The sequence below is a fragment of the Prauserella aidingensis genome (assembly GCF_024171865.1).
Taxonomy (GTDB): Bacteria; Actinomycetota; Actinomycetes; order Mycobacteriales; family Pseudonocardiaceae; genus Prauserella; species Prauserella aidingensis.
In genome coordinates, this window is the sequence record NZ_JAMTCN010000035.1 from 1 (window position 1) to 40430 (window position 40430).

Below are 40430 nucleotides of genomic sequence, written 5' to 3' on the forward strand. Positions count from 1 at the left end.
CCCCCGGATCATGCGTTCGACTGGGGGCATCAGTCATGCCGGACCTGGAGACCAGGAGCCCCTCGACCAAGGAGCCACGAAAAAGGTAACGGGGGACGGGCGTGCACAGAACACGCGCCCGGAACCCGCAACACGGTGCCCGGAACCTGCAACACGCGCCCCGAGAAACACAACACGCGCCCCGAGAAGCGCAACACGGCGTCCGGGTCAGGGGGTGCCGGTGGCCGTGCGGTAGGCGGTGAGGGTGGTTTCGGCGCAGCGGAGCCACGTGAAGTTGCCCGCGTGGGCGCGGCGCGTGGCGGCGGTCGACGCGGCGTTGGGCTCGTCGACGGCGGCGCGCAGCTCGGCGGCGAGCGTGTCGACGTCACCGTACGGCGCGAGGTGCGCCAGACCGGCCGACACCTCGCGGAGTGCGGGCACGTCGGAGCACACCACGGGGGTGTCGCACGCCATGGCCTCGAGTACCGGAAGTCCGAACCCTTCGTCCCGTGACGGCAGCACCAGCGCCGAGGCGCCCGCCACCACCCGCTGCAGGTCCACATCGGACAGGTAGCCGACGTGGTGGCGCCGTTTGCCGGGCGGGAACCGGCCCGGGCCCGCGAACACCAGCTGAGGCAGCGACGGGTCGGCGGCGTGTGCCTCGAGCAGCCAGTCGAGGCCCTTGCGCGGCCCCGGTGCGCCTGCGAACAACAGGTACCGCGACGGCAGGCCGAGCCGCTGGCGGGTGCGCACGCTCGGCGGACGTCCGGTGAACCAGCCCGCGTCGACGCCGAGCGGTGTGACGACGATCTTGTCGCGGTCGACGTCGAGTCGTTCCGCGACGGCGTCGGCGACGGCGGCGGTCGGGGTGCAGATCACGTGTGCCCGCCGGGCGCCGCGGCGCACCAGTTCGGGCAGCTCCGCGTCGCTGGGCGGCAGTTCCTCGGGGGCGTCGAGGAACGCCAGGTCGTGGATCGTCAACACGCCCGCGCCGCGCACGCTGGCAGGCAGCACGAAGTTCGTGCCGTGCACGACGTCGTAGCGCCCGGCGAACAGGCCCACGGGCGGCAGCGACGAACGCACCCACAGTTTCCGCAGGATCCGCGCGGGGACGGGCATGCCGCGCGCGGCGACGTCGTGCGGCAGGACCGTGCGCAGTGTGCGCCAGCCCCGCAGTGTGAACGCGACGGCGCGCAGGTCGACGTCGTCGGTGAGGGAGGCGAGTTCCTCGGACAGCGACGCGGTGTACCGTCCGATGCCCGTCCGGTCACCCAGCAGCGGGGTGCCGTCGAGCAGCACCCGCACGGGTCCGCCGCCGCGTTCAGTCACGACCCAGCCTCGTCCGCACGACCTTGCGTACGCGTCCCGCCGCCCTGCGGGCCAGTTCCGTCGGCCCGCCGTCGCCGAGGTATTCCTTGACCAACGCCGCGTCGCGCCGGAGCTTCTGGGCCCGGTTCAGCGGCGGTTCCGCCGTGAGGTCGGCCGCGCCTGCCAGCCGGTCGGCAGCGGGACGCGGGTCACGGACGAACCGCACGAGCGGGTCGAGCACGTTCGGCCACGTGTACCGCTCGACGACCGCGGCGATGCGCTCGCGGCAGCCGTCGGCGAACTCCGTGTCGTACAGGCACCGCTCCAGCGCGTCGGCGAGTGCGTCGGTGTCCTCGGCCGGGACGACGACGCCGAGTCGTTCGCGCCGCACGAGGTCGGCGAACGAGTCCCCGTCGGTCGTGATGATCGGCAGGCCGGCCCAGAGGTAGTCCAGTACGCGGGTGCGGAACGCGAACGTCGTCTCGATGTGCTCGAAGTGTGTCGTGACCCCGCAGTCGGCGTCGAGGAGCCAGTTCTGGCGGTCGTCGTAGGGCACCCACTGTTCGTTGAAGAACACGTGCTTGCCGGTGAGGCCGAGGGAGTCGGACAGGCGCATGGTCTGCGCGCCGATGTCCATCTCGGTCACCTCGGGGTTCGGGTGCTTCATGCCGAGGAAGACGAGCCGCGCGTCGTCGTGGCGGGTGCTGAGCCGTTCCACGGCGCGCACGAGCGTCAGCGGGTCGAACCAGCTGTACACGCCGCCCGCCCACAGCACGACACGGTCGCTTTCGGACAGTCCGAGCGACGATCGCAGGCCGTCGCCGGTGCGCTGCGGCGGCCGGGCCGACAGTCCGAACGGGACGACCGAGAGCAGTGACTGCGTCGTCGGGTCGGCGTCGTAGAGCCGCGGGGTGAGCCTGCCGGTGGCGGCGAGATGGCCGAGCCACAGGTGCCGTTGGCGCTCCGAGGCGCACAGGAAGAAGTCGCCGCGCTGCAACTGGGCGTCCAGCACGCGCGTGACGCCTTCCAGATCGGCGGCGCGGCGGTCGTCGGGCACATCCTTGGTCTGTTCGAGCAGTTCGAGGTGCATCGGGTCGTACAGGTCGCACACCACGATCTTGTGCGCGTACTCGGACTGCAGCGCAGGTGCCATTTCGAGTACGTGGCCCTGGAGGATGACGACGTCGGCCCAGCCGATCGGCTCGCGGAGGTCACGCCTGCGCGCGGCGCTCACCGGGAACGGGGCGGGCGGCGGCTCGGCGAGGGGGTTGACCGTGACGAGCCGGACGTCGTGCTCGCCGGAGAGGACCTCGGCGATGTTCCACGCGCGGATCGCCGGGCCCGCCATGCGCTCGGTGATCGCGTCGCCGGTGAGCACCAGCACCTTCCGGCGGGTGCCGAACGCGCGCTCGATGCCGAACGCCTCGACGAGGATGTCGTGGGCGGCGAGGTAGTCGGGGAGCGGGTAGGCGGGTTCGAGCGCGTTGCGCAGCAACGGCAGCAGGTCGGCGTCGGTGCGGACGCGCGCGGCCTGTTCGGCGGCCCGCGACTCGGCCAGCGACGGCAGCTGCTCGACGAACCGGTCGATCGCCAGGACACCGGCGAGGGTGCTGCGCGGCACCGGCACGGCCGCCGTCTCGGCGGGTCCGGTGCCGTGTTCGAGGTCCAGCTTCGTCGGGTCCAGCTCGCCCCGCGCGGTGGCCCTGCGCACGGTCAGCGCCAGTGCCGCGGGCAGCGCGCGGGCGAGGGTCTCGTCCGAGGCGTTCTTGTACAGCGCGGCCAGGGCGTTGCGCTCCAGCAGGAACGTCTCCCTGCCGCTGTCCGGCGAGTCCACTGCGGACATCGTGGCGTGGTGCCGGTGGTAGGTCAGCGACTCCGGCACGTACCGCACGCGCCAGCCACGCAGGTTCAGTCGCCAGCCGAGGTCGACGTCCTCGTAGAACATGAAGAAGCGCTCGTCGAATCCGCCGAGCTCGGCGAACACCGACGAGCGCACGAACATCGCCGACCCGGTCGCGAACAGCACGTCCTTGGCGACCTCGTGGTCGCCGCGCGGTACGTCGGCGATCGGCCCGCCCGCGTGGCGCTTGTAGCCCATGCCGAACCAGGTGAGCCCCGCGTCGACGTAGTCGGTTCCCGTGCCCTCCCAGTCGAGCACCTTGCTCGCGACTGCGCCCACGGTCGGCTCGGCGCGCAGCGTCGCCACGGCGGCGCCGACCCAGCCGGGCGCGGGCCGGGCGTCGTTGTTGAGCAGGGCCAGCACGGTGCCGTTCGCCTCGCGGGCGCCGAGGTTGCAGCCGCCCGCGAAGCCGCGGTTCGTGTCCGAGGTGACGAGCCGGACGTCCGGTGCAGCCTCGCGGATGCGCGCCACGTCGTCGCCGCCGGAGGCGTTGTCGACGCAGACGACCTCGAGGTTCGGATAGTCGTGCTCGGCGAGTGCACGCAGGCACGCGATCGTGTCGTCGGCGCCGCGGTAGTTCACGACGACGACCGAGACCAGCGGTGATGCCGGGTCCTGCTGCGGCACGGGCGCTCCTTCCCCTCAGCCGCCCCAGCTTATCCGCCTGCCCAGCGCCGCCAGACGGAGCCTCGGCCGACCGACGAACGGCGGGTGACGTCCCGCCGCGTCCGCCACACCCAGCGTGTCCGGCGGGCGATGTCGCCCAGCACGCGCAGGCGCAGGCGCGGGTCGAAGTTGGCGGTCTCGGGGTCGACGCGGCCGCGGAGTCTGCGCAGCGGCAGGACCGCGGTGAGCGCGGTGAACCGGGCGAGTTCGCGCGCCGCGACGCCCGCGGGGGCGCAGCGCAGCAGGGTCAGCAGGCGGTTGCGCTCGTTCCACCGGTGGAAGGCGGCGGAGCCGGGCCGGGTGCTGGCGCCGTGCCGGTGGTGGACGTCGGTCGGGACGGCCGCGACGTCCCAGCCCGCCAGGCGCAGCCGCCACGAGGTGTCGGTGTCCTCGTAGTAGCAGAAGAACTCGGCGGGGACGCCGCCGACGTCGCGGAGGGCGCGGGTGCGCACGAGGGCGGCGCCGCCGCAGAACCCGAACGGCGCGGGCGCGGGGGTCGCGGCGAGGTCGTGGCCGTGGCCGTCGGCGGTGAGGCCGACGCCGGTGGACTGCACCGTGCCGTCGGGGCGGACGAGCCTCGCGGTGACGGCGCCGATGGTCGGGCCCGCGGCGGCTTCGACGGCGGCGAGCCAGTCGGGGGAGGGCACCGCGTCGTCGTTCAGCCACGCCACGAACTCGGTGTCGACGTCGTCGAGTGCGGCCGCGATGCCGCCCGCGTAGCCGGTGTTGGTGTCGAGCCGGAGCACCTCGGGGGTGCTCGGGTGGTCGGCGAGGACCCGCCGGGTCGCGTCGTCGGCTGCGTTGTCCACCACGAGTGTCCGATGTGGACGTGTCTGCTCGGCGAGCCCGTCGAGGCAGTCGCCGAGGTGGGCAGCACCGCGCCACGTCACGACGACGACGGTGGTGGCGGGCATGACAGCACCGTAGCGAGCGCGGCGGCCGGGTGGTGAGCGGGAGGCACGCCGCGGCGGTGGTGGGTCGGGTCGGTGGTGGCAGTGGTGGAGGTGCGCGGCGGTGGTGGTTCGCGGTGGTGGAGGTTCGCGGTGGTCGAGGCCGGGGCGGGTGCCGACCATGATCGGGGGAAGGATAGGCGCTCCCACCCGCCGGCGCGGCCACCGCCCCTCACGGACACGCAGACGCGTGGCTGTGTTGACGCCACCAAGGTGCCCTTGGGGGCAGAATGGCCGCCGTGCGGGAGTTGACGGTCGTCGCCGAGCAGGTGCTGGCGCCGGTGCCGGGCGGGACGGGCCGGTACACGGCGGAGCTGCTGCGCGCGCTGGTGGAGACCGCGCCGGACGGCTGGCGGGTGGGCGGTGTCGTCGCGCGGCACGCGGACGTCGGGGCCGTGCGGTTCCCCGGTGTCGCGGGACCGCGGGTACTGCCGGTGCCGCGGCGGGTGCTCGCCGAACTGTGGCGGCGGGGCCTGCCCTGGTGGCCCGGCGGCGACGCCGTCCACGCGCCGACACCCCTCGCACCGCCGCGTGCACCCCGTGGCCGCACGGTGTCGGTCACCGTGCACGACACCGTTCCGTGGACCCACCCGGACACGCTCACCCCGCGCGGCGTCGCCTGGCACCGCGCCGCGATCACGACGGCGTTGCGCCGCGCGGACGCCGTCGTCGTCCCCACCCGTGCGGTCGCCGACGACCTCGCGCGCCACGTCACCGGCCCCGCCCCGGTGCGGGTCGTCGGCCACGGCACGACGACCTGGCCCGAACCGGATCCGTCCGCCGCACGGCCGGAGCTGCCGGAGCGGTACGTGCTCGCCGTCGGCACGGTCGAACCGCGCAAGGGCATCGACACACTGATCCGGGCGACGGCCGCCGTCGACGGTGCGACGCTCGTGCTGGCGGGACAGTCCGGGTGGGGTGGCCTGGACCCGCGGCGCATCGCCGCCGACGCGGGCCTGCCGCCCGAGCGACTCCGCGTCCTCGGCGCGCTTCCCGACGCCGACCTGGTCGTGGTGCTGCGCGGCGCGAGCGTGCTGGCCGTGCCGAGTCTCGCCGAGGGCTTCGGCCTGCCCGTGCTGGAGGCGATGGCTGAGGGCGTGCCCGTCGTGCACTCGGATGCGCCCGCGCTCGTCGAGGTCGCCGGTGGTGCGGGCCGGTGCGTGCCGCGCGGTGACGACGACGCGCTCGCGACGGCGTTGCGGGAGGTCCTGGCCTGCGGCGACCTCGCGGACACTCTCGTACGTGCCGGGCGCAGGCGTGCGCGGGCGTTCACGTGGCGGAAGGCCGCTGAGGCGATCTGGCGGCTGCACACGGCGTCCCGGACCGAGTGAACCCGCGGGAGCCGGCAGGACCCACGGGTGGAGTGGCAGTGGAGTGGTCCACAGCCCGCTGACCGGCCGTGATGCCACCGTGACCTCGCCGTGATTTTGGCGAACACCCGACAACCGGGACGCCGGGAGTCGTACCCTGCTCGGGTGGCCGATCCCAGAGTGTTGATCGACGCCACCGCTGTGCCTGCCGACCGCGGTGGCGTCGGCAGATATGTCGACTCCCTGGTCGCCGCCCTCGACACCGATGGGGCGGCGATCTCCGTGGTGTGCCAGCCGCGCGACACCGAGCTGTACGCCGGCCTCGCCCCGCACGCGGAGATCGTGCCCGCCGCCGAGTCGACCGCGACCCGCACGGCCCGCCTGACCTGGGAACAGACCACCCTGCCACGGCTCGTGGGGCGGCTCGGCGTAGACGTCGTCCACTCGCCGCACTACACGATGCCGCTCGCCAGCCGCGCCGCTTCGGTGGTGACGCTGCACGACGCGACGTTCTTCACCGACCCGGTGCTCCACTCGTCGGTCAAGGCGCGCTTCTTCCGCGCGTGGACCTCGACCGCGCTGCGGCGCGCGGACGTGTGCGTCGTACCGAGCGACGCCACCGCCGACGAACTCGCGCGGGTCACCCCGGCGTCCGGCGCGCGCGTCGAGGTCGTCCACCACGGCGTCGACGAGGAGCGGTTCCACGTGCCTTCGCCCGAGGAATGCCGCGCCGCGCGCGACGCCATCGGCCTCGGCGCCACGCCGTACGTCGCGTTCCTCGGCGCGCTCGAACCGCGCAAGAACGTGCCCGCCCTGGTTCGCGGGTTCGCCCACGCCGTCGAGGACATGGCGCAGCCGCCCGCGCTCGTGCTGGCCGGCCAGCCCGGCTGGGACCGGCAGGTCGAGTCCGCGCTCGACTCGGTGCCGCACCGGCTGCGCGTGATCCGCGCCGGTTATCTGCCGTTCGACACCCTGGCGGGTTTCCTGGGCGGCAGCGAGCTCGTCGCGTATCCGAGTCTCGGTGAGGGCTTCGGGTTGCCGGTGCTCGAGGCGATGGCGTCGGGCGCCTGTGTGCTGACGACGCGGCGGCTGGCGTTGCCGGAGGTGGGCGGTGACGCGGTGGCCTACTGCGGGGTCGGTGCGGGCGACGTCGCGGCCGCGTTGCGGGACCTGCTCGACGACCCGGCGCGCCGCTCCCGGCTGGCCTCGGCCGCGCAGCGCAGGGCGAAGGACTTCTCGTGGTGCTCCACCGCCGAACGCCACCGCGAGGCCTACGACAGGGCCGTCCACGCCGCCCGCCTGCCGCACTGACACGGGCTACCCACCCGCCGCGTGTCCTGGCGCCCAAGAGACCGTGTTGCGCCCCCAGGGGACCGTGTTGCGGATTCAGGGGACCGTCTTGCGCCCGCAGGGGAGCGTGTTGCGGACTCGGGGCCGGTGATGCTCGTCCGCTCCCCGTGGCTGTGGCCGCTCCCGTGGCTGTGGCCGCGAGGGGAGGGAGTCGTGGCTCCCGCCCGCCGGCCCGGCCCCGCCTCTCATCGGCACGCCGACGCGTGGCTGTGTCGAACGCACCGAAGGTGCCCTCGGGGGTATCCGGGGCGGGCCCGTGCGGCGGGTGCAGAATGTCCGCGTGACCGAGCCGAAGACCTACGGTGACGGCGTCGCGGTGGTGACCGTGACGTACTCCCCGGGCGCGACCCTCGAACGGTTCCTCGACACCCTCGCCTCGGCGACCGGCCGCGACGTGCAGGTCGTGCTCGCCGACAACGGGTCCGTGGACGGTGCGCCCGAGAAAGCGGCCGAGCGGGCGAACGTGCGCCTGGTGCCGATGGGCGAGAACCTCGGCTACGGCGCCGCCGCCAACCGCGGGGTTGCCGAACTCGGTGACGACGTGGGCTGGGTCGTCGTCGCCAACCCCGACCTCGAATGGGACGCCGGTTCGCTCGACGCGCTGCTCGCCGTCACCGAGCGGTGGCCCCGCGGCGGTGCGTTCGGGCCGTTGATCCGCGAACCGGACGGGTCGGTGTACCCGTCGGCGCGGCTGCTGCCGTCGCCGGGCCGCGGCATCGGTCACGCCGTGTTCGGCAAGATCTGGCCGTCGAACCCGTGGACCCGCGCCTACCGGCAGGAGAGCGGCGAGCCCACGGAACGCACCGCGGGGTGGCTGTCCGGGTCGTGCCAGCTGATCCGCAGGGAGGCGTTCGACTCGGTCGACGGGTTCGACCCGCGCTACTTCATGTACTTCGAGGACGTCGACCTCGGAGACCGCATCGCCAGGGCCGGCTGGCTCAACGTCTACGCGCCATCGGCGGCCGTGATGCACATCGGCGGCGAGTCGACGTCGAAGGCGTCGGCGACGATGCTCGCCGTGCACCACGACAGCGCCTACCGCTACCTGGCCGACCGGCACCGCGGGTTCCGGTGGAAGCCGTTCCTCGCAGCCGTGAAGCTCGGCCTGCGGCTGCGGTTGAAGCTCGAGACCCGTCGGGCCTGATCACTTCCAGCGGCTCATTCCCACCGGAACAACCGGGCCGACACCGCCGCGGCGACGACGGTGACGCCGGCGAGCACACCGAGCTGGGCGATGTCGAGCGGCCCGCCGGTCCACGCGGCCCTGAGGGCGTCGAGTCCGGCGCCGAACGGCAGGTGTGCACCGACGGTCGCGACGCCGTCCGGCAGGTTGCCGCGGGGACCGAACCCGCCGCCCAGCGCCATCAGGACGAAGAACGACACGAGCCCGATGGCCAGCGCGGCGTTCGGCGTCGGGGACACCGCCGCGACCAGCATGCCCAGGGCGAACATCGCCGTCGTCGTCAGCACGAGTGCGACCGCGAGGCCGAGCGGGTCCGCGGGTGGCGACAGGTCGAACAGCACGGCCGCGGCCACGACGACGAGCACGATCCCGGCCGCCGCCTGCGCCAGCCCGACCACGGCCTGCGCCACCAGCACCATCGACGGCCGCGCCGGTGTGACCGCGAGCCGCCGGAGGATCTTGTAGCGGCGGTAGGTCGCCAGGAACGACGGCATGTTGATCACGCCGACGGTCGCGATGGTCAGCACGATCACCATCGGCAGCACGTAGGCGAGCTGGTACGTCATGCCGCCCAGGCCGGGCACGGGCGGGGAGTCGCCGCTGCCGTTCATGACCAGGAGCAGCATCGGCAGGCCCAGCGGGATGACCAGCCCCGCGGTGTCCCGGCGGACCATGCGGCCCTCGTGCGCGACGAGCGCCCGCCACGCCCGCAGCCCCGGACCGCGCGGCGGCGTCACGGCGGCGGTCATGACCGCACCTGCCCGTCCGCACCGTCGCTCGGGGCGCCGTCGCGACGCGGCCCACCGGATGCCGCACCGTCGCGGACGGCACGATGGCCACCGGATGCCGCACCGTCGCGGGCGCGGCCGTCCTCGTCGAGCGCGGCACCGCCGAGAACGTCGTCGAGTCCGTCGCCCTCGTCGTCGGTGCCGGTCATCGCGAGGAACGCCTCGTCGAGGGACGCGCCGCGGCGGCCGTGGGTGCGCGCGACGAGCCCGCCGGGCGTGTCCAGCGCGGCGATCCGCCCCCGGTCGAACACGGCGATGCGGTCGCACAGCCGTTGCGCCTCGTCCATGAAGTGCGTGACCAGCAGGATCGTCACGCCCGCGCGCCGTACCTGCTCGATCAACTCCCACGTGTCGCGGCGCGCCCGCGGGTCGAGGCCGGTGGTGAGCTCGTCCAGCACCGCGACGCGCGGCTTGCCGACGAGCGCCAACGCGATCGACAGCCGCTGCAGCTGCCCGCCGGAGAGCTCGTCGACCACCGTGTCCCGCTTGTCGTCGAGTCCGAGTTCGCCGAGCAGGCGGTCCGGGTCGGCGCCGTCGGCGTAGAACGACCGGTACAACCGCACCATCTCGCCCGCCGTCGCCTTGTCCGGCAGCGTCCCCTCCTGCAGCTGCACGCCGAGCACCGCGCGCAGCGCCCTGCGGTCCCGCGTCGGGTCGAGCCCGAGCACCCGCACCCGGCCGGTGTCGGGCGCGCGCAGTCCTTCGATGATCTCGACGGTGGTCGTCTTGCCCGCCCCGTTCCTGCCGAGCACGCCGAAGATCTCGCCCGCGTCGACGTCGAAGGAGACGCCGTCGACCGCGACCGTTTCGCCGTAGCGTTTGTGGATGTCTCTGACCTCGATGACGGCCATGTCGCCCGCCTTTCGTGTGCCGGGTCCGCCCGGTCGGCCTGCTGTCACCGGTGACGCTAGGCAGGCGGCGGGCGCGGTGTCGGCTGCCGAAGGTCACGTCTCGCGGGCATGACTTCCGGCAGGTGCCTGCCGGCGGGTGCACTCCTAGACTCGGCGGATGGGCAAGGAACGCCTCGAAGTGGCAGCGGCGACGGCGGGGCTGGTGATCTACCTCGTCGTCGGGACGCCGATCGTCCTCGTCGAACTCTCCGGCGGCGCCACGGAACCGGTCACGGGCGGCCCGTTCTGGCTGTGGCTGGTCTGCTACGCCGGATTTCTCGTCGCATTCGTGGCGACGGTGGTCTCGGGGACGTGGGGACACCGCGCCGGCGTGGTGGGCTGCGCGCTGCTGACGACGGCCTGCGGGGCCGGGATCGTGCTGCTGTCCGGCAACCGTGGGGTGACGCCGATCCTGCTGGTGTTCGCGGTCGCGATCGCGGCGCAGTACGCGCCGGCGCGACTGGCCGTGGGGATCGTCGCCGGCAACACCGTGGTCGTGGCCGCGGCGGGGCTGTGGCACGGGGTCGGCCTGCTCGACCTGCTGCTGAGCACGTCCCTGTACGCCGTGCTGCAGGTGCTGTGCCTGTTCACCACCTGGGCGGGCAGGCGTGAGCAGGAAGCCAACGAACGCCTCGCCGTCGCCCACACCGAACTGCGCAGCGCCACGGCGTTGCTCGCCGAGTCGAGTCAGTCCCAGGAACGCCTCCGCATCGCCCGGGAACTGCACGACGTGCTGGGACACAAGCTGTCCGCGCTGGCGCTGCAGCTGGAGACGGCGTCGCACCGGGTGAGCGGCGCCGCGGGCGACGACGTCGAACGGGCGCGGCTGCTCGCGAAGGAACTGCTCACCGACGTCCGGTCGACCGTGGGGGAACTGCGGTCCCGCCCGCCGGAACTGCGCGCCGCACTGGAGACCGTGGTGCGCGACCTGCCGCGCCCGCGGGGCCACCTGACGGTCGCCGACGACGTCGAGGTCGACGAACAGCGGATCACCGTGCTCGTCCGCTGCGCGCAGGAGATCGTCACCAACGCGATCCGCCACGCCGACGCGGACAACCTCTGGCTCGACGTGCGTGCCCGGTCCGACGGCGGTGTCGTGCTGCGGGCCCGCGACGACGGCCGCGGCACGTCGGCGTTGCGGCTCGGCCACGGGCTCACCGGGCTGACCGAACGCGCCGAACAGGTCGGCGGGTCGGTCACGTTCGACGGCCACGAGGGATTCGCCGTCGACCTGGAACTGCCGCCCGCCGCGATGCCGGTGGCCGCACCGTGATCCGCGTCGGTGTCGTCGACGACCAGACGCTCGTCCGGCAGGGCATCCTGAGTCTGCTCGGCCTCGCCGACGACGTCGCGGTGGTGGCCGAGGCCTCCGACGGGGAGGAGGCCCTCGACGTGCTCACCTGCGACCCTCCCGACGTGCTGCTGCTCGACCTGCGCATGCCGCGGCGCGACGGGATCGCCACGCTCGAGGCGATGCGTGACCGCGGGTTCGACGTGCCCGCGCTGGTGCTGACGACCTTCGACGACGACGAGCTCGTGTTGAAGGCGCTGCGCGCCGGGGCGCGCGGCTACCTGCTCAAGGACGTCACGCTCGACCGCCTCGTGCACGCCATCCGCACGCTGGCCCGGGGCGGTTCGCTGGTGCAGCCCGCGCTCACCGAGCGGCTCGTCCGTGCCGCGGAGGCGTCCGGCGAGCGTCGCGAGTTCACCGACCTGCCCGCGCCGGAACCGCTGACCGACCGGGAACTGGACATCCTGCGACTGCTGGCCGGTGGTTTCAACAACCGTGAGATCGCCGACGCCGCCGGACTCGCCGAGGGGACCGTGAAGAACCACGTGTCGAACGTGCTGATGAAGCTCTACGTCCGCGACCGCACCCGTGCCGTGCTCCGTGCGCTCGAGCTGGGGATGCTCACCGACGGCGACGGCTGATCGGCGTCACAGGCCTTCGAGACGGCGGGCCAGTTCGGAGGTGCCGCTGCCGGGCTCGACCTTCGTGGTCGGTACGAATCCGCCGGCCGAGGCCTCGTCGGACCGGCCGTCGTCGCCGGTGGCGGGCTGCGGCGCGGTGTTCTGCGGTGCGGTGTTCGCGGGCGCGCTGTTCTGGGAGGCGCTGGTCGGTGCAGCGGCGTTCTGGGCAGCGGCGTTCTGGGCAGCGGGATTCCGGGCGCCGGGCGTGACCGGCACGCCGGTGAACGTCATGTCCGGAGGTGCGTTCGCCGTGTCCACGGGCTGAGCGCCCTGGGGCGCCAACGGCTGGGTGCGCGCGTTCTCCGCGAGCGCAGGAGCGGTCTGCTGGGGAGCGGTGTCCTGCGAGGACGCGGCGGGGTCGGCTGCGGCGCGGGCGGCGGCCTCACGCTGGTTCAGCGGCACGGTCGGCGACGGCTGCGAGAGGTGACTCTCGTCGTTGCGCTCGATCACCGACGCGGGCACCTTGGCGGTGGCGTCGGGGTCCTGGTCGGCGCTGCGCACGACCGAGGAGGGGATGACCTGGGTGTCGTCCGAGTCCATCGGTGACCGCATGTTGTCCGGCGTCACCACGCCCGAGCGCCGCTGCGCCCGAGCCAGTACGGCGTCCGCTCGATCGCGGGGGTCCATGCCCTCGCCTCCCCGATGCTCGACCAGGCCCTCTCGGTGGAAGGGCCGCCGGATTCTGCCACTAGGGTAGGCCCTCCGGTTCGGTACCGTCAGCGTTTCCCCCGGTTTGTCGCCGGAGGGCCACGAGAAAGGGTAGGTGCAGGCTCGAATGGGGTCCTCGTCCGGAGGCGGTGCGGTCGACGCCGTGGTGCTCGTCGGCGGTAAAGGCACCAGGTTGCGCCCGCTGACCCTCTCCGCGCCGAAGCCGATGTTGCCGACGGCGGGCGTGCCGTTCCTGTCGCACCTGCTGTCGCGGATCCGCGCGGCGGGGATCACACATGTGGTGCTCGGCACGTCGTACCAGGCCGAGGTGTTCGAGGAGCACTTCGGCGACGGCAGCGCGCTCGGTCTCGAACTCGAGTACGTCGTCGAGGACGAGCCGCTCGACACCGGCGGGGCGATCCGCAACGTGTACGACCGGCTCCGCGGCGACGACGTCGTGATCTTCAACGGCGACATCCTGTCCGGAACGGACATCGGCTCGCTCGTCGGCACGCACCGCTCGTCGGGCGCCGACGTCACCCTGCACCTGCAGCGTGTGGCCGATCCGAGCCGGTTCGGCTCCGTGCCCACCGACGCCGACGGCCGCGTGACGGCGTTCCTCGAGAAGACGCAGAATCCGCCGACCGACCAGGTCAACGCCGGGTGCTACGTGTTCCGCCGCGAGGTCGTCGGCGGGATCCCGGCGGGCAGGCGCGTGTCGGTCGAGCGGGAGACGTTCCCCGGACTGCTCGAGGCGGGCGCCCACGTGCACGGGTTCGTCGACGACTCCTACTGGCTCGACGTCGGCACGCCCGAGACGTTCGTGCAGGGGAGCACCGACCTGGTGCGGGGCGTGGCGCCGACGTCGGCGCTGTCCGGGCCGACGGGCGAGGCGCTGCAGCTGGCCGGTGCGGCCGTGGCGGACGACGCCGAGGTCACGGGCGGGTCGACGCTCGGGGCGGGTTCCGTCGTCGGCACCGGCGCGCGGGTCGCGTCGTCGGTGCTGTTCGACGGTGCCGTGGTCGAGGCCGGGGCCGTGGTGGAGCGTTCCGTGCTGGGCGCCGGTTCCCGCGTGGGCGAGGGTGCGGTGCTGCGCGGTGTCGCACTCGGCGACGGCGTGAGCGTCGGCGAGGGCTGCGAACTCCTTGACGGGGCGCGCGTGTGGCCGAAGGTGGAGCTGCCGCCCGGCGCGATCCGGTTCTCCAGCGATGCGTGAACGGCGGTGGCGACCCGGTTTCGACGTCGATCCCGACGCCGTGCTGGCACCGTTGCGGCGTGGCCATGCCGACCCGTGTTTCCGGCGTGACGGCGGCATCTGGCTGACGGCGAACACCTCGTGCGGGCCCGCCACGCTGCGGGTGTCACGGTCCGATGTGGACGTCATCGGCACCGCGTGGGGCGACGGTGCCGACGCGATCCTCGAGGGCCTGCCCGCGCTGCTGGGCGCCGCCGACGACGATTCCGGGTTCGTGGCGCACCACGACGCGGTCGCGCGGGCACGGCGGACGCTGCCGGCGTTACGGCTGGGCGCGACCGGGCGGGTGTGGGATGTGCTCGTGCCCGCGGTGCTCGAGCAGAAGGTCACGGGCTACGAGGCGCGCCGGTCGTGGCGGGAGCTGTGCCGGCGATTCGGCGAGCCCGCACCGGGTCCCGCGCCGGACGGGATGCACGTCCCGCCGACCCCCGACGCCGTGTTGTCCATTGTGGATTGGAACTGGCACAGGGCCGGGGTGGACCTCGCGCGCAGGCGGGCGTTGCGGGCCGCGGCGACGGTGGCGGGCAGGTTGGAACGTGCCGCGTCCCTGGGCGGAGCCGAGGGCAGGAGGTTGCTGCGGACCGTGCCGGGTATCGGCGTGTGGACCGCCGCCGAGGTGGCCCAGCGCGCGTGGGGCGATGCGGACGCGGTCAGCTTCGGCGACTTCCACATCCCCGCGGTCGTCGGCCACGCCCTGCTCGGCCGCGAACTCGACGACGCCGGAATGCACGAGGTCCTCGCCCCGTACGCGCCGCAGCGCCACCGCGTCGTGCGCTACCTCGAGGCCGCGGGCCACACCCGCCCCCGCTACGGCTCGCGCCACCCGGTCCGCGACTACCGCGCCATCTGACCGCCCAGGCCGCCGTGTTGCGGATCCCGGGAATCGTGTTGCGGTTTCAGGGGCGCGTGTTGCGGATTGGCGGGCTCGTGTTGCGGTTTCCGGGGGCCGTGTTGCGGTTTCGCGGGATCGTGTTGCGGTTTCGTGGGCTCGTATTGTTCCCGCACGTCGCCTGGTGCCGCCTGTCCGGATGCGAGCCCGTGCTTCTCGCCCCACGGCATCGGATCCACCCTGGTCATCGACGCGCTGACGTGTGCAGCGTCACCGTCGTCCGTCGGCGGGGATCCCGCACGCGGCCTGTGCCGTCGTAGTGGCGAGCCGGTGGCAACCGGACGCACGAGCCCGACCACGGGCGGACAGGGAGACACCCACGATGGGCAAGGCGACGGTGACCGACGAGGACCTGCGCGCGGCGTTGGCGAAGCTGGCGTCGTTCGGTTTCGAACCCCGGGAAGCGGTGACCGCCGAGGACGTCGCGTACCAGCAGGGTTCCGCCGGGCTGTTGGAGACACTGCTGGTCATGGACCGGCCGTCCCAGGTCGACGGCGATGATCCGGAGCCGCTCTTCCCGCGCGTGTTCGTGGTCGACTACGAGTTCGTCGACCACGACGAGGCGTACGAGGATTTCCTGCACTGGGCCTCGACGGCGGCGGGCACCGCGGACCGCGTGTCCGACGTCGTCAACGACATCGGACTCGAGGACGGCGCGGACGGTGGACGGTTCGCGTACCGGGTCGACGGCCGGCATCGCGAGTACGAAGTGGACAACAACGGTGACTGGGGCGACGGCGACGTCGTCGAGGAGATCCTCGAGGACGTGAGTCCGCCCGGGCACCGGCCGGTGCGCTTCGGCGACTCCGTGGCGTGGGTTCCGGAGCAGCACGAGGTCGCGTTCTCCCGAGCACTCACCCCGTGAGCCGCGGACGCGGCATCCACACGCGCGTTCGGACGCACCCGATGGGAGTCCGAACGCCGAACACGCGGCCCTGAGCGCAGAACACGCGCCCCTGGAACCGCAACACGGCCCCTCGAAACCGCAACACGCGCCCCCGGAACTGCAACACGCGCCCCCGAATCCGCAACACGCGCCCCCGGGACTGCAACGCGCGCCCCCCGAATCCGCAACACGCGCCCCTGGGGACGCAACACGGCGGGCGGTCAGGCGAAGGCGTCGAGGAGTTGGCGCTGTGCCGTGGTGAGGTACTCGTCGAGGGCGCGGGCCGCGGCGCCGAACTCGCCGTCGCCCAGCAGGCGGGCGATGCCGCGGTTGAGCTCGATGTACGGCTCGTGGAAGCGGCGCAGGGCCGACGTCGCGTGGAACGCCAGTCGCAGTTCCGCCGTGAGCTGCTGCATGATCTCGTCGGCCCGCGGGCTGCCTGCGAGTGCCGTGATCGCCTGATGGAACCGCATGTTCGCGGTGCCGACGTCCAGCCAGTGCTCTTCGACGGCGGCGTCCTCTGCGGCGGTGATCGCCGCGTCGATCGCCGACAGTCGCTCCGCCAGCACGTCCGGGGGCACGTCGGACGCCGCCCGGATCGCGCCGGTCTCCAGCAGGCGCCGCGTGCGGTACAAATCGGTCACGTCGTCGGCGGCCAGCACTCGGACGAACACGCCGCGATGGAACTCGTGCACGAGCAGTCGTTCGTGGACCAGGAGACGGAACGCCTCGCGCAGCGTGTTGCGTGACACCCCGAGCGCCTTGCCCGCGCTGTGCTCCGACAGCTGCGTGCCCGGCCGGAGGCGGCCGTCGATGATCCACTGTCGCAGCGCGTCGGCGACCCGTTCCGCGGTGCTGGTTCGGTCGAGCAGTGCGCGGTCACCCGCGAGCAGGTCGGACCAGTCGGCCTGGTCGCGGGCGGTGGGACTGGCCATCGGCGGGTGTCGACCTCCGTGTCGTCGGGTCCGGGAATGGTAACAAGAACATTGCCCCCTTGTCGGATTGTTGAACAACTGGCTACCGTCTGGCGAAACCATCGACCCCGGGAGACCGACATGGCCGACCACGTGGGCAGCGGCGACGACGGACACGCCGGCGACGGACACGGCACCGCAGGAAACGGCACCGCAGGAAACCGCGACAGCGGAAACGGCACCGCACGCAGCGGAGCCGCAGGCCGACCCGACAACGACGGCGGCAGCGACAGCGGCACCGGCGGCGGAGGCGGCACCGGCGGCGGACACGCCGGCGACGGTAAGACCGCCACGGGCGCACTCGCGGGCGCCACCAAACGCGGCGCACTCGCCGGTGCGATCTTCCTGATGGCCACGAGCGCCATCGGTCCCGGCTTCATCACGCAGACCACCGAGTTCACCGCGCAGCTCGGTGCGGCGTTCGCGTTCGCGATCGTCCTCTCGATCGTGGTCGACATCGCGGTGCAGCTGAACGTCTGGCGTGTCATCGGCGTCTCCGGGCTGCGTGCGCAGGAGCTCGGCAACCGCGTGCTGCCGGGCGTCGGCTACCTCATGGCGGCGCTCGTCGTGCTCGGCGGGCTCGTGTTCAACGTCGGCAACGTCGCGGGCACCTCGCTCGGCCTGGACGCGCTGTTCGGCCTCGACGTGAAGATCGGCGGCACGATCTCCGCGGCCGTCGCCATCGCGATCTTCGTCAGCAAACGCGCCGGTGTCGCGATGGACCGGCTCGTCGTCGTGCTCGGGTTCGTGATGATCGCACTGACGACATACGTCGCGGTCTCGTCGTCCCCGCCGGTGGGCGAGGCCATGAGACAGGCGGTCGTGCCCGACACGATCGACGTGCTCGTGATCACCACGCTGATCGGCGGGACCGTCGGCGGCTACATCACCTACGCGGGCGCGCACCGACTCGTCGACTCCGGGGTCAGCGGCCCCGACGAGGTCGCGCGCGTGTCCCGCAGCTCGGTGACGGCACTGCTGGTGACGGGTGTCATGCGGGTCGTGCTGTTCCTGGCGATCCTCGGTGTCGTCGCGGGCGGAGCGGCGTTGACCGGCGGAAACCCGACCGCGGAGGCGTTCGGCCACGCGGCGGGCGAGGTCGGCATGCGGCTGTTCGGCATGGTGCTGTGGGCCGCGGGCATCACGTCGGTGATCGGCGCGTCCTACACGTCGGTGTCGTTCCTCGTGTCGTTCTCGCCCGCGCTGAAACGGCGACAGAACCTGCTCGTCGCCGGGTTCATCGTGGTCTCCGCGGTGGGTTTCGTGCTGCTCGACCAGGCGCCGACGACGCTGCTGATCCTCGCGGGTGCGCTCAACGGGCTGATCCTGCCCGTCGGGTTCGGCGTGCTGATGTGGGTCGCGGCGCGGCGCAGCGACCTGCTCGGCGGCTACCGCTATCCGCGCTGGCTGCTGGTGATCGGCGTGGCGGCCTGGCTGTTGACGCTCTATCTCGGGTGGAATTCCCTCAGCGGCATCGCGGACCTGTGGAGCTGACGGCGCGAGGTGGCGGGAGGAGCCCGATGGAGACGATCACGCTGCGGGTGCTGCCGTGCGGTGACACGGCGCTGCTCGTCGAGTCGTCGGGTCTCGACGACGTCCTGGCGCTGCACGCGGCGCTCGACGTCGACCGGCCGGACGGCGTCGTCGACCTCGTCCCCGCCGCCCGCACGCTGCTGCTGCGGTTCGACCCCGACCGCACCGATGCTGCCGCCGTGGAACGGGCCGTCCGCGAGACCCGCCCCAGTGAGGTCACGCGGTCCGGTGGGGAGTTGGTGGAGATACCGGTCGTCTACGACGGGCCGGATCTCGCCGACGTCGCCCACCACACCGGACTGTCCGAACGCGACGTGATCACCGAGCACACCGGGTACGAGTGGACGGTCGCGTTCGGCGGATTCGCCCCCGGCTTCGGATACCTGGCGGGTGGGTCGCCGCGACTGGAGGTGCCGCGGCGCGCCGAGTCGCGGACACGCGTGCCGACCGGATCGGTCGCGCTGGCAGGCACGTTCAGCGGCGTCTATCCCCGTTCGTCGCCGGGTGGTTGGCAGCTCATCGGCCGCACCGACCTCGTGACCTGGGACGTCGACCGTGACCCGCCCGCGTTGTTGCGCCCGGGGGTGCGTGTGCGTTTCGTCGAGGCCACGACGTCGGCGGACTCCGACGGGCCGGCGTCCACCGGAGGTGCCGCGTGACGGGACTCGAGGTGCTCGCCCCCGGTCCGCTGGCGACGGTGCAGGACCTGGGCAGGCCGGGCCACGCGGGTATCGGCGTGGGCGTCTCGGGCGCGGCGGACCGCGGATCCCTATGGCTGGCGAACCGGCTCGTCGGCAACGACGAGGACGCGGCGGGGGTCGAGGTGACCTTCGGCGGGTTCGCCGCCCGCGCGCGGTCGCCGGTGACGATCGCCGTGACCGGGGCGCCGTGCCCGGTCACCGTGGCGGGCCGTGGCGCGGCGCCGGACAGCGTGCTGCGGGTTCCCGCAGGCGCCGACCTCCGCCTCGGCGCGCCCTCCCGTGGCCTGCGCAGTTACGTCGCCGTGCGGGGTGGGCTGACCGTGCCCGCCGTGCTCGGTTCCCGGTCGGCTGACCTGCTGTCCGGCCTCGGCCCGCAGCTGCTGCGGGAGGGCGACGTCCTGCCCGTCGGGCCGGCCCCCGCACGGTTCCCCGTCGTCGACGGTGCGCCGGGACGGCCGATCGCGGGCGACGAGGTCACCCTGCGGGTCGTCCCCGGCCCGCGTGACGACTGGTTCACCGCCCGCGCACTGGAGACGTTGCTGAGCGAGCCCTACGCCGTGACGTCGGAATGCGACCGGGTGGGCGCGCGGCTCGACGGTCCGGAACTGTCCCGCGCGGGCGTGGGCGAGCTGCCGAGCGAGGGCATGGTGTCGGGTGCGCTGCAGGTGCCGCCGTCGGGGAAACCGACCCTGTTCCTCGCCGACCATCCCGTCACCGGCGGTTATCCCGTGATCGCCGTGGTGGTCGCCGCCGACGTGGACGACGCGGCCCAGCTGCGGCCCGGCGCGCGCGTGCAATTCGCCCCGGCTCGCGCGTCGGCACGGCCGGGGGCGACGAGTTCCGGGAGGTCGTCATGACCGCATCGCACACGCCGTTCGCCGAGCCCGCTGAGGCCAGGGCCGCCTACCGGGCCGGTCTGCGCACACCCACCGCGGGGCACTGCCCGGGGTGGACGCAGGCCAACCTGATCTCGCTGCCCGCCGACGTCGCCGAGGACTTCCTCCGCTTCGCCCAGCGCAATCCGCAGGCGTGCCCGGTGCTCGGCGTCACCGAACCCGGCGCCGTGTCACTGCCGATCTTCGACGGCGACCTGCGCAGCGATCTGCCCGCCTACCGCGTCTACGAGCGCGGTGAGCTCACCGCGGAGCGCACCGACGTCGGCGATCTCTGGCGCGCCGACCTCGTCACGTTCCTCATCGGCTGCAGCTTCACGTTCGAGACGGCGTTGCTGGCTGCCGACGTACCGGTGCGGCACATCGAGGACGGCGGCAACGTGCCGATGTACACCACGTCGGTCGCGTGCCGCCCGGCAGGCCGCATGGCGGGACCGCTCGTGGTGTCGATGCGCCCGATCCCGGCCGACCGGGTGGAGGACGCGATCCGGGTGACGGCCCGTTACCCGCGGGTGCACGGCGCGCCGGTCCACATCGGACAACCCGCGCTCATCGGCATCGACGACCTCGATGCGCCCGATTTCGGCGACCCGGTGCGGATCGAGCCCGGCGAGGTACCCGTGTTCTGGGCATGTGGGGTGACGCCGCAGGCCGCCGTGATGAGGTCGAAGCCGGCGTTGGCGATCGGTCACGCACCCGGCCACATGGCGATCACCGACGCGCGTGACACCGACTACCGCCTCGACGGCTGACACGCCGAATCCGTGTCGTGGGGCGCGGCCGCACCCTGCTGCCGGCCCCGGGGTCCGCACCACGAACCCCGGGATCTGTAACACGGGCTCCGGAAACCGCAACACGGCCCCGGGAATCCACAACACGAACCCCGGAACCTGCAACACGGCCCCCGGGATCCGCAACACGGCTCCGGGAATCCGCGACACGGTGGGGCGGGGCGCGTCAGGAGGTGCGGATGGCGGCGGTGACGATGGCGATGGCCTCGTCCTCGCTCAGGCCGAGCTTGTGGGCCGTGTCGGCATAACGGCGGGCCGCGTCGCGGGCCCTGATCCTCGTGCGGTCGCCGGTGGCCGCGACGAACGTGCCCGAACGGCCCTTCGTCTCGAGCAGCCCGGCTTCCTCGAGCTCGCGGTAGGCGCGGGCGATCGTGTTGGGCGCGATGCCGAGGTCGGCGGCGAGTTTGCGCACGGTGGGCAGTTTCGTGCCGACGGCCAGTGCGCCGTCGTTGATCTGCTCGGCCAGCCCGGAGCGGATCTGTTCGTACGGCGGCACCTTCGAGGTGGCGTCCACGGTGACGATCATGCGGTGACCGCTCCGTCCGGTGTGACCAGCTTCCTCCTGGTGTCCTGCACGTACACCGCCGCCCACAGCAGGATCGTCACCACGGCGAACCCGCCGAACGTCGCGATCGTGGCGGTGTCGGTGACGTTGACCGCGTAGATGGCCGCGAGGACCGCGGGGAAGGGCGGCACCCGGTGGGCGTCCTCGACGCGCAGCAGGTCGTCGGCCGCGAGGGACTCCTCGTCCTCGGCGAGCGCGCCCCTGCGCACCTCCTCGGCTGCGACGACGGCGGTGATCACCGCGAAGATCGCCGTTCCGCAGGCGAAGATGGCAGCGATGAGCCGGTCGGTCACCGTGTCCGCGCCGAATGCGAGCACGGCCCCGATCGCCACGCCGCCGACGTAGGTCGCGGCGGAGGCGACCACGAACGGCACGCCGAGCACGCGCACCGCGCCCGTGCCGGTGCCGTGGGCGGCACGTTGCGGCAGCGACGCGGCGATGCGCCGTTCCGCGCGGCGTTGCGAGCGGGATCCCCACCAGGTCAGAGCCGCCATCAGGAGGTAGAAGGCGCCCATCACCACGACGTTGAGCACGTCCTGGCCGTTGATCACGAGCGACAGCGAGGCGAACTCCGTCACGAGCACGAACGCTATGAGCGCGACGCAGAGCAGTCCGAGATGCAGCATTTCCCGTTCGGTGCGCCGTTTCCGCACGGCGATGCGGGCGGTGAGTACGCGGCTCGGCTCGCGTCCGCTCGCACCGTGGCGCTCGAGCCAGGTGCGGGCGTGCGGACGTGCGAGTGCCAGGTCGGCGTCGTCCATCTGTCCCCCTTTTGTCGCATGGTCTGTATCAATGTTGGGACAAACCATGCGACAAAGTCAACCGGTGGTTCCCGTGCCGACGGGAACCCGGGTCACGTCCTGTCGAGCGCGGCCGCGACCAGTTCGGTGAGGTCCTCGGTGTCGGGCGGCAGTGCGCGGACCGGCCACCAGCGCAGGTCGTCGGACTCGTCGCCGGCCACCGGCTCGGCGCCCGCGGGCGCGCGCACGAGGAACTGGACGTCGAAGTGCCGCGTGGGCACGCCGAGCGAGCAGGTGATCGGGTGGACGTCGAGCCGCAGCGGCTCCTCCTCGATCGTCAGCCCGGAGATGCCCGACTCCTCGGTGGCCTCGCGCAGTGCCGCCGCGGTGAGCGAGGTGTCCTCCGGTTCGCAGTGCCCGCCGAGCTGCAGCCACCGGCCGACCCGCGGGTGCAACGTCAGCAGCACGTGCTCGCCCGTGGCGTCCAGCACGATCGCCGACGCCGTGAGGTGGCCGGCCTCGCACGACCGCGCGCAGGCGTCCTCGCGTGCCGCGAGGAATCCGAGGTAGGCCTGCCGGAGCGATTCCTGCGCGGCCGTGTCCGGTTTCCAGCCGTCCAGAGTGGACGTGGCGGCGGGGTGCAGCGCGGTCATCTACAGCTCCAGGAATCCGTCGTCGAGATCACGGGGAGGGCGCGGTGCGAGCGGTTCGGCCGGGTGGCCGACGGCGACGGCGCCGAGCGGCCGCCACGAGGGGTCGATGCCGAGGCTCGAATGCACGACGTCGGCGGCGAAGATCGTCGACCCGATCCAGCACGAGCCCAGCCCCTCGGCGGCCAGCGCGACGAGCAGCGCCTGCACGGCCGCACCGCCCGCGACGGTGAACATTGTGTTCTCGCAGGCGTTGCGCCGATCGTCGGGGTAGGTGTGGGCGCCGTCGGGCACCAGGAACGGGACGATCACCTCGGGCGCGTCGAACAGGATGTCACCGCGGCGCAGGCGTTTCTCGATCTGCTCGTCGGTGAACCCGTCGGCCGTCAGATCACCCCGCCACGCCTCACGCATCGCCTCGAGCAGTTTCGTCCGCGTGCCGGGTTCGCGCAGCCGGACGAACCGGACCGGGCGGGTGTGGTGCGGTGCGGGCGCCGTCAGCGCCGCGCCCACGGCCCGGCGCAGCGCCTCGGGGTCCACGGCGTCGGCGGTGAACTCGCGCACCGACCGCCGCGTCAGGACGGCCTCCCGCCTGCCCTGGGCGAGGGCCTCGTTGGTGCCCAGCCGGAACAGGTCGTAGTCGGCGGGACGCACCAGGTCCCGCGCCGTCGACCGCTCGTCGCCGATCTCCAGGCCGCGCACCACCGCGACCGGCAGTCCGCCGAGCTTGCCCTTGACCAGATCGGCGGCCGAGGCGATCTCGTCGGCCACGGCGATCTCGGTGACCGCCAGCTCGTTGCCGTGGTCGTCGACCTCGCCCTCGTAGGCGTGCAGGACACGCAGACCGGATGCGCCGATCGTCTCGTCGGTCTGGCCGTTGCGCCACGCGCGTCCCATCGTGTCGGTGATCAGTACCGCGACCTCGACGCCGAGCCGTTCGCGCAGACCGTTCCGCAGCGCCAGCGCCGACGCGTCGGGGTCGTAGGGGAGCAGCGCGATCTCGTCGAGGTTCACGTTGGACGCGTCGACGCCCGCGGCGGCCTGCACGATCCCGTTGCGATTCCGGGTGATGAGGGTCCGCCCGATGCGCGCCAGGACACGTTCGGACTCCTCGTCGATCAGCTGCCGCCGGGCGGCGTCCCGCTCCTCCGGGTCCGACGGCACGCGGATCAGCCTGCCCTCGGCCTTCGACACGATCTTGCTCGTGACCACCACGACGTCGCCCGAGCGCAGCCACGGCGCGGCCGAGGCGATGGCGCCGGTGAGGTCGTCGCCCGGCCGGAACTCCGGCAATCCTCCCACCGGCAGGATCTCGACGCGGTCGCCCGAGTGGTCAGTCAACGTGCACCCCGGCCAGGTCGAGGGCGTCCCGCGCCATCTGCGCCGTGGTGTCCACATCGGACATCATGATCGGCACCGCGCGCACCGCGACGCCCGGCACGTCGACGCGCTCGCCCGAGTGCACCAGCCAGCCGTCGAGGAGTCCCTCGTCGGAGGTCTGCCGCGAGCCGTAGTACGCGCCCACCGCCTCGGCGGACGTCTCGACGCCGATCGCCGACAGGCACGCGTCGCCCATGCCGCGCAGCACCTTGCCGCCGATGATCGGGGACACGCCGACCACGCCGGCCTCGGTCTTGCGCAGCGCCTCCCGGAAACCGGGCACCGCCAGCACCGACCCGATCGACACCACCGGGTTGGACGGCGCGAACAGCACCGTGTCCGCCTCGGCGATCGCCTCCAGAGTGCCCGGCGCCGGAGTCGCCTCCTCCGCGCCGACTGGCACGATCGAATGCGCCTGCGGCTCGGCCCGGTGCCGCACCCACCACTCCTGGAAGTGGATCGCCTTCCGCTTCGTCGCGTCCTCCGGGTCGTCGATGACGACGTGCGTCTCGACCCGGTCGTCCGACATCGGCAACAGCCGCACGCCGGGCTGCCACCGGTTGCACAGCGCCTCGGTGACCGCCGACAGCGGATAGCCCGCGCGGATCATCCGCGAGCGCACCAGGTGCGTGGCGATGTCCTTGTCGCCGAGCGAGAACCACGTCGGGTCCGCGTTGTAGGCCTCCAGCTCGGCCTTCACCGACCACGTCTCGTCGGCGTGGCCCCAGCCGCGCTCCGGATCGACGCCGCCACCGAGCGTGTACATGCAGGTGTCGAGGTCGGGGCAGACGCGCAGACCGTGCATCCACACGTCGTCGCCGGTGTTGACCAGCGCCGTGACCTCGTGTTCCGACCCGCCGTCCGGTGCTCCCGTCGGCGGCAGCCCCAGCGCGGCTTTGACCCCCAGCAGGAAGCGGGCACCTCCCACTCCGCCGACCACGACCACGACCTTCACGACCCTGCCTCTTTCGTCGTTCTCACCCCGTCCTTACAGCGTTCGATCCTCGCACGGAGCCCAGTAGCGATACCGGTGGTGTTCGCGGAAACCGAGCCGCTCGTAAAGGGCGAGCGCGGCGGCGTTGTCGGCGGCGACCTGGAGCACGCACGCCTCGGCGCCGTGGCGCCTGCCCCAGGCGCCGATCGCGGCCATCGACGCCCGCGCCAGGCCCTTCCTGCGGTGCTCGGGATGCACGGCGAGGCGCGCGACGAGCAGCAGGCCGTCGGCGACGGCTCCTCGCACCGCGGCCCGCGCTCCGTCGGGGCCGGTCGCGACCCCGTAGCCGACCGGTCCGCCACCGGTGAGGACCGCCCGCTCGGCGTCGGTGGGCCGGGGCCTGCCGACGGTCAGTTCCCACCAGCCTGCCGTCGGCTCGGTGAGCACGTCGACGCGGTGATCCGCGGCCCCGGTGGCCGGCCTGGCCGCGGTGGCCGGTGGGGCGGTGGCATCCGGCGGGACGGTCGGGCCGAGCAGCACCGCGACGTCGTTGCCCGCGGCGTGGTCGTCGCACGGCCGCCACCCGAACCGCGGCAGCTCGCGCTCCACGGGCGAGTTCTGCACGGCCTGCAGCATCGGAGGGATGGCATGCTGGTGAGCGAAGTCACAGACCGCGGCCAGTGCGTCGGGCAGGGGCAGGCCGGGATCGTCGAGGGCGAGGGCGCTGTTGGCACGGCCGGTGAAACCGTCGGCTGCCCGCAGCCTCCACCCGCCGAGCGGCTCGTTGACCTGGGCGGGCCACGCGTCGGCGCAGGCCCGTTCGATGCGCATCGCACTGATCACACCGACATGGGTACCGCGTACGGGCGAGAGGAGAGGCATGAACATCTCGCGCAGGGACGACCGTCACAACGCCGACCTCGCGAAGGAGATCTCCGACAGCTTCAACCGCGCCATCGGGCAGCGGAAGACCGACGACCCCGGCACCGGTGATGACCCGGACGGCACGGAGGGTGACGGCGCCGACGCCACGGAGCAGGCGTCACCACACTTCGTGATCACCGGCGACCGCCGTAATACCGGACGTCGGCGACGCCCGTGAGCGTTGTTCGTCACGTCGGCGTTGTCGCCCGGATAAGGGTGGCCTGGGCTTAGGATGCCTGCCGGCACCACGTAATGTCCGAAGGTGTCCGCCATGGATGCGGACCGGCCGAGGCTGCTAGAGGAACACAGCAACAGCAGGAGAACGCAGTGACCTACGTTATCGCCGAGCCGTGCGTCGACTTGCTCGACAAGGCATGCATCGACGAGTGCCCCGTCGACTGCATCTACGAGGGCGACCGGATGCTCTACATCCACCCCGACGAATGCGTCGATTGCGGTGCCTGCGAGCCGGTGTGCCCCGTGGAAGCGATCTACTACGAGGACGACGTCCCGGAAGAGTGGGCCAGCTACACCAAGGCGAACGTGGACTTCTTCGACGAGCTCGGCTCGCCGGGCGGAGCGTCCAAGGTCGGCAAGACCGCGCACGACCCGCAGTGGATCAAGGACCTGCCCCCGCAGTCGCACGAATGACCCGGCTCCAGCTGCCCGGCTTCCCCTGGGACTCGCTGGCCGAACACACCGCACGGGCGAAGGCGCACCCGGACGGGATCGTCGACCTGTCGGTCGGCACACCGGTCGACCCGGTGCCCGAGGCCGTCCGGGACGCGCTGGCGTCCGTGTCGGACATCCCCGGCTATCCGACCACGCACGGCACGGCGGAACTGCGGGAGGCCGCCGTCGAGGCGCTGAGCCGCAGGCACGGCGTCACCGGCGTCGACCCGGACGCCGTGCTGCCCACGATCGGTTCGAAGGAACTGGTCGCGTGGTTGCCGATGCTGCTGGGAGCGGGCGCGGGTGACGTCGTCGTCATCCCGGAACTGGCGTACCCGACGTACGAGGTCGGGGCGCTGATCGCGGGCGCGACGCCCCGCCGCGCCGACAGTCTGACCGCGCTCGGGCCCGAGACGCCCGCGATGGTCTGGCTCAACTCCCCGTCGAACCCGACCGGTCGCGTGCTGGGCGTCGACCACCTGCGCAAGGTCGTCGACTGGGCCCGCGAGCGCGGCGTCACGGTCGTGTCCGACGAGTGTTACCTCGCGCTCGGCTGGGACGCCGACCCGGTCTCGATCCTGCACCCCGACGTGTGCGGCGGCAGCCACGAGGGCCTGCTCGCCGTGCACTCGCTGTCGAAGTCGGCCAACCTCGCCGGCTACCGCGCCGGCTTCGTCACCGGCGACCCCGCGTTGGTCGCCGACCTGCTGGCCGTCCGCAAACACGCGGGCATGATCGTGCCGAGGCCCGTGCAGGAGGCCATGCGCGTGGCACTCGCCGACGACGCGCTGCTCGACCGGCAGCGCGAGCTGTACCTCTCCCGCCGTGAACTGCTGCGCGAGGCGTTCACCGGCGCGGGCTTCCGCATCGACCACTCCGAAGCGGGCCTGTACCTCTGGGCCACGCGCGACGAGCCGACCGACGACACGGTGGCGTGGCTCGCCGAACGCGGGATCCTCGTCGCCCCCGGTACGTTCTACGGCCCCGGTGGCGGCTCGCACGTGCGCGTCGCCCTGACCGCCACCGACGAACGCGTCGCGACCGCCGCGAAACGCCTCTCGGAGTAACCGGCAACGGCCGTCTTGCGCTTTCCGGGGCCCGTGTTGCGCTTTCCGGAGTTCGTGTTGCGGATCCAGGGGCCCGTGTTGCGGATTCCGGGGTTCGTGTGGCGCTTTCCGGGACCGCGTTGTGGACCCGGGGCACGCGTGTCCTGCGTTCGGTACCGCGTGTTCTGCATTCGCTCGGAGGGGCGCTGCTGACTACAGTGGTGTCCGTCCACAGAAGGGGTGTCGCCATGAGCCGCGTAGTCCATGTGCCGTACGTCGTCGAGCAGGACGAGGACGGCGTCTGGTGTGCCCACGCGCAGTTGCGCCCGTACGTAGGGGCGCACGGCGAAGGCGATACCCGGGACGCCGCCGTCTCGGACCTGCGCGATGCCCTCCTGGGACTGATCGAGGAATTCGGTGCTCCCGACGAACTGGCCGTCACCTTGGACGTCGCCTGATGCCGCCTGTGCCTTCCGTACGGGGTGACAGGCTGGTCAAGGCGTTGCAGAAGGCAGGTTTCGACGTCGCCCGGGTGGCGGGCAGCCACCACATCCTGCGCCACCCGGACGGGCGCGGGACGACTGTTCCCGTTCATCGTGGACGCGATCTCGCCAAAGGCACTCTCCGAGGCATCGTGAACGACGTCGACATGACGATCGACGAGTTGCAGAAGCTGCTGTAGGACACGCGCACGAGAAACGCCGCCGGGCCCGCGAGCCCGGCGGCGTTTCTCGTGGCAGGTATCGGTCAGTCGTTGGCGTGCAGGGCCTCGTTGAGCTCGATACCCGTGCCCTTCCGCGGGACGACCTCGACGGTGCCGGTGGCGGAGTTGCGGCGGAACAGCGCGTTCGAGATGCCCGACAGCTCGCCCGCCTTCACGGCCTTGCCGTCGACCAGCACCTTCGTGCCCGCCGTGACGTACAGGCCCGCCTCCACGACGGAGTCGTCGCCCAGCGAGATGCCCACGCCGCCGTTGGCGCCCAGCAGGCAGCGCTCGCCGATGGAGATGACCTCCTTGCCGCCGCCCGACAGCGTGCCCATGATCGACGCGCCGCCGCCGACGTCGGAGCCGTCGCCCACGACGACACCCGCCGAGATACGTCCCTCGACCATCGACGCACCGAGCGTGCCCGCGTTGAAGTTCACGAAGCCCTCGTGCATCACGGTCGTGCCGCTCGCCAGGTGCGCACCGAGGCGTACGCGGTCGGCGTCGCCGATGCGCACACCGCTCGGGACGACGTAGTCGACCATGCGCGGGAACTTGTCGACGCTGTACACGGTCACCGGGCCACGGGCGCGCAGGCGCATCCGCGTCGCCTCGAAACCCTCCACGGGGCACGGCCCGTGGTTGGTCCACACGACGTTGGACAGGAAGCCGAACTGCCCGTCCAGGCTCACCCCGTGCGGCCGCACGAGCCGGTGGGAGAGCAGGTGCAGGCGCAGGTAGACGTCGTGTCCGTCGGCGGGGGCCGTCGCGAGGGTCGCCGCGGTGGTGCGCACGGCCACGACCTCGACGCCCCGGGCGTCGTCCGTGCCCAGCAGCGAGGTGACCTCGGAGCCGAGCGACTCCGCGGCCTCCTCCGCCGACAGCCGCACCGTGCCGGATTCGGCGGCGGGCTCGGTCAGCCGCGGGTGCGGGAACCACGTGTCCAGCACCGTGCCGGACGCCGTGACGGTGGCCAGGCCGACGCCGCTCGCGCCGGTCGTTTCGGGATCAGGGGTCTGCTCACTCACGCCGTAACGGTAACCCGCACGTCAGCCGTTCTGCCCGGACACCTGCGGCAGCTGCTGCACCCCGGACTGCACGTCGTCGAGCGCGTCCGCGACGTCCTGCAGCGTCTGCGTGCACGCCTCGTCGTCGCGGCTGCCGCCCGCGCTGCGCCCGCACTGGGCGTTGTTGTAGGTCTTCAGGCTCTCGCCGAGGGTGTTCGCCGCCTCGATCAGCCCGGGATGATCGCCGCGCCCGTACTCGCCCCGGGCGAAGTCGCGTGCCGAACCGGGGATGCTCCCCAGCTGGGTGACGTACTTCTCGCACGCGGGCGGGTCGATGTCGGCGGGCGAGCGGTAGCAGACGTCCTGGGTGAGCGCGCGCAGTTTCGTCGCCAGGGCCGCGGGCCCGGGATCCTCGCCGCCGCCCCCGGTCGGCATCGGACCGGCCTCGCGCGAACACGCCGACGTCAGCACCACGAGCACGCCTGCCACGGCCACGAGCAATGTCCGGATACGCACGCGTTCACCCTACGCATCGCCCGGCTCGCCGTGCCGCCACCCGTGCCGCCTGCCACCCGGCCCGTGTTGCGGATTCCGGGGCCCGTGTTGCGGGTTCGGGGGAGCGTGTTGCGGATTCCGGGGTGCGTGGTGCGTCCGCCCGCAGCACCGCCACCGGACCCCGGTTCGCCGGCGGCGCACGACTACTGTGCTCCCCATGCCCACGCTCGATCTGCACGCCGACCCCGTCGACCTGACCGCCGCGCTGGTGGACATCCCGTCCGAATCGACCCACGAGCGGCCGATCGCCGACGCGGTCGAGGCCGCGCTGCGCAGTCAGGCGCCGCACCTCGAGGTCGTCCGCAGCGGCGACGCCGTGCTGGCCAGGACGAACCTCGGCAGGCCGTCGCGGATCGTGCTCGCCGGGCACCTCGACACGGTGCCGGAGAACGCGAACATGCCCAGCAGCCGCAGCGCTGACGGCGCGACCATGTACGGCCTCGGCACGGTCGACATGAAGGGCGGCGACGCGGTGTTCCTGCACCTGGCTGCGACGCTCACCGAACCCGAGCGCGACATCACGTTCGTCTTCTACGACTGCGAGGAGATCGACGCCAGCCGCAACGGCCTCGGCCGCATCGAACGGGAGGCGCCCGAGTGGCTGCGGGGCGACCTGGCGATCGTGGGGGAGCCGTCGAACGCGTCGATCGAGGCGGGCTGCCAGGGCACGATGCGCATCGACGTGACGACCTCGGGCGCGCGGGCGCACACCGCACGTGCGTGGATGGGCGTCAACGCCGTCCACGCACTGAGCGAACCACTGCGCAGGCTCGAGGCGTACGAACCGCGCGTGGTCGACATCGACGGGCTGACCTACCGCGAGGGGTTGCAGGCCGTGCGGATCGGCGGTGGCGTGGCGGGCAACGTGGTGCCGGACTCCGCGGTGCTGGGCGTCAACCACCGGTTCGCCCCCGACCGCACCACCGAGGAGGCCGAGGCGCACCTGCGCGCGGTGTTCGACGGCTACGAGGTGACGGTCGTCGATGTCTCGCCGAGCGCGCGGCCCGGCCTGTCGGAGCCGGCGGCGGCCGAGCTCGTCGCGGCCGCGGGCGGCACGGCGACCGCGAAGCTCGGCTGGACCGACGTCGCGCGGTTCTCGGCGTTCGGCATGCCCGCGGTCAACTTCGGCCCTGGCGACCCGACGTTCGCGCACACGCAGGCCGAACAGGTCGCGGTCGCCGACATCACGCGGCACGCCGACGTGCTGCGGCGGTTCCTCGCCGGCGGCTGACGTGCGGCTGACGGGGGACTGAAGGGTGGCTGAAGGGCGGCTCGCCCGGACAGTGACGCACGCACGGTGCCTCGTAGGCTGTGACGCGTGAGCGACGTGGTGAACACCCCCGGTGACCCGGACGAGAACGAACATCCATCCGAAGCGTTCCGCGGGCCCATCGTGCTGCGGCGCGAGCAGAAGACCGGCCCCGGCTCGACCACCGATCAGCGCCTGCTCGACTCGCGCGGGCCGAGCGACTGGGTGCACACCGACCCGTGGCGGGTGCTGCGGATCCAGGCGGAGTTCGTCGAGGGCTTCGGCGCGCTCGCCGAGGTGCCGCGCGCCGTGACGGTGTTCGGCTCCGCGCGCACGGACCGCGAGTCGCCGGAGTACGCCGCGGGCGTGGAGATCGGTGCGCAACTGGCGCGGGCCGGGTTCGCCGCGATCACCGGCGGTGGCCCCGGCGCGATGGAGGCCGTCAACCGCGGCGCGTCGGAGGCCGGTGGCCTGTCGATCGGCCTGGGTATCGAGCTGCCGTTCGAGCAGGGCCTGAACCCGTGGGTCGACCTCGGTGTCAACTTCCGGTACTTCTTCGCCCGGAAGACGATGTTCATCAAGTATTCGCAGGCGTTCATCTGTCTGCCCGGCGGGTTCGGCACCCTGGACGAACTGTTCGAGGCGCTGACGCTGGTGCAGACGAAGAAGGTCACGAAGTTCCCCGTGGTGCTGTTCGGCAGCGACTACTGGGGCGGGCTGTACAACTGGATCCGCGACACCGTGCTCGGCAGTGGCAAGATCGGCGACCACGACGCCGATCTGCTCTACCTCACCGACGACGTCGACGACGCCGTGAAGGTCGTGCAGGACTCGTACCAGGCTTGGGAGGACACGCACTAGTGCTGCGGCGGATCTGTGTTTTCTGCGGCTCGTCGGCAGGCGACGACCCGGTGTACACCGAGGTCGCGTCGGCGGTCGGCAAGTTGCTGGCCTGCCGGGGGATCGGGCTCGTCTACGGCGGCGGTGACGTCGGGCTGATGGGCACGGTGGCCGACGCCGCCCTCGCGGCGGGCGGCGAGGTGATCGGCGTGATCCCCGAGCACCTCGTGCGCGCCGAGGTGGCGCACCACGGCGTCACCGAGCTGCGGATCGTCGAGGACATGCACGAGCGGAAGGCCACGATGGCCTCGCTGTCGGACGCGTTCCTCGCGTTGCCGGGCGGTATCGGCACGTTGGAGGAGCTGTTCGAGATCTGGACGTGGGCCCAGCTCGGGCTGCACGCGAAACCGGTCGGCATCGTCGACGTCGCCGGTTTCTACGTCAAACTCGGCGAATTCCTCGACCACATGGTGGATTCCGGCTTCCTCAACACCCCGAGTCGCGAACTGGTGCGGCTCGACGCCGACCCGGAGAAACTCCTCGACTCCTTCTCCCGGCACTCCGGGGTCGCCGTCGACAAGTGGGACGTCTGACCGGCTTTCGCCCGTGACGGCGCGTCGGCGAGGCCGGTCGCCCGGCGATGTACGCGTGCGGGCCACGCGGTGGGTCAGGCGGCGTCGCCCTCCGGGCGCTTGTGATAGGCGTCGACGTACTCCTGGCCGGACAGCTCGAGGATCGAGTACATGACCTCGTCGGTGACGGCGCGGCGGATCGGCGGCGAGGCGGCGAGCCCGTCGTAGCGGGAGAAGTCGAGCGGTTCGCCGAACCGGACCGTGACCTGCGCGGGCCGCGGGAGCTTCTTCCCGACGGGGAGCAGGTTCTCGGTGCCGGACACGGCGACCGGTACGACCGGTGCGCGGGTGGCGAGCGCCAATGCGGCGACGCCGGTGTGCCCGCGGTGCAGCTTGCCGTCGAGGGAACGGGTTCCCTCCGGGTAGATGCCGAACGCGCCGCCGGAGTCGAGCACCTTCTGCGCGGCACCGAGCGCGGCGAGACCGGCTGCGGCGTTGCCACGCTCCACCGGTACGTACCCCAGCGCCGACAGGAACGCCGAGCGCAGCCGGTCCTTCGGGCTGGTGCCCTCGAAGTACTCGGCCTTGCCCAGGAAGGCCACGGGACGCGGCGCGACGAACGGGATCACGGCCGTGTCGATGGCCGAGCGGTGGTTCGACGCGAAGATCACCGGGCCGTCGGGCGGCACGTTCTCGGTGCCGCGGACGTCCGGCCGCCACAACATCCTGGCAAGAGGGGCGACTCCGCGGCGGATCAACAGGTGCAGCACGCGTCCAGCATCTCACGGCGCGGCAAACCGGTGTGACGTCCGCGCGAGCGATGGGGGGCCTGTGCCACGATCGGGGTGTGACCACCGCGCTCATCTACCTGCTCGTCATGCTGCTCGTGGCGGCGGTCGTGTTCCTGCTCGCCGCGCTCGTGTTCGGCCGTGGTGAGCAGCTCGCGCCGCTCGCGCAGGGTGCGTCGCCGACGCGACTGCCCGCCGAGGACATCACCGGTGACGACGTGGCGGCGGTGAAGTTCCAGCTCACCGCCCGCGGCTATAAGATGTCCGAGGTGGACTGGGTGATCGCCCGCCTCGGTGGTGAGATCGACAGCCTGCGCGGGCGGATCGCCGAGCTGGAGACCGAGCTCGACGCGCGCGCGGCCCGTGCCGAGCGGGGCGGCGAACACCCCGGCGAGGGGGACGGCGACGTGGAACGGGGCGGCGCGGTGGAAGGCCTCGGCGTGTCGGGCGACACCGGCACGGCGGGCAGGAACGGGGCACACGGCGTGACCAGGGCACACGGCGCGGAGAGCGCACCGGGTGTGGAGAGCGCACCGGGTGTGGACGGGGTGCAGGACGTGGGCAGGGCGCAGGGCATGGGCCGGGTGCAGGGCATGGGCAGGGTGCAGCGGTGACGACGGGCGAGGGCGAACGGGTCGTGACCGGCACGGACGAGCTGACCGGCGCCGACGGCGTGGCCCGTTGTTCGTGGGGCAACAGTGCGCCCGACTACGCGGAGTACCACGACACCGAGTGGGGCGTCCCGTTGCGCGGGGAGACGGCGCTGTTCGAACGGCTGTCGCTCGAGGCGTTCCAGTCCGGTCTGTCGTGGCTGACGATCCTGCGCAAGCGGGAGGCGTTCCGTGACGCGTTCGCCGGTTTCGACCCGCGCGCCGTCGCGGCGTTCACCGACGACGACGTCGCCCGGTTGCTCGCCGACGCGCGGATCGTCCGCAACCGTGCGAAGGTCCACGCCACGATCGGCAACGCGCGCGCGATCGCCGAGCTGGACACCCCGCTGGACGACCTGCTGTGGTCGTTCGCCCCGGAGCCTCGCGACTCCCGCGGCCGTCCCGCGACGATGGCCGACGTGCCCGCGGTGACCCCCGAGTCGACCGCGATGGCGAAGGCGTTGAAGAAGCGCGGGTTCACGTTCGTCGGGCCGACGACCTGCTACGCGATGATGCAGGCCACGGGCATGGTCGACGATCACGTCGCCGGCTGCCACCGCGCGGTGTGACCGGGGGCCGACCGGTCGCGCGCCCGTAGGCGGCACGGTCACGACTCCGCACGGTCACGCGCCGGGCCCGACGAGATGGCCGCCTCCCCGGAATTCGCAACACGATCCCCGGGATCCGCAACACGAGCCCCGGGATCCGCAACACGGGCGCCGGAACCCGCAACACGGTCCCGTCGATCTGCAACACGGGCGCTGCAACCCGCGACGCGGCCCTGCCTGCGACGCGGGGTCGGGGTGTCCGGCCCCGCGTCGCGGGTGGGGAGGCGCTACTTGCCGGTGAAGACGGGCTTGCGCTTGTTGACGAACGCGTCGACGGCCTCGGCGTGGTCGGCGGTGCCGCCGAGCACGGTCTGCGCCGAGCCCTCGGCGGCGAGCGCGTCCGAGAGGGTGCTCTCGGCGGCCGTCGCGAGGGTCGACTTGATCTTCGCGTAGGCGACTGTCGGGCCCGCGGCCAGCTTGAGGGCGACCTCGTGGACCCGGCTCGCCAGTTCGTCGTCGGCGACGACCTCGCCGACCAGCCCGATGCGCAACGCCTCCGTGGAGTCGACCGTGCGGGCCAGCATCATCAGCTCCTGCGCTCGGCCGTAGCCGACCAGGCGCTGCAACGTCCACGACGCGCCGCTGTCCGGTCCGAGCCCGACGTTCGCGAACGCCATGAGGAAGTTCGCCGACCCGGCCGCGATCCGCAGATCGGAGGCGTACGCCAGCGCCGCGCCCGCGCCCGCCGCCGGTCCGTTCACGCCTGCGATCACGGGCTTGGCCATGCCGGTGATCGTCTCGATGATCGGGTTGTAGTGCTCGGCGACCGTGCGCAACGGGGCGTCGTCGCCGGACTGCAGCAGGCCGACGTGTTCCTTCAGGTCCTGGCCCGCACAGAACGCCTTGCCCGCCCCGGTGAGCACCACCGCGCGCACCCCGTCGTCGTCGGCCGCCTCACGCAGCGCGGTCAGCAGGCGCTCCTTCAGCTCGACCGTCAGAGCGTTGTACGCCTGCGGACGGTTGAGTGTCAGCGTCCGCACGCCGGCGTCCTCGCCACTGTCGGTCACCTGCAGAACGTCGTCTGTCGTCACGGGAAAGCCCTCCGAATCGTCGTGTCGGCCGCGAGTCTGTCAGTCCTGTGAAGCGCATACCAGCGCCTATGCTCCGGCGCTAAGATCGGTCCGCCGTTCGCCGCAAACTGTCTATGGGGGACAATGGTGGGTGAGGTGCTTGACCCGGAGCATGACGCGAACGCGAGCCGGGTGCTGGCTGAAGATGGAGGGAGCACGCTATGGCGGCCATGAAGCCCCGGACCGGAGATGGTCCCCTCGAGGTTGCTAAGGAGGGACGGGGCCTCGTGATGCGTGTACCGCTGGAAGGCGGCGGGCGCCTCGTCGTCGAGCTGACGGCCGAGGAGGCCAAGGACCTCGGCGCGGCCCTTCAGGAGGCCACGAGCTAGTCCGCCGTTTCCCGTTGTCCCCACCGCCGGTCGGGCGGTTGCCCGAGCCCGACCGGCTGATCTTCTTGTGCCTGGAGGGTCTCACATGGCGCGTGCCGTCCTGCCGCCCGTACCGAGTCCGATCGTCGAGGTGGAGGCAGGCGGTGCCGCCCGGCGGGGTGAGCGCCTCGCCGTCGTCCACGCCGGCCCCGACGCGCTGGCCGAGGCCGGGTCGCCGCACGCCGAAACGGCCGCGGACATGCAGGTCACGGGGAAGTCGGGCGAGGTCGTCGACGTCCCGGTGAAGGCCCTCGGCGGTACGCCGGGCGCGGAGACCGGCGACGGCGCGGTGCCGACGTGGTTCGTCGGCATCGGTGACGGCGAACCCGCGCAGTACCGGTCTGCCGGCGCGGGGCTGGTGAGGGCCGCCTGCGCCCTGGCCGAGGCCGAGGCCGACGCGGGCAGGCGCGTGCCGACCCAGGTGGCGGTGCGGTTGCCCGCCGGGGTCGACGCCGAGCAGGCCGCCGCGTTCACGACGGGGGTCGTGCTGGGCGCCTACCGCTTCCGCGTGACGGGGGAGAAACCGAAGCCGGCCGTCACCGCGGTGCGCTTCGACGGCGAGCCCGACGACGAGGTGGCCGCCGCCGTCGCCCGCGCCCGTGAGGTGGCCGCGGCGTCCGCGCTGGCGCGCGACCTGGCCAACGCCCCGTCCAACGTCAAGAACCCGGCCTGGCTGGCGGACGTGGCCGCCCGCGTCGCCGAACAGACCCGCGGCCTGACCGCGACCGTCCGCGAGGAGACGTGGCTCGCGGAGCAGAACTTCGGCGGGATGCTCGCCGTGGGCGGAGGTTCGGCCAGCCCGCCGCGGCTCATCGAGCTCGCCTACCGGCCGCGTGGTGCGACGGCGCACCTGTTGCTGGTGGGCAAGGGCATCACCTTCGACACCGGTGGCATCTCGATCAAACCGGCCGCGGGCATGCACCTGATGCGCACCGACATGGCGGCGGGCGGGGCGGTCATCGCCGCCATGCGCGCCATCGCCGCGCTGCGTCTGCCGGTGAAGGTCACCGCGCTCGTGCCGTCGGCCGAGAACCACGTGTCCGGCTCGGCCTACCGGCCCGGTGACATCGTGCGCCACTACGGCGGCCGCACCAGCGAGGTCGGCAACACCGACGCCGAGGGTCGCATGGTGCTCGCCGACGCGCTCGGTTACGGCATCCAGCGCTTCCGCCCCGACGCGGTCGTCGACGTCGCGACGCTCACCGGCGCCATGAAGGTCGCGTTGGGCCTGCGTACCGGCGGCGTGTTCGCCACCGACGACGCGCTGGCCGAGAGCGTGTGCGCGGCCGGCGACCGGGCGGGGGAGCAGTGGTGGCGGATGCCGTTGCTCGAGGACCACATGGGCGACGTGCGCAGCGAGATCGCCGACGTCAAGCAGGCCGCCCCCGGTCCGGGCGGGGTCACGGCGGCGCTGTTCCTGCGTGAGTTCGCGGGCGGGCTGCCGTGGGCGCACCTGGACATCGCGGGGCCTGCGCGGGCGGAGAAGACCTACGACGAGGTCGTGCCCGGCGGTACCGGGTTCGGCGCCCGGACGCTCGTCGAGCTCGCCGCGTCCTACTCGTGAGCCGTCGTACTCGTGAGCCGTCGTACTCCTGAGCCGTCGTACTGCTGAGTCGTCCTAGCCGGGAACGTGCCCGCCGTGGGCGGCGGGAGGCAGGGGCGCGCGGCCGCGGACGTGGTCCCGGAAGGCCGCCACGACGGGTGGCAGCGGGCGGTCGCCGTGCCACGACAGGCCGACGGTCCTGGTCACCCGGGGCCGTAACGGCACCTCGGCGACACCTGCCGGGCTGCCCGGCTCGAACTTCGGCAGCAGGGTGACGCCGAGTCCCGACGCGACGAGCCCGCGCACGGTCTCCGACTCCTGGCCTTCGAACGCCACGACCGGAGCGAACCCCTCCCGCGCGCACAGGTCGTCGGTGATCTGGCGCAGGCCGTAACCGTGCTCGAGCATCACGAACACCTCGTGTTCGAGCTCGGCCAGGGAGACGTGCGACCTGCCCGCGAGGCGGTGTCCCTGCGGCACGGCGACGAACAGCTCCTGCTCGGTCAGCGGCAGCGAGTCGAGGCCGGGGCCGTCGGCGGGCGGTGCGACCAGCGCGAGGTCCAGCTCACCGGAGGCGAGCCTGCCGACGATGTCCTGCCGGGACCCCTGGACCAGCGTGAACCGGGTGTGCGGGCGCAGCCTGCGGAATTCGCTCACCAGGCCCGGCACCAGGGAACGGCCGAGCAGGTGCAGGAAGCCGAGCGTGATGTGGCCGCGCTGCGGGTCGACCTCCTCGCGCAGTCTGCGGACGCCGTGGGTCAGCTCGTCCTGGGCGCGTTCGGCGGCGTCGGCGAGCAGCGTGCCCGCCCGGGTGAGCCGGATACCGCGGCCGTCCGGTTCGGTCACGGGGGTGCCCAGCAGGTCGCTCAGCGCCGCCAGCCGCCTGCTCGCCGTGGGCTGCGGCACGCCCAGCTCGGCGGCCGCACGGGTGAGGTTCCCGGTGACCTTCAGCACCCGCAGCAGCGCCACCTGGGGTGCCAGTTCGGCCGTGACCCGCGCATCCTCGGACTCATGCATCACAGCATTGATTGTCCGTCATGTGTGCATTAGACGTATCGGTCAGGGGTACTTAGCGTCGGAAACCATGTCCGTTCGTTCGTCGGCACCGGCCGGCTCCCGCTCCGGCGCCGCGGGTTCCGACGCACCGTCCGCAACTCCGTCCGCGGCCTCGGGCGCAGCCTCGCCCGTGGCCTCGGGCGCGGTTCCGACGCGCCGGGTGACGTTGGCGGTGACCGCGGCGGGACTGTGCTCGTTCGCGCTGCTCTACGCGCCACAGCCGCTGCTGCCGCAGCTCGCCGAGCAGTTCGCGCTCGACCCCGGCCGCGCCTCGTTGGCGATCAGTGTGGCCACCGGGTCGTTGGCCGTCGCCGTGCTGCCGCTCGCGGTGTTGTCGGAGATCGTCGGCCGCAAACCCGTCATCGTCGCCTCGGTGCTGATCTCGGCTCTACTGGGCCTACTGCTGCCGCTCGCGCCGACGTTCGACGCGCTGCTCGTGATGCGGGTGCTGCAGGGCGTGGCCATCGCCGGATTCCCCGGGGTGGCGGCCGCGTACCTGGCCGAACGCCTCGGCGCCGCGGGGGTGGCGGGCGCCGTCGGGGCGATGGTCGCGGGCAACACGCTCGGCGGGCTGTCCGGACGGCTCAGCGCGGGATTCACCACCGACGCGTTCGGCTGGCACGGCGCACTCGCCGTCGTCGGCGGGATCGGCCTGGTGTGCGCCCTGATCACCACGGCGTTCCTGCCCGGCCTGCCGAAACGCGCCACGAGACCGAAGCTCCGCGACGTCGGGCGCGGACTCCTCGCCGCCGCGTCGGACCGCGTCCTGCTGGCGCAGTACGTCGTGGCGATGGTCGCGATGGGCTCGTTCGTCGCGCTGTACAACGTTGCCGGGTTCCGCCTCACCGGTGACCTCGGCCTGTACCCGGCGACCGCCTCGCTGGTGTTCGTCGCCTACGCGGGAGGCGCGGCCGCCTCGAGCAGGGCCGGACGGCTGGTCGCGCGGTTCGGGCGGGTGCGGACGGCGTGCACCGGTCTCGCGCTGACGATCGCCGGTGCGGTGCTGACATTGCCGGACTCGGTCCCGCTCGTCGCGGCGGGCTTCCTCGTCCTCACGCTGGGGTTCTTCACCGCACACTCGGTGGCCAGCGGCTGGGCCGCCGCCGAGGCCCCGCCCGCGGGGCGCGGACAGGCGGGCGGGCTCTACAACGCCTGCTACTACCTCGGCAGCAGCGTGGGAGGAGCGGCGGGCGCGGTGCTGTACGGCCACGCGGGCTGGGCCTGGCTCGTGGCCGCTGTCGCGGGCGCGCTCACGGTCGGCATCCTGGCGATCCTGTCGGCCCGCCGCGCCTGAACCTCGCCCCCAAGGGCACCTTGGTGGCGTTGAACGCCACAAAAGTTCCCCTCGCACAACGGTTCCCCTCGCACAACGGTTCCCCTCGCACAACGGTTCCCCTCGCACAACGGTTCCCCTCGCACAACGGTTCCCCACCGCCCCTCACGGCCCCTGACGCGTGCCTGTGTTCGATGCCCCCACAGTGCCCTTGGCAGCTCGGGGCACGTGACGGAGCGGCCGAGGTCAGGTCGTGGGGCCGACGACGGCGGCCGCCAGCAGACCACCGCCGAGGGGCAGTACGGCGGGGCGGAGCCGGTCGTCGTCGCGCATCGTCCTGGCGACGTCGCGGAGCGCGAGCAGCTCCGG

At 72.6% G+C, this 40430-nt stretch carries 42 protein-coding genes and 1 pseudogene; 25 read left to right on the forward strand and 18 right to left on the reverse strand.

The annotated features are described in order from the left end of the window. Window positions 1-207: 207 nt before the first annotated feature. Genes LY13_RS23220 through LY13_RS23230 form a run of 3 tightly spaced genes read right to left on the reverse strand, consistent with a single transcriptional unit; the run spans window position 208 to window position 4767 of the window. Window positions 208-1308 (reverse strand): glycosyltransferase family 4 protein, encoded by a 1101-nt coding sequence (locus LY13_RS23220; RefSeq protein ID WP_253830688.1) that lies wholly within the window; start codon window positions 1306-1308, stop codon window positions 208-210. Further along, window positions 1301-3814 (reverse strand): glycosyltransferase, encoded by a 2514-nt coding sequence (locus LY13_RS23225; RefSeq protein WP_253830689.1) that lies wholly within the window; start codon window positions 3812-3814, stop codon window positions 1301-1303. The genes LY13_RS23220 and LY13_RS23225 overlap by 8 nt, the downstream gene beginning before the upstream one ends. Window positions 3815-3843: 29 nt before the next feature. Next, window positions 3844-4767 (reverse strand): glycosyltransferase family 2 protein, encoded by a 924-nt coding sequence (locus LY13_RS23230; RefSeq protein WP_253830690.1) that lies wholly within the window; start codon window positions 4765-4767, stop codon window positions 3844-3846. Window positions 4768-5042: 275 nt separating this feature from the next. Between LY13_RS23230 and LY13_RS23235 the strand changes: the two genes are divergently transcribed. The 3 genes from LY13_RS23235 to LY13_RS23245 all read left to right on the forward strand — a co-directional run bounded on the left by LY13_RS23235 (window position 5043) and on the right by LY13_RS23245 (window position 8607). Further along, entirely contained in the window at window positions 5043-6134 is a 1092-nt protein-coding gene (locus LY13_RS23235) for a glycosyltransferase family 4 protein (protein ID WP_253830691.1), read from the forward strand. A gap of 159 nt (window positions 6135-6293) precedes the next feature. Next, the gene (locus tag LY13_RS23240) at window positions 6294-7424 is read left to right on the forward strand and encodes a glycosyltransferase family 4 protein (RefSeq protein ID WP_253830723.1); all 1131 of its coding nucleotides are present in this window, start codon (window positions 6294-6296) and stop codon (window positions 7422-7424) included. A 319-nt stretch (window positions 7425-7743) separates the two neighbouring features. Then, complete coding sequence (locus tag LY13_RS23245; RefSeq protein ID WP_253830692.1) at window positions 7744-8607, forward strand: glycosyltransferase family 2 protein; 864 nt, start codon at window positions 7744-7746, stop codon at window positions 8605-8607. A gap of 14 nt (window positions 8608-8621) precedes the next feature. Here LY13_RS23245 and LY13_RS23250 read toward each other — a convergent pair whose 3' ends face one another. Both LY13_RS23250 and LY13_RS23255 read right to left on the reverse strand, forming a co-directional pair. Beyond that, window positions 8622-9395 (reverse strand): ABC transporter permease, encoded by a 774-nt coding sequence (locus LY13_RS23250; RefSeq protein ID WP_253830693.1) that lies wholly within the window; start codon window positions 9393-9395, stop codon window positions 8622-8624. Beyond that, window positions 9392-10285 carry an ABC transporter ATP-binding protein gene (locus LY13_RS23255; protein ID WP_253830694.1) on the reverse strand — a complete coding sequence of 298 codons (894 nt, stop codon included), beginning with the start codon at window positions 10283-10285 and terminating at the stop codon, window positions 9392-9394. Before LY13_RS23255 ends, LY13_RS23250 begins: the two co-directional genes overlap by 4 nt. 157 nt (window positions 10286-10442) lie before the next feature. Between LY13_RS23255 and LY13_RS23260 the strand changes: the two genes are divergently transcribed. Both LY13_RS23260 and LY13_RS23265 read left to right on the forward strand, forming a co-directional pair. Then, window positions 10443-11597 (forward strand): sensor histidine kinase, encoded by a 1155-nt coding sequence (locus tag LY13_RS23260; protein WP_253830695.1) that lies wholly within the window; start codon window positions 10443-10445, stop codon window positions 11595-11597. Next, on the forward strand, window positions 11594-12256 hold the full coding sequence (locus LY13_RS23265; protein WP_253830696.1) for a response regulator: 663 nt from the start codon (window positions 11594-11596) through the stop codon (window positions 12254-12256). Before LY13_RS23260 ends, LY13_RS23265 begins: the two co-directional genes overlap by 4 nt. 6 nt (window positions 12257-12262) lie before the next feature. On the opposite strand, the gene LY13_RS26070 is transcribed toward LY13_RS23265, so the two are convergent. Beyond that, a complete protein-coding gene (locus tag LY13_RS26070) occupies window positions 12263-12922 on the reverse strand; it encodes a hypothetical protein (RefSeq protein WP_308216385.1) in 660 nt (219 codons plus the stop codon). A gap of 148 nt (window positions 12923-13070) precedes the next feature. Here LY13_RS26070 and manB point away from each other — a divergent pair, with 148 nt between their 5' ends. The 3 genes from manB to LY13_RS23285 all read left to right on the forward strand — a co-directional run bounded on the left by manB (window position 13071) and on the right by LY13_RS23285 (window position 15952). Next, complete coding sequence (gene manB, locus LY13_RS23275) at window positions 13071-14159, forward strand: mannose-1-phosphate guanylyltransferase (protein ID WP_253830697.1); 1089 nt, start codon at window positions 13071-13073, stop codon at window positions 14157-14159. Beyond that, window positions 14152-15048: a DNA-3-methyladenine glycosylase family protein gene (locus tag LY13_RS23280; protein WP_253830698.1), complete on the forward strand. Its 897-nt coding sequence runs from the start codon at window positions 14152-14154 to the stop codon at window positions 15046-15048. The genes manB and LY13_RS23280 overlap by 8 nt, the downstream gene beginning before the upstream one ends. A 361-nt stretch (window positions 15049-15409) precedes the next feature. Further along, on the forward strand, window positions 15410-15952 hold the full coding sequence (locus LY13_RS23285) for a hypothetical protein (RefSeq protein ID WP_253830699.1): 543 nt from the start codon (window positions 15410-15412) through the stop codon (window positions 15950-15952). 242 nt (window positions 15953-16194) lie between these two features. Here LY13_RS23285 and LY13_RS23290 read toward each other — a convergent pair whose 3' ends face one another. Then, on the reverse strand, window positions 16195-16908 hold the full coding sequence (locus LY13_RS23290) for a GntR family transcriptional regulator (RefSeq protein WP_253830700.1): 714 nt from the start codon (window positions 16906-16908) through the stop codon (window positions 16195-16197). Window positions 16909-17028: 120 nt separating this feature from the next. Here LY13_RS23290 and LY13_RS23295 point away from each other — a divergent pair, with 120 nt between their 5' ends. Genes LY13_RS23295 through LY13_RS23310 form a run of 4 tightly spaced genes read left to right on the forward strand, consistent with a single transcriptional unit; the run spans window position 17029 to window position 20826 of the window. Then, window positions 17029-18441 (forward strand): NRAMP family divalent metal transporter, encoded by a 1413-nt coding sequence (locus LY13_RS23295; RefSeq protein ID WP_253830701.1) that lies wholly within the window; start codon window positions 17029-17031, stop codon window positions 18439-18441. Between the two features lie 41 nt (window positions 18442-18482). Next, window positions 18483-19139 (forward strand): 5-oxoprolinase subunit PxpB, encoded by a 657-nt coding sequence (gene pxpB / locus LY13_RS23300; RefSeq protein WP_253830724.1) that lies wholly within the window; start codon window positions 18483-18485, stop codon window positions 19137-19139. Further along, complete coding sequence (locus LY13_RS23305) at window positions 19136-20038, forward strand: 5-oxoprolinase subunit C family protein (RefSeq protein WP_253830702.1); 903 nt, start codon at window positions 19136-19138, stop codon at window positions 20036-20038. Before pxpB ends, LY13_RS23305 begins: the two co-directional genes overlap by 4 nt. Further along, on the forward strand, window positions 20035-20826 hold the full coding sequence (locus tag LY13_RS23310; protein ID WP_253830703.1) for a putative hydro-lyase: 792 nt from the start codon (window positions 20035-20037) through the stop codon (window positions 20824-20826). Before LY13_RS23305 ends, LY13_RS23310 begins: the two co-directional genes overlap by 4 nt. Window positions 20827-21031: 205 nt before the next feature. On the opposite strand, the gene LY13_RS23315 is transcribed toward LY13_RS23310, so the two are convergent. The 6 genes from LY13_RS23315 to LY13_RS23340 form a co-directional block, all read right to left on the reverse strand. Continuing rightward, window positions 21032-21391 (reverse strand): GntR family transcriptional regulator, encoded by a 360-nt coding sequence (locus LY13_RS23315; protein ID WP_253830704.1) that lies wholly within the window; start codon window positions 21389-21391, stop codon window positions 21032-21034. Continuing rightward, the gene (locus LY13_RS23320; RefSeq protein WP_253830705.1) at window positions 21388-22191 is read right to left on the reverse strand and encodes a hypothetical protein; all 804 of its coding nucleotides are present in this window, start codon (window positions 22189-22191) and stop codon (window positions 21388-21390) included. Before LY13_RS23320 ends, LY13_RS23315 begins: the two co-directional genes overlap by 4 nt. A 92-nt stretch (window positions 22192-22283) precedes the next feature. Beyond that, window positions 22284-22823 (reverse strand): NUDIX hydrolase, encoded by a 540-nt coding sequence (locus LY13_RS23325; protein WP_253830706.1) that lies wholly within the window; start codon window positions 22821-22823, stop codon window positions 22284-22286. Then, window positions 22824-24161 (reverse strand): coenzyme F420-0:L-glutamate ligase, encoded by a 1338-nt coding sequence (locus LY13_RS23330; protein ID WP_253830707.1) that lies wholly within the window; start codon window positions 24159-24161, stop codon window positions 22824-22826. Continuing rightward, a complete protein-coding gene (gene cofD / locus LY13_RS23335; RefSeq protein WP_253830708.1) occupies window positions 24154-25155 on the reverse strand; it encodes a 2-phospho-L-lactate transferase in 1002 nt (333 codons plus the stop codon). Before cofD ends, LY13_RS23330 begins: the two co-directional genes overlap by 8 nt. Window positions 25156-25188: 33 nt before the next feature. Next, complete coding sequence (locus LY13_RS23340) at window positions 25189-25977, reverse strand: GNAT family N-acetyltransferase (RefSeq protein ID WP_253830709.1); 789 nt, start codon at window positions 25975-25977, stop codon at window positions 25189-25191. A 37-nt stretch (window positions 25978-26014) separates the two neighbouring features. Here LY13_RS23340 and LY13_RS23345 point away from each other — a divergent pair, with 37 nt between their 5' ends. From LY13_RS23345 to LY13_RS23365, 5 genes are all read left to right on the forward strand, one after another. Next, window positions 26015-26236 (forward strand): hypothetical protein, encoded by a 222-nt coding sequence (locus tag LY13_RS23345; RefSeq protein ID WP_253830710.1) that lies wholly within the window; start codon window positions 26015-26017, stop codon window positions 26234-26236. 149 nt (window positions 26237-26385) lie between these two features. Beyond that, the gene (gene fdxA / locus LY13_RS23350; protein WP_253830711.1) at window positions 26386-26709 is read left to right on the forward strand and encodes a ferredoxin; all 324 of its coding nucleotides are present in this window, start codon (window positions 26386-26388) and stop codon (window positions 26707-26709) included. After that, the gene (dapC, locus tag LY13_RS23355; RefSeq protein ID WP_253830712.1) at window positions 26706-27797 is read left to right on the forward strand and encodes a succinyldiaminopimelate transaminase; all 1092 of its coding nucleotides are present in this window, start codon (window positions 26706-26708) and stop codon (window positions 27795-27797) included. The genes fdxA and dapC overlap by 4 nt, the downstream gene beginning before the upstream one ends. 227 nt (window positions 27798-28024) lie before the next feature. Further along, the gene (locus LY13_RS23360) at window positions 28025-28234 is read left to right on the forward strand and encodes a type II toxin-antitoxin system HicB family antitoxin (protein WP_253830713.1); all 210 of its coding nucleotides are present in this window, start codon (window positions 28025-28027) and stop codon (window positions 28232-28234) included. An 8-nt stretch (window positions 28235-28242) separates the two neighbouring features. After that, the gene (locus LY13_RS23365; RefSeq protein ID WP_253830714.1) at window positions 28243-28458 is read left to right on the forward strand and encodes a type II toxin-antitoxin system HicA family toxin; all 216 of its coding nucleotides are present in this window, start codon (window positions 28243-28245) and stop codon (window positions 28456-28458) included. Between the two features lie 65 nt (window positions 28459-28523). Here LY13_RS23365 and dapD read toward each other — a convergent pair whose 3' ends face one another. Further along, window positions 28524-29510 (reverse strand): 2,3,4,5-tetrahydropyridine-2,6-dicarboxylate N-succinyltransferase, encoded by a 987-nt coding sequence (gene dapD / locus LY13_RS23370; protein ID WP_253830715.1) that lies wholly within the window; start codon window positions 29508-29510, stop codon window positions 28524-28526. Window positions 29511-29531: 21 nt separating this feature from the next. Then, entirely contained in the window at window positions 29532-30005 is a 474-nt protein-coding gene (locus LY13_RS23375) for a hypothetical protein (protein WP_253830716.1), read from the reverse strand. Window positions 30006-30201: 196 nt separating this feature from the next. Between LY13_RS23375 and dapE the strand changes: the two genes are divergently transcribed. From dapE to LY13_RS23390, 3 genes are all read left to right on the forward strand, one after another. Then, the gene (dapE, locus tag LY13_RS23380; protein ID WP_253830717.1) at window positions 30202-31275 is read left to right on the forward strand and encodes a succinyl-diaminopimelate desuccinylase; all 1074 of its coding nucleotides are present in this window, start codon (window positions 30202-30204) and stop codon (window positions 31273-31275) included. Window positions 31276-31371: 96 nt separating this feature from the next. Continuing rightward, a complete protein-coding gene (locus LY13_RS23385) occupies window positions 31372-32154 on the forward strand; it encodes an LOG family protein (protein WP_253830725.1) in 783 nt (260 codons plus the stop codon). A gap of 2 nt (window positions 32155-32156) precedes the next feature. Then, entirely contained in the window at window positions 32157-32726 is a 570-nt protein-coding gene (locus LY13_RS23390; protein WP_253830726.1) for an LOG family protein, read from the forward strand. A 74-nt stretch (window positions 32727-32800) separates the two neighbouring features. Here the strand turns inward: LY13_RS23390 and LY13_RS23395 are convergent, their stop codons facing one another. Beyond that, window positions 32801-33475: a lysophospholipid acyltransferase family protein gene (locus LY13_RS23395; RefSeq protein ID WP_253830718.1), complete on the reverse strand. Its 675-nt coding sequence runs from the start codon at window positions 33473-33475 to the stop codon at window positions 32801-32803. A 77-nt stretch (window positions 33476-33552) separates the two neighbouring features. Between LY13_RS23395 and LY13_RS23400 the strand changes: the two are divergent. After that, window positions 33553-33864: pseudogene (locus tag LY13_RS23400) on the forward strand (DivIVA domain-containing protein); the annotation flags it as partial. 239 nt (window positions 33865-34103) lie between these two features. After that, window positions 34104-34712 (forward strand): DNA-3-methyladenine glycosylase I, encoded by a 609-nt coding sequence (locus LY13_RS23405; protein ID WP_253830719.1) that lies wholly within the window; start codon window positions 34104-34106, stop codon window positions 34710-34712. 266 nt (window positions 34713-34978) lie between these two features. On the opposite strand, the gene LY13_RS23410 is transcribed toward LY13_RS23405, so the two are convergent. Then, the gene (locus LY13_RS23410) at window positions 34979-35782 is read right to left on the reverse strand and encodes an enoyl-CoA hydratase-related protein (protein WP_253830720.1); all 804 of its coding nucleotides are present in this window, start codon (window positions 35780-35782) and stop codon (window positions 34979-34981) included. A gap of 200 nt (window positions 35783-35982) precedes the next feature. Between LY13_RS23410 and LY13_RS23415 the strand changes: the two genes are divergently transcribed. Continuing rightward, a complete protein-coding gene (locus LY13_RS23415) occupies window positions 35983-36150 on the forward strand; it encodes a DUF3117 domain-containing protein (RefSeq protein WP_048807468.1) in 168 nt (55 codons plus the stop codon). Window positions 36151-36235: 85 nt separating this feature from the next. Beyond that, window positions 36236-37753, forward strand: coding sequence for a leucyl aminopeptidase family protein (locus tag LY13_RS23420; RefSeq protein WP_253830721.1), 1518 nt, complete (start codon window positions 36236-36238; stop codon window positions 37751-37753). A gap of 54 nt (window positions 37754-37807) precedes the next feature. On the opposite strand, the gene LY13_RS23425 is transcribed toward LY13_RS23420, so the two are convergent. Further along, window positions 37808-38749 carry a LysR family transcriptional regulator gene (locus LY13_RS23425; RefSeq protein ID WP_253830722.1) on the reverse strand — a complete coding sequence of 314 codons (942 nt, stop codon included), beginning with the start codon at window positions 38747-38749 and terminating at the stop codon, window positions 37808-37810. 199 nt (window positions 38750-38948) lie between these two features. Between LY13_RS23425 and LY13_RS23430 the strand changes: the two genes are divergently transcribed. Further along, entirely contained in the window at window positions 38949-40082 is a 1134-nt protein-coding gene (locus LY13_RS23430) for an MFS transporter (protein ID WP_253830727.1), read from the forward strand. Window positions 40083-40430: the final 348 nt, after the last annotated feature.

Coding starts and splice junctions, on each gene's coding strand:
- LY13_RS23230 (WP_253830690.1), bottom strand. CDS start 4,767: ATGCCCGCCACCACCGTCGTCGTCGTGACGTGGCGCGGTGCTGCCCAC.
- LY13_RS23250 (WP_253830693.1), bottom strand. CDS start 9,395: ATGACCGCCGCCGTGACGCCGCCGCGCGGTCCGGGGCTGCGGGCGTGG.
- LY13_RS23255 (WP_253830694.1), bottom strand. CDS start 10,285: ATGGCCGTCATCGAGGTCAGAGACATCCACAAACGCTACGGCGAAACG.
- LY13_RS23260 (WP_253830695.1), top strand. CDS start 10,443: ATGGGCAAGGAACGCCTCGAAGTGGCAGCGGCGACGGCGGGGCTGGTG.
- LY13_RS26070 (WP_308216385.1), bottom strand. CDS start 12,922: ATGGACCCCCGCGATCGAGCGGACGCCGTACTGGCTCGGGCGCAGCGG.
- manB (WP_253830697.1), top strand. CDS start 13,071: ATGGGGTCCTCGTCCGGAGGCGGTGCGGTCGACGCCGTGGTGCTCGTC.
- LY13_RS23280 (WP_253830698.1), top strand. CDS start 14,152: ATGCGTGAACGGCGGTGGCGACCCGGTTTCGACGTCGATCCCGACGCC.
- LY13_RS23285 (WP_253830699.1), top strand. CDS start 15,410: ATGGGCAAGGCGACGGTGACCGACGAGGACCTGCGCGCGGCGTTGGCG.
- LY13_RS23290 (WP_253830700.1), bottom strand. CDS start 16,908: ATGGCCAGTCCCACCGCCCGCGACCAGGCCGACTGGTCCGACCTGCTC.
- LY13_RS23295 (WP_253830701.1), top strand. CDS start 17,029: ATGGCCGACCACGTGGGCAGCGGCGACGACGGACACGCCGGCGACGGA.
- LY13_RS23310 (WP_253830703.1), top strand. CDS start 20,035: ATGACCGCATCGCACACGCCGTTCGCCGAGCCCGCTGAGGCCAGGGCC.
- LY13_RS23315 (WP_253830704.1), bottom strand. CDS start 21,391: ATGATCGTCACCGTGGACGCCACCTCGAAGGTGCCGCCGTACGAACAG.
- LY13_RS23320 (WP_253830705.1), bottom strand. CDS start 22,191: ATGGACGACGCCGACCTGGCACTCGCACGTCCGCACGCCCGCACCTGG.
- LY13_RS23325 (WP_253830706.1), bottom strand. CDS start 22,823: ATGACCGCGCTGCACCCCGCCGCCACGTCCACTCTGGACGGCTGGAAA.
- LY13_RS23345 (WP_253830710.1), top strand. CDS start 26,015: ATGAACATCTCGCGCAGGGACGACCGTCACAACGCCGACCTCGCGAAG.
- dapC (WP_253830712.1), top strand. CDS start 26,706: ATGACCCGGCTCCAGCTGCCCGGCTTCCCCTGGGACTCGCTGGCCGAA.
- LY13_RS23360 (WP_253830713.1), top strand. CDS start 28,025: ATGAGCCGCGTAGTCCATGTGCCGTACGTCGTCGAGCAGGACGAGGAC.
- dapE (WP_253830717.1), top strand. CDS start 30,202: ATGCCCACGCTCGATCTGCACGCCGACCCCGTCGACCTGACCGCCGCG.
- LY13_RS23415 (WP_048807468.1), top strand. CDS start 35,983: ATGGCGGCCATGAAGCCCCGGACCGGAGATGGTCCCCTCGAGGTTGCT.
- LY13_RS23420 (WP_253830721.1), top strand. CDS start 36,236: ATGGCGCGTGCCGTCCTGCCGCCCGTACCGAGTCCGATCGTCGAGGTG.
- LY13_RS23425 (WP_253830722.1), bottom strand. CDS start 38,749: ATGCATGAGTCCGAGGATGCGCGGGTCACGGCCGAACTGGCACCCCAG.